This window comes from Pseudorhodoferax aquiterrae, assembly GCF_014652235.1.
In the GTDB taxonomy this organism is placed as follows: domain Bacteria; phylum Pseudomonadota; class Gammaproteobacteria; order Burkholderiales; family Burkholderiaceae_C; genus Pseudorhodoferax; species Pseudorhodoferax aquiterrae.
Genome location: NZ_BMYK01000021.1, coordinates 57,672 through 113,153 on the forward strand (window position 1 = coordinate 57,672; position 55,482 = coordinate 113,153).

The window sequence follows — 55,482 nt, forward strand, 5'->3', positions numbered from 1 at the left end:
CCACCCTAGGCGTCCCCAGGGTCAGCGCTCCGCATCGGCGCCCCGGCCGGCTCGCGCTGCGCCTCGCGCAGGTGGGCCAGCACGCCCTCGGCCGCCACCACCCCGCTGGCCAGGCAGGCCGTCAGCAGGTAGCCGCCCGTCGGAGCTTCCCAGTCCAGCATCTCGCCGGCGCAGAACACGCCGGGCAAGGCCTTGAGCATCAGGCCGGCGTCCAGCGCCTGCAGGGCCACGCCGCCTGCGGTGCTGATGGCCTCGGCCACCGGCCGCGGCGCAGCGAGTTGCAGCGGCACGGCCTTGATCGCCTGGGCCAGTGCAGCCGGGTCATGCAGGGTCTCGGGGGGCAGCACCTCGTGCAGCAGCGCCAGCTTGATGCCCTCCAGACCGAGCCGGCTTTTCAGATGGCTGGACAGCGAACGCGCGCCGCGTGGGTGGCGGCAGGCGGCCAGCACCTGCTCTGGCGTGCGGTCGGGCAGCAGGTCCAGCCACAGCCGGGCCTGGCCGGTGCGCGCGATCTCCTCGCGCAGCAGGCGCGATGCGGCATAGACCAGGCTGCCCTCGATGCCCGTGGCCGTGGCGACGAACTCGCCCTTGCGCGCGAACCAGCCGCCCTGGCCATCGGCGCAGCGCAGCGCGACCGACTTGAAGGGCTGGCCCGCAAAACGCTCGGCGAAATGCGCGCTCCAGGCCCCGCCGGCCGCAGCGCGCGGCGTGGGCCGCAGGTCGAAGCCGCAGTTGGCCGGGGCCAGCGGCGCGATCGCCACCTGGCGCGCGGCCAGCAGCGGCAGCCAGGCCGCATCCGAGCCCAGGCGTGGCCAGCTGGCGCCGCCCAGGGCCAGCACCGTGGCGGCCGGGTGCGTCTGCACGGCGCCGGCGGGTGTCTCGAACTGCAGGTCGCCGTCCGCGGTCCAGCCGGTCCAGCGGTGGCGCATGTGCAGGCGCACGCCGGCCGCGCGCAACCGGTGCAGCCAGGCGCGCAGCAGCGGCGCAGCCTTCATGTCGGTGGGGAACACGCGGCCCGAGGTGCCGACGAAGGTCGCCACGCCCAAGCCGGCAGCCCAGGCGCGCACGCCCTGCGCGTCGAGCCGCGCAAGCCAGCCGGCCACTGCGCCCTGCTGCGCGGCGTAGCGCGCGACGAAGCGCGCCGCGTCCTCGGAATGCGTGAGATTGAGGCCGCCCTTGCCGGCCAGCAGGAACTTGCGGCCGACCGAGGGCATGGCGTCGTAAAGGTCTACCGACAGGCCGGCGCCGGCCAGCCGCTCGGCCGCCATGAGCCCGGCCGGACCGCCGCCGACGACGGCGATGTGCGGGGTCTGCCTCATGTTCTGCGCGCCCTGCATGGCGCCTGTTCAATAGCCGTTTTGGCTATGGCGGCTATAGCCTTGGAGGCCCCGCCCGGGTACTTGGTTTCTGTCACAATGCCGCGACTTTAGCCGTACCGTATCACCATAAAGGAAGCGACCAATGGCCAACGAATTGATCAAGCATGTGTCCGACGCGAGCTTTGAAGCCGATGTGCTGAAGTCGGCCACGCCCGTGTTGGTGGACTACTGGGCCGAGTGGTGCGGTCCCTGCAAGATGATCGCCCCGATCCTGGACGACGTCGCCACCGGCTATGCCGGCAAGCTGCAGATCGCCAAGATGAACGTGGACGAGAACCGCGACATCCCCGCCAAGTTCGGCATCCGCGGCATCCCCACGCTGATGCTGTTCAAGGGCGGCGAGCTGTCTGCCACCAAGGTCGGCGCCATGAGCAAGGCCCAGCTGACCGCCTTCATCGACCAGCAGCTCGCCTGAGCACGCTCCCCTCGCCTGCCCGACCCGGTCTTCCACGCACCGGCACCTCGGACAGGCGATCTTTCCTGTCATAATCCCCCGCAGTTCGCCGCACCCCCACCAGGGGCCAGCGGTTCGATTCCGGTGCAAGGCGCACGCCGCCTCCTCCGCACCACCTCCCCCGCGTAAGCCACCACGAACTCCCCGACGGAGTCATTCCATGCACTTAAACGAACTCAAGGCTCTGCACGTGTCCGAAGTCCTGCGGCAGGCCGAGGAACTGGAGATCGAGAACACGGGCCGCATGCGCAAGCAGGAGCTGATGTTCGCGATCATCAAGAAGCGCGCGCGTGCCGGCGAGCAGGTGTTCGCCGACGGCGTGCTGGAGATCCTGCCCGACGGCTTCGGCTTCCTGCGCAGCCCGGACACGAGCTACACCGCCAGCACCGACGACATCTACATCAGCCCGAGCCAGGTGCGGCGCTTCAACCTGCACACCGGCGACATGATCGAGGGCGAGGTGCGCACGCCCAAGGACGGCGAGCGCTACTTCGCGCTGAACAAGCTGGACAAGGTCAACGGCGGCGGCCCCGAAGAGAACAAGCACAAGGTCATGTTCGAGAACCTGACCCCGCTGTTCCCCAAGGAGCAGATGAAGCTCGAGCGCGACATGAAGGGCGAGGAGAACATCACCGGCCGCATCATCGACATCGTCGCACCCATCGGCAAGGGCCAGCGCGCGCTGCTGGTGGCCCCGCCCAAGAGCGGCAAGACGGTCATGATGCAGCACATCGCGCACGCGATCTCGGCCAACTACCCGAACAGCCACATGATGGTGCTGCTGGTCGACGAGCGGCCGGAAGAAGTGACCGAGATGCAGCGCTCGGTCAAGGGCGAGGTGATCGCCTCCACCTTCGACGAGCCCGCCGCGCGCCACGTGCACGTGGCCGAGATGGTGATCGAGCGCGCCAAGCGCCTGGTCGAGCTCAAGAAGGACGTGGTGATCCTGCTGGACTCCATCACCCGCCTGGCGCGCGCCTACAACAACGTCGTGCCCTCCTCGGGCAAGGTGCTGACCGGCGGTGTGGACTCCAACGCGCTGCAGCGTCCCAAGCGCTTCCTGGGCGCGGCCCGCAACGTGGAAGAAGGCGGCTCGCTGACCATCATCGGCACGGCGCTCGTGGACACCGGCAGCCGCATGGACGAGGTGATCTTCGAAGAGTTCAAGGGCACGGGCAACTGCGAGATCCACCTGGACCGCCGTTTGTACGAGAAGCGCGTGTTCCCCTCGATCCAGCTCAACCGCAGCGGCACGCGGCGCGAGGAACTGCTGCTGGCCCCCGAGATCCTGCAAAAGAGCCGCATCCTGCGCCAGTTCATGTACAACATGGACGAGATCGAATCGATGGAGCTCATGCTCAAGAACATGCGCGCGACGAAGACCAACACCGAGTTCTTCGACATGATGCGCAGAGGCGGCTGACAGCCCCCGCCCGCGGATATGTGATAATCGCGGGCTTTTCGCGGCAAGTATCTTGGCTTTGGATTGCATGAGAGGTTCATGCAAGGCACGGGACGGCTGCCGCAACTGAAACACAAGGAATTCCCATGAAAGAAGGCATCCATCCGAACTACCGCGAAGTGGTGTTCCAGGACATGTCCAACAACTTCCAGTTCGTCACGCGTTCGTGCGTGAACACCAAGGAAACCATCAAGCTGGACGACGGCCGCGAACTGCCGCTGTTCAAGCTGGACACCTCGAGCGAATCGCACCCCTTCTACACCGGCACGCAGAAGTCGGTGGACAACATGGGTGGCCGCGTCGAGCGCTTCCGCAACCGCTTCGGCAAGACCGCTGCCAAGTAAGCAGCTGTTCGCACGGCACGCAGCCCAAGGGCAGCCCGGTTCGACCGCGCTGCCCTTTTTGCTGCCCTCCTCCATCTTTCCCGACCAGTGAACCAACCCAGCCCAGCCATCGTCGCCCAGAGTTCGGTCCGCCGCCTGCCGCGCTGGCCGCTGCTGCTGCTCTGTGCGGCCTATGTGCTGGCCGGGTTCGTCGGGCGCGACCCGCTCAAGAACACCGACGTCGCCACCTTCGGCACCATGCTCGAGCTGGTGGCCGGCACCACCTCGTGGTGGGACCCCACGCTGATGGGCCAGCCCGAACCCGGCGTGCTGCTGCCGTTCTGGCTGGGTGCCGGCGCGCTGGCGCTGGCGCCGTCCTGGGTCGATCCGGCTTTCGCGGCGCGCATCCCCTTCATGCTGCTGCTGGCCGCGGCCCTGGCCTGCACCTGGTACGGCGTGTACTACCTGGCCCGCGCACCGCGGGCCCAGCCCGTGGCCTTCGCCTTCGGCGGCGAGGCCCGGCCGGCCGACTACGCGCGCGCGCTGGCCGATGGTGGTCTGCTGGCCTTGCTGGCCTGCCTGGGCCTGGCCCAGCTCTCGCATGAAACCTCGCCGGCGCTGGTGCAGCTCAGCGGCGCGGCGCTGGTCTTCTTCGGCCTGGCGGCCCTGCCCTACCGCCGAGCCCAGGCGCTGGCCGCATTGGCCGCTGGCCTGTTCGGGCTGGCGCTGTCCGGCGCACCCACGGTCGCGGCGCTGCTGGGCCTGGGCGGCGCTGCCACCAGCCTGATCGAGCGCGGGGAAGACGATCGCCCGGCCGAGCGGCGCCATGCTGCACTCTGGGTGCTGGGGCTGACGCTGGCCGCCGCCGGTCTGGCCGTCGCGCTCGGCCTGTGGCAATGGCGCATTGCCTTGCCGGCGGCGCAGTGGAGCACATGGCGCAGCCTGGGCCGCCTGCTGCTGTGGTTCACCTGGCCGGTCTGGCCGCTGGCGCTGTGGACGCTGTGGCGCTGGCGCGGCCAACTGCTGGGCGGCCGGCCCGAGCGGCATTTCGCCATCCCGCTGTGGTTCCTGCTCGTGCTGCTGGGCGGCACGCTGGTGGCCCCGCCTTCCGACCGGGCGCTGCTGCTGGGCCTGCCGGCCATGGCGGCGCTGGCCGCCTTCGCGCTGCCGACCTTCGGCCGCAGCATGGGCGCGCTGATCGACTGGTTCACGCTGCTGTTCTTCTCCAGCTGCGCGATCACGATCTGGGTCATCTGGATCTCGCTGCAGACCGGCGTGCCGGCCAAGCCGGCCGCCAACGTCTTCAAGCTGGCGCCGGGCTTCGAACCCGTGTTCTCGCCGCTCGCCTTCGTGCTGGCCCTGCTGGCCACGGGGGTCTGGATCTGGCTGGTGCGCTGGCGCGTGGGCCGCCACCCGGCCGCGATCTGGAAGAGCCTGGTGCTGCCGGCCGGCGGCACGGCGCTGTGCTGGTTCCTGCTCATGACGCTGGGCCTGCCCACGCTGAACTACGCGCGCAGCTACGCGCCGCTGGTGCGCCTGGTGCAGGCCAGGATGCAGGGCCCGCAGGGCTGTGTGGAGATCCACGGCTTCACGCGCGCGCAGGTCGCGGCCTTCCGCTTCCATGGCGGCATGGACCTGCGGCCGGCCACGGACCAGCCTTCGGCCTGCCCCTGGCTGCTGGTGCACTCGGACGCCATCTCCACGCTGCGCGCCACGATCGGCGCCCAGCCCTGGACGCTGGTCGGCTCGGTGCGCCGCCCGGCCGACAAGGACGAGGACATGCTGCTGTTCCGGCGCTGATGGCGTCGGAGTTCTCGCGCATCGCGCGGCACGCCGGCACCATCCTGGTCGGCCAGTTGGCCGTGATGGCCTTCGGCGTGACCGACACGCTGGTGGCCGGCCGGCATTCGGATGCAGCGCTGGCGGCGCTGTCGGTCGGCTCGGCCCTGTACGTCAGCGTCTATGTGGGCCTGATGGGCGTGCTGCAGGCGCTGCTGCCGGTCTGGGCCGAACTGCGCGGCGGCGGCCGCGGCCACGAGATCGGCCGCTCGGTGCGCCAGTCGCTCTACCTCGCCGCCGCCTGCGCCGTCTTGGGCTGCAGTGCGCTGCTGGCGCCGGCGCCGCTGCTGCGCTGGGCCGACGTGCCGCCGGCCATGCGCGCCGAGGTGCAGGACTACCTGGCCGTGCTGGCCATGGCCTTGCCGCCGGCCCTGTTGTTCCGGCTCTACAGCACGCTGAACCAGGCCCTGGCCCGGCCCCTGTTCGTGACCTGGCTGCAGGTCGTCGGCCTCGCGCTCAAGGTGCCGCTGTCGGTCTGGTTCACCTTCGGCGGCGCGGGACTGCCGGCAGGCGGGGCGGTGGGCTGCGCCTGGGCCACGCTGGTCGTCAACTACGCCATGCTGGCCGTGGCCTGGTGGATGCTGCGCACGCAGCCGCTGTACGCCGAGCTGGCCATCCGCGCGCGCATCGAGGCGCCCCACTGGGGCCGCCTGGCCGAGTTCCTGCGTCTGGGCGTGCCGGCCGGTCTGGCGGTGCTGGTCGAGGTGACCTCGTTCACGTTGATGGCGCTCATGATCGCGCGCCTGGGCACGGTGGCCTCGGCCGGCCACCAGATCGCTGCCAGCATGACGGCCGTGCTCTACATGGTGCCGCTCTCGCTGGGCCTGGCAACCAGCGCCCGAGTGAGCTGGTGGCGCGGCCAGGACGACGCGGCCCGCGCACGTGCGAGCCTGCGCACCGGCCTGGCCCTCGCCGCCGGCATGGCGCTGCTGCTGGCCAGCACGGTGGCCTTGCTGCGCGGGCCCATCGCCGCGCTGTACGCAGGCAGCCCCGCCGTGGCCGCGGTCGCCGCCGGCCTGCTGGGCTGGGTGGCGCTGTACCACCTGGCCGACGCGGTGCAGGCGGTGTGCGTGTTCGTGCTGCGCAGCTACCGCGTGACGCTCGTGCCGCTGCTGGTCTACGGCCTGCTGCTGTGGGGTGTGGGCCTGTACGGCGGCCAGTTGCTGGCCTACCGCGGCCTGGGCCCCTGGCCGGCGCTGCAATCGCCGGCCGCGTTCTGGATGGCCGGTGCCGCAGCCCTGGGCACCACGGCCGCCATCTTCCTTGTGCTGCTCTGGCGCCTCACACGGGCGCGCTGAGCGGCGTGCTGGCGCGCACGCGGCTGGCCGGAAACACGATGGCGAAGCGCGAGCCCTTGCCCAGCACCGACTGGATGCGCAGCTCGGCGCCGTGGCGCTGCACCACGTGCTTGACGATGGCCAGGCCCAGGCCGGTGCCGCCGGTCTCGCGCGAGCGGCTGCGGTCCACGCGGTAGAAGCGCTCCGTCAGCCGCGGCAGGTGCTCGGGCGCCACGCCCGGGCCGGTGTCTTCCACCGAGAACTCGAGCTGGCCGGCCGCCAGCGTCTGCCAGGCGACCTTCACGCTGCCGCCGCCCGGCGTGTAGCGCACGGCGTTGCTGACCAGGTTGGAGAGCGCGCTCATGAGCTCGGTGCGCGAGCCGGCCAGCGCCAGCTCTGGCGGCGGCGCGAAGTCCAGCGCATGGGGCGCACCCTGCCCCGCCGTCAACAGCGCCGACAAGGCCTGGGCCTCGTCCTCGCATTCCGCGTTGAGCTGGGCCAGCGCCGTCCACTCGCTGCGGCCCGGCGGCGGGCTGCCCTCGATGCGCGACAGCGTCAGCAGGTCGCTGACCAGGGTCTGCATGCGCGAAGCCTGTTGGGCCATGAGTTCCAGGTAGCGCGCGCGCTCGGTCTCGTCCAGCGGCAGCGATTGCAGTGTCTCGACGAAGCCGGTCAGCACCGTGAGCGGCGTGCGGATCTCGTGCGAGACGTTGGCCACGAAGTCGCGCCGCATGGCCTCGGCCTGCTCCAGGGCTGTGACGTCGTTCGACAGCATGAGCCGGCGGCCTTCGCCGTAGCCATGCAGGCGCACGGCCAGGCGCACCGGGTGGCCGGCGCTGTCGCCGCGGCCGGTGACGATGGCGTTGCGCGTCGGGTCGGGCTGCGCGTAGTAGCTCGTGAAGGCCGGGTCGCGCACGAGGTTGCCGATCAGTTGCTCGTGGTCGCGCTCGGTGTCGATGCCGAAGTGCGCAGCCGCCGTCGGGTTGCACCAGTTGATGCGGCCTTCGGCGTCCAGCAGGATCACGCCGTTGGACGAGGCCTGGATCGCATCGAGGAACTCCTGCAGCCGCCGCTCGCTGTCCTGCTGGCGACGCTCACCGATGCGCTGCAGCCGGCGCAGCCGGTCCGCGAACTCCCCCCACAGGCCGCCCATGCGCGGCAGGCCCTGGATGTCGTCGTCGCGCAGGCTGCGCAGCACGCGCAGCGCGCGCACCAGATCGGCGGCCCACCAGGCCAGGCCCGCCAGCAGCATGCCGGCGCAGGCTGCGGGCCAACCGCGCAGCCACCAGCCGATGCCAGCACCGGCCAGCAGCAAGACGACGAAACTCGTGAAACGCAACCACATGCGGGCAATTGTCGCGGCAGCCCGCGCGGGCGGAGGGTCAGGAAGCGGATGCCGATGTGGACGGCGCCTGTGCCACCCGCGCGGCACGGGTGGTGGGCGCGGGCGCCACGGGCTGCGCCGTGATGCGGTAGCCCGCGCCACGCACGGTCTCGACCATCGGGCCGGCCGCACCCAGTGCCTCGCGCAGGCGCTTGACGTGCACGTCCACCGTGCGTTCCTCGATGAACACGTGGTCGCCCCAGACGCGGTCCAGCAGCTGCGAGCGGCTGTGCACGCGCTCGGCATGCTGCATGAGGTAGTGCAGCAGCTTGAACTCGGTGGGCCCCATCTTGAGCGGCTGGCCCTCGAAGCTCACGCGGTGCGTGGAGCTGTCCAGCAGCAGCGCGCCGATCTGCACCGAGCCGCCGGCCTGCTCGGGCGCACGGCGGCGCAGCACGGCGCGGATGCGCGCCAGCATCTCCTTGGTGGAGAACGGCTTGGCGATGTAGTCGTCCGCGCCCGCATCCAGGCCGGCCACGCGGTCATGCTCGTCGCCGCGCGCGGTCAGCATGATGATGGGCACGGCCTTGGTGCGCGGGTCGGCGCGCCACTTGCGTGCCAGCGACAGCCCGCTCTCACCGGGCAGCATCCAGTCCAGCAGGATCACGTCGGGCAGCACCGCGTCGAGCTCGACCTGCGCGGTCACGCTGTCCATCGCCCAGGTCGGCTGGAAGCCGCTGTGGCGCAGGTTCACGGCCAGCAGTTCGGCGATCGCGGGTTCGTCCTCGACGATCAGGACGCGCGGCATGTGCTTCATTGGACTGCGGACTCGACCTGTTCCATGGTGGCATGGCGCACGTCGGCTCCCTTGACGATGTAGATGATGAACTCGGCGATGTTCTTGGCGTGGTCGCCGATGCGCTCGATGGCCTTGGCCAGGAACAGCAGGTCCAGGCTGGAGGAGATGGTGCGCGGGTCTTCCATCATGTAGGTGATGAGCTTGCGCACGAAGCCGTCGAACTCGCGGTCGATCAGGTCGTCCTCCTTGAGGATGCTGACGGCCGCTGCGGTGTCCAGCCGCGCGAACGCGTCCAGCGCCTTGCGCAAGAGGCCCGAGGCCAGGTCGGCCGAGACGCGCAGGTCCAGCGTGGGCAGTTGCCGCGCCGAGCCGCTCTGCGCGATGGACTTGGCCATGCGCGCGATCTTCGCGGATTCGTCGCCCACGCGCTCCAGGTTGGCCGTGGTCTTGGAGATCGCCAGCAGCAGACGCAGGTCGCGCGCCGTGGGCTGGCGCCGGCCGATGATGGAGGCCAGCTCGCGGTCGATCTCCACTTCCATGGCATTGACCTGCTGCTCGGCCGCCTCGACCTCGTCGGCCACCTCGGTGCTGAACTGGGCCAGCGCGTAGATCGCCTTGCGGATCTGCGACTCCACGAGCCCGCCGAGTTCCATGACGCGGCTGGACACGTTGTTCAGCTCGGCGTCGAACTGGGTCGAAAGATGTTTGTCCGACATGTTGTGTTCCCTCTTGGACAAGCAGTCCGGATCAGCCGAAGCGGCCGGTGATGTAGTCCTCGGTCTCCTTGCGCTTGGGCTTGAAGAACAGCTGCTCGGTGGCGCCGAACTCCATCAGGTCGCCCAGGTACATGTAGGCCGTGTAGTCGCTGCAGCGGGCGGCCTGCTGCATGTTGTGGGTCACGATCACCACCGTGTATTCGGTCTTCAGTTCGGTGATCAGTTCCTCGATCTTGGAAGTGGAGATCGGGTCCAGCGCCGAGCAGGGTTCGTCCAGCAGCAGCACCTCGGGCTTGATCGCGATGCCGCGGGCGATGCACAGGCGCTGCTGCTGGCCGCCGGACAGGCCGGAGCCGCTCTGGTTCAGCTTGTCCTTGACCTCGGTCCACAGCGCGGCCTTGCGCAGCGCCCATTCCACGCGCTCTTCCATGTCGGTGGCCGAGAGGTTCTCGAACAGCTTCACGCCGAAGGCGATGTTGTCGTAGATCGACATCGGGAACGGCGTGGGCTTTTGAAACACCATGCCGACCTTGGCACGCACCAGGGCCACGTCCTGCTTGCTCTCCAGCAGGTTCTCCCCGTCCAGCAGGATCTGGCCTTCGGCGCGCTGTTCGGGGTAGAGCTCGAACATGCGGTTGAAGGTGCGCAGCAGCGTGGACTTGCCGCAGCCGGAAGGGCCGATGAAGGCCGTGACCTTCTTCTCGGGGATCTCCAGATTGATGCCCTTGAGGGCGTGGAACTTGCCGTAGTAGAAGTTCAGGTCCTTGACGGCGATCTTGGCGCGTTCCGTCACCGGGGTGGCGATGCTTGCGGGCATATCGGTTCTCTCTTGGAATTCGGTTTACTGCTTGGAGCGCGTCAGCACGCGGGCCAGGATATTGAGGCCCAGCACGGCGACCGTGATCAGGAACACGCCGGCCCAGGCCAGCTGCTGCCAGTTCTCGTAGGGGCTCATCGCGAACTTGAAGATGGTCACCGGCAGGCTGGCCATGGGCTCGCCCATGCTGGAGGTCCAGAACTGGTTGTTCAGCGCGGTGAAAAGCAGCGGCGCGGTCTCGCCGGCGATGCGGGCCACGGCCAGCAGCACGCCGGTCACGACGCCGGCGCGGGCGGCGCGCAGCGTGATCGCCATGATCACCTTCCACTTGGGCGTGCCCAGGGCGTAGGCGGCCTCGCGCAGGCCGGGCGGTACCAGTTGCAGCATGTTCTCGGTGGTGCGGATCACGACCGGGATCACGATCAGCGCCAGCGCGATGGAGCCGGCGATGCCCGAGAAAGCGCGCATCTGCGTGACGATGACGGCGTACACGAACAGGCCGATCACGATGGACGGGGCCGACAGCAGGATGTCGTTGACGAAGCGCGTCACCGAGGCCAGCCAGCCCTTGGGCTCGTACTCGGCCAGGTAGATGCCGGCCATGATGCCGATGGGCGTGCCCACGCAGGTGGCGACCAGCACCATCAGGAAGGAGCCGTACAGCGCGTTGGCGATGCCGCCCGCCTCGTTCGGCGGTGGCGTCATGTCGGTGAACACGGCCAGCGACAGGCCGCCCAGGCCCAGGCGCAGCGTTTCCCAGAGGATCCAGATCAGCCAGAACACGCCGAAGGCCATGGCTGCCAGCGACAGCGTCAGCGCGACCTGGTTGACACGTTTGCGGCTGGCGTACTTGGCGGCCTTGCCGGCCTCGTAGGCGGCCTTGGCGACCAGGGCCTGGCTCGTGGTAGTAGGGGTAGCGCTCACGACTTGGCTCCTTCGCTCTTGCGCAGGCGTGCCAGCAGCAGCTTGGAGCAGGACAGCACGACGAAGGTGATGAAGAAGAGGACCAGGCCGAGGTACATCAGCGCAGCCTGGTGCAGGCCGGCGCCGGCTTCGGCGAACTCGTTGGCCAGGGCCGAGGTGATGGAGTTGGCGGCCTGGAACAGGCTCAGCGAATCGAGCTGGTTCATGTTGCCGATCACGAAGGTCACGGCCATGGTCTCGCCCAGTGCGCGGCCCAGGCCCAGCATGATGCCGCCGATGACGCCGGCCTTGGTGTAGGGCAGCACGACCTTGGACATCACTTCCCAGGTGGTCGCCCCCAGGCCGTAGGCCGATTCCTTGAGCAGCGGCGGCGTGACTTCGAACACGTCGCGCATCACCGAGGCGATGAACGGAATGATCATGATGGCCAGGATGATGCCGGCCGACAGGATGCCGATGCCCACCGGGGGGCCGGAGACCAGCGCGCCCAGGTAGGGCACGCCGGAGAGCAGACTTTGCAGCGGCTGCTGCACGTAGGTCGACAGGATAGGGCCGAACACCAGCAGGCCCCACATGCCGTAGACGATGGAGGGCACCGCCGCCAGCAGCTCGATGGCCGTGCCCAGCGGGCGCTTGAGCCAGGCCGGCGACAGTTCCGTCAGGAACAGCGCGATGCCGAAGCTGACCGGCACCGCGATGACCAGCGCGATGATGGAGGTCATCAGCGTGCCGTAGACCATGACCAGACCGCCGAACTCTTCCTGCACCGGGTCCCAGGTCGTGCTGGTCAGGAACGACAGACCGTACTTGGAGATCGCCGGCCAGGCGCCCTGGATCAGGGACAGCAGGATGCCGATCAGCAGCAGCAGCGTGAGCCAGGCGGCACCCTTGGCGGCCATGCCGAACAGCTTGTCGGCCAGGGCGCCGCTGCGCGCCTTCTTGGGTGGAGGTGTTGTCATCGCGCGTTCGCCACCCTTGCCGGCAGCCTTGCCGGACAGATCGAAGGGGGCGCCGTTCGCTGGAAGTGTAGAAGACACGGCTGGGCTCGACGGGTCAGGTCAGGTCAGGGCGAGATCAGTTGGCAGCCTGCGCGACCGGCTTGCCGGAAGCGTCGACGACCTTCTCCCAGGACTTCTGGATCACGCCCTTGACGGCAGCGGGCATCGGCACGTAGTCCAGGTCTTCGGAGGTCTTGTCGCCCTCCTTGTAGGCCCACGAGAAGAACTTCAGGGCCGAGGCGGCCACCGCGGGCTTGTCCTGCTTCTTGTGCATCAGGATGAAGGTCGCACCGGTGATGGGCCAGGCGCCGTCGCCGTTCTGGTTCGTCAGGATCTGGTAGAAGCTCTTGTCCCACTGGGCGCCGGCGGCGGCGGCCTTGAAGGCGGAGTCGTCGGGCTGCGGGAACTTGCCCGCTGCGTTCTGCAGCAGGGCGTAGGTCATCTTGTTCTGCTTGACGTAGGCGTACTCGACGTAGCCGATCGAGTTGGGCAGGCGGCCGACGAAGGCGGCCACGCCCTCGTTGCCCTTGCCGCCGGCGCCCGTGGGCCAGTTCACGGCCGTGCCTTCACCGACCTTGTCCTTCCACTCGGCGTTGACCTTGGACAGGTAGTTCGTGAACAGGAAGCTCGTGCCCGAACCATCGGCGCGGCGCACCGGGGCGATCGCGGCATCGGGCAGCTTGACGCCGCTGTTCAGCGCCACGATGGCGGGGTCGTTCCACTTGGTGATCTTGCCCAGGTAGATGTCGCCCAGGACCTGGCCCGAAAGCTTCAGCTCGCCGGCCTTGATGCCCTGGATGTTGACCACGGGGATCACGCCACCGATCACGGTGGGGAACTGCAGCAGGCCCTTGGCTTCCAGATCAGCGTCCTTCAGGGGCGCGTCGGAAGCGCCGAAGTCCACGGTCTTGGCTTCGATCTGCTTGAGGCCGGCGCCGGAACCGACGGACTGGTAGTTGATCTTGGTGCCGGTGGCCTTGTTGTAGTCGGCGGCCCACTTGGCGTACAGCGGGGCCGGGAAGCTCGCACCGGCGCCGGTCACGTCCTGGGCGCTGGCGAAGCCCGAGATGGCCAGGCCCAGCAGGCCGATGGTGGAGAAGCGGATCGTCGATTGCATGAAAACCTCTGTCGAGTGCTTGCGGTTGGTGACCGGGCAGCGGGATTGCCACCCTCGATGGCCGTGAATTTAAGAAGCTTGTGTGACAGCAACATGACACCAAAACGGTATGCAAACTTTTGCAACGGCGTGCGGCGTTGCACTGCAGCATCGGTGCTAGCATCCCGCCCCAGCCATGCAGAACGGAACCCTTCTCGCTGCCCTGGACCTGGGCTCCAACAGCTTTCGGCTCGAGATCGGCCGGCTCGACCATGGCCAGATCCGCCGCACCGAGTACCTCAAGGAGGTGGTGCGCCAGGGCAGCGGCCTGGACGAGGCCCGCAATCTGAGCGAAGACGCGATGCAGCGGGGCCTGGACTGCCTGGCCCGTTTCGCCGAACGCTTGGCCGGCTTCCAGAAGCACCAGGTGCGTGCCGTCGCCACGCAGACGCTGCGCGAGGCGCGCAACCGCGACGAGTTCCTGCGCCGCGGCCATGCCGTCCTGGGTTTCCCGATCGACGTGATCCCGGGCCGTGAAGAGGCCCGGCTGATCTACCAGGGCGTTTCGCGCCTGCTGCCGCAGTCCGAGGAGCGCCGCCTGGTGGTGGACATCGGCGGGCGCTCGACCGAGATGATCCTGGGCCAGGGCTTCGAGGCCCGGGTCATGGAATCCTTCCGCGTGGGCAGCGTGGCCTGGTCCATGCGCTACTTTCCCAAGGGCGAATTCACGGCCGACGCCTTCCGCATGGCCCAGATCGCGGCCGAGGCCGTGCTGGACGAGGCCCTGGCCGCCTACGGTGCCGGCCACTGGGACCAGGCCTACGGCGCCTCGGGCACGGTGGGCGCCGTGGCCGACATGCTGGCCGCGGCCGGCGGCCCGCCCGGGCTGATCCCGCGCGTTGGCCTGGAATGGCTGCGCGAGCGCCTGCTCAAGGCGCGCACGGTCGAGAAGCTGCAGGTCGAGGGCATGAAGGACGACCGCAAGCTCGTGATCGGCGGCGGCCTGTCGGTGCTGCTGGCCATCTTCGACCTGCTGGGCATCAGCGAGATGCACGCGGCCGACGGCGCGCTGCGCCACGGCGTGCTGTACGACCTCATGGAGCGCGACGGTGCCGACAGCGACGTGCGCTCGGCCTCGGTGCGCCGGCTCGCGCGCAAGTTCGACACCGACCAGGCCCAGGCCGAGCGCGTCGGCGCCGTGGCCAACGCCTTCTTCGCCCAGTTGCAGGCCGGCGGCGAGCATCCGGCCGAGGAAATCGACCGCATGCAGCGCAAGCTGTCCTGGGCCGCGCAGTTGCACGAGATCGGGTTCCTGATCTCGCACAGCAGCTACCACCGCCACGGCGCCTACGTGCTGGACAACGCCGACGCGCCGGGCTTCGCCATGCCCGAGCTGCACCGGCTCAGCCAGCTGGTGCTGGGCCACCGCGGCAAGCTCAAGAAGCTGGACGCCGACCTGGCCGACCCGGCGCTGGCCCAGCAGTTGCTGGCGCTGCGCCTGGCCGTGATCCTGTGCCACGCCCGCCGCGACCCCGACATCCAGGGCCTGCGGCTGACCTGCGGCAAGGGCCGCCAGGCCACGCGCACGCTGAGCTGCCGCGCCGGCTGGGTCGAGGCCTTTCCGCAATCCGCGCACCTGCTGCGCGAGGAAGCCCAGGCCTGGTCCAAGACCCCTTGGCCGCTGGCCCTCAGCGGCTTTTAACGGCCTTTAGCCGTGCCAGGCGCTTTGCTTATAACCAAGCACACATAGCGCCAGAACAAATAAGTAGTTTGGATCTAAGGGCGCAGTCCTTAGAGTACGCGGGTTTTCACTGAGTCTTGAACCCCGCCGGCCCCGCGCGGCCACAGCCTTCTCAAGCACCACGATGTACCAATACACAGATTTCGACCGCGAGTTCGTCCAGTTGCGCGCTGCCCAGTACCGTGACCAGCTCGAGCGCTGGCAGAAGGGCGAGCTGGCGGAAGACGAATTCCGTCCGCTGCGCCTGCAGAACGGCTGGTACGTGCAGCGCTTCGCCCCCATGCTGCGCATCGCGGTGCCTTACGGCGAGCTCAACTCGGCCCAGCTGCGCGTGCTGGCCCGGATCGCCCGCGAGTACGACGACCGCGGCGCGCACGACCTGGCCAAGGCCAACGCCGGCCTGTCCGACCTGTCCAGCCTGCCCGACAAGGTCGCGCACTTCACGACGCGCCAGAACGTGCAATACAACTGGATCCCGCTGGACAAGAGCGCCGACGTGATGGACCTGCTGGCCAGCGTCAACATGCACGGCATCCAGACCAGCGGCAACTGCATCCGCAACATCACGAGCGACGAGCGTGCCGGCATCGCCGTGGACGAGATCGCCGACCCGCGCCCGTTCGCCGAGATCCTGCGCCACTGGAGCACGCTGCACCCCGAGTTCGCGTTCCTGCCGCGCAAGTTCAAGATCGCCATCACGGGCGCGAGCGAAGACCGCGCCGCCACCTTCTGGCACGACGTGGGCCTGCACGTGGTGCGCAACACCGCCGGCGAGGTGGGCTTTCGCGTGCTGGTGGGCGGCGGCATGGGCCGCACGCCGGTCGTGGGCACGGTGATCCGCGAGTTCCTGCCGTGGAACCAGATCATCAACTACCTGGAAGCCGTGGTCCGCGTCTACAACCGCTGGGGCCGGCGCGACAACATCTACAAGGCACGCATCAAGATCCTCGTGAAGGCCGAAGGCCAGCGCTACATCGACGAGGTCGAGCAGGAATACGCCGAGATCATGGCGCATGACGGCGCGGCCCACACCATCACGCAGGCCGAGCTGGACCGTGTGTCGGCCTCGTTCCAGGCCCCGGCCCGCCCCGCAGCCGCCGATGTCGATACCGCGCTGCGCGCCGCCGCGCAGATCGATGCCCAGAACGACGTGGATTACACGCGCTGGCTCGCGCGCAACGTGGCCCCGCACAAGGACCCCGCGCTGCGCATCGTCACGCTGTCGTTCAAGCGCCTGGGCTTCGCGCCCGGCGACGCCACGGCCGACCAGCTCGACCGTGCGGCCGAACTGGCCGACCGCTACAGCGCCGGCGAAGCGCGCGTCACGCACGACCAGAACCTGGTGCTGCCGTGGGTGCGCGCCGAGGAACTGCCGCTGCTCTGGCAGGAAGCCCGCAAGCTGGGCCTGGCCAAGTCCAACGTGCGCCTGCTGACCGACATGATCGCCTGCCCGGGCGGCGACTTCTGCGCGCTGGCCAACGCCCGCTCGCTGCCGATCGCGCACGCCATCACGGCGCGCTACCAGGACATGGACGAGCTGCACGACCTGGGCGAGATCGACCTGCACATGAGCGGCTGCATCAACTCCTGCGGCCACCACCACACCGGCCACATCGGCATCCTGGGCGTGGACAAGGACGGCCAGGAGTGGTACCAGGTGACGCTGGCCGGTTCGGACGGCTCGCAGCTGTCGGGCGCGCCCGCCGCCGGCAAGGTGGTCGGCCCCTCGTTCGCGGCGGCCGAAGTGCCCGAAGTCATCGAGGCGCTGCTGGACACCTACCGTCGCGAGCGCACCAGCGGCGAGACCTTCATTTCCACGCTGCGCCGCGTCGGCCACGACCCGTTCAAGGCGGCGGCCAACGCCGCCCGCGTGAGCACCGCGCGCAAGCCCGAAGCCCAGCCCGCCTGAACCCGCAGAGCCCCACGATGAACATCCTGACATTCGAAGACCACCAGGCCCCGGCCGAAGGCGAAGCCGGCGTGCTGGTGCTGGACAACACCGTCGATCCGCGCAGCGTGTCGCTGGCCGGCGTGCGGCGCATCGACCTCAACTTCCCCAAGTTCACCGACGGCCGCGCCTACAGCCAGGCCTACCTGCTGCGCCGCCGGCTGGGCTTCGCGGGCGAGATCCGCGCCACCGGCGACGTGCTGATCGACCAGCTCGTGCAGATGGCCCGCTCGGGTTTCACGACGGCCGTGCTGCGCCAGGGCCTGAAGGCCGACGCCGCCCAGCGCCAGTTCGACCGCTTCAAGGGCTTCTACCAGGGCGACGCGGCGCACCCGGCGCCGCACTTCGCCGATGCCGACGCGGCAGTTGCCTGAGCGCTTTTAGGAAACTGCCATGTCGACCCTCGACCTTGCCCGCATCAACGCCGAACTCGGCCGCAACGCGCCTGCGCTGGTGGATTGGGCCCTGGGCCTGCGCCAGCCGGCCATCGTCACCACCAACTTCCGCCCGTTCGAGGCGGTCATCCTGCACCTCGTGACACAAGCGAAGCCGGATGTGCCGGTGGTCTGGATGGACAACGGCTACAACACCGAGGCCACCTACCGCTTCGTCGACGAAGTCACCCAGCGCCTGAAGCTGAACCTGCACGTCTACCTGCCGCGCCGCTCGCGCGCGCACCGCGAAGCCGTCGAGGGCGCCACACCGGCGCTGGACGACCCGCGGCACCCCGCCTTCACCGAGGAGGTGAAGCTGGAGCCCTTCACGCGCGCGCTGCGCGAGATGGCGCCCAAGGTCTGGTTCACGGCCCTGCGCGCGACCGACACCGCCGTGCGCGCCCAGATGGAGCCGGTGAGCATCAACCCGGACGGCCTGATCAAGGTCGCGCCCCTGCTGCACTGGTCGTCCAAGGAACTGCACGACTACTGCCAGGCCCACGACCTGCCCAACAACTTCGACTATGTGGACCCCACCAAGGGTGAAGACAACCGCGAATGCGGCCTGCACCTGAGCCACTGAAGCCCGCCTGCACCCATCAGGCCCCTCCTGGCGCACCGAGAAACCGACCCGACATGAACGCCCGCACCCAACTCGAAGAACGTCCCGACCTGCTGCAGCCGCCGGTCGCCCACGCGCCGCTGGCCGACGCCCAGCTCGACGCACTCGAAGAAGAAGCCATCTTCGTGCTGCGCGAGGTGGCGGCTGCGTTCGAGCGCCCCGCTCTGCTGTTCTCGGGCGGCAAGGACTCGCTGGTGCTGCTCAAGTGCGCCGAAAAGGCCTTCGGCACGGGCCGCATCCCCTACCCCTTGCTCATGATCGACACGGGCCACAACTTCCATGAAGTCACCGACTTCCGCGACTTGCGCGCCAAGGAGCTGGGCGCCGAACTCATCGTGCGCAGCGTGGAAGACTCGATGAAGCGCGGCACCGTGCGCCTGGCCCACCCGGGCGAATCGCGCAACGTGCACCAATCGGTCACGCTGCTCGAAGCGATCGAGGAATTCCGCTTCGACGCGTTGATCGGCGGCGCCCGCCGCGACGAGGAGAAGGCCCGCGCCAAGGAGCGCATCTTCTCGCACCGCGACAGCTTCGGCCAATGGCAGCCCAAGGCCCAGCGCCCCGAACTGTGGACGCTGTTCAACACCCGGCTGCAAAGCGGCGAGCACTTCCGCGTGTTCCCGATCTCCAACTGGACCGAACGCGACGTCTGGCAGTACATCGCCCGCGAGAACATCGCCCTGCCCTCGCTGTACTACAGCCACGAGCGCACGGTGGTGGAGCGCCGCGGCCTCCTGGTGCCCGTGACCGAACTCACGCCGTTGAAAGAGGGCGAAGTGGCCGAGCGGCGCCAGGTGCGTTTCCGCACCGTGGGCGACATCACCTGCACTTGTCCCGTGGAGAGCCTGGCCAGCACGCCGGACGAGATCGTCGTGGAGACGCTGCTGTCCGACGTCAGCGAGCGCGGCGCCACGCGCATGGACGACAAGACCTCCGAAGCCTCGATGGAAAAGCGCAAGAAGGACGGTTACTTCTGATGACTGCGACCCTGGAACATCCCGTGACGACCGCCGCCAACGACGCCGCCCCGACGGCCGCGCTGAAATTCATCACCTGCGGCTCCGTCGACGACGGCAAGAGCACGCTGATCGGCCGCCTGCTGGTGGACAGCAAGGCCGTTCTCTCCGACCAGCTGGCCGGCGTGCAGCGCCAGGGCCAGGACGGCCGCGAGACCGACCTCGCGCTGCTGACCGACGGCCTGTCGGCCGAGCGCGAGCAAGGCATCACGATCGACGTGGCCTACCGCTACTTCTCGACCACGCGGCGCAAGTTCATCATCGGCGACACGCCGGGCCACGAGCAGTACACGCGCAACATGGTCACGGCCGCCTCCAGCGCCGATGCGGCCGTGCTGCTGGTCGATGCCACCAAGCTGGCCTGGCAGGACGCGAGCTTCCCGCTGCTGGCGCAGACGCGCCGCCATGCGCTGCTGGTGCAGCTGCTGCGCGTGCCGGCCATCGTCTTCGCCGTGAACAAGCTCGACGCCGTGGCCGACCCCAAGCTGGCCTACACCCGCATCGAGGCCGCGCTGCGCGGCTTCGCGGCGGAGGCCGGCATCGCGGTCGAGGCCATCGTGCCCGTCTCGGCACTCAAGGGCTGGAACGTGGTCGATCCGGCGCCCTCCGCGCCGGATGGCGCCCACTGGTGCGGCTACCACGGGCCCAGCCTGCTGCGCATCCTCGAAGGCCTGTCGAACACGCCCTCCGAAACCGGCCTGCCACTGGCTTTCCCGGTGCAATGGGTCGAGAAGTTCTCGTCCTCGTCGGACACCAGCCAGGGCCGCCGCGTGTTCTGGGGCCGCGTGGCCACAGGCCAGGCCACGGTCGGCCAGCGCGTGCGCGTGCTGCCGAGCGGCCAAAGCGCCACCATCGCCCGTGTGCTGAGCCATGTGCGGCAGGAGGGCGACGTGGCCGCCGGCCACAGCGCCGGCATCGTGCTGGACCGCGAGGTCGACGTCTCGCGCGGTGACTGGCTGCTGGCGCAGGCCGATGACGGCACGGCGCTGCAGGGCGCGCGCGAGCTGTCCGCCACCATCGCCTGGATGGACGACGAGCCGCTGGTGCCGGGCCGCGCCTACTGGGCGCTGCACGGCCACCGCTGGGTCAAGGCCAAGGTGCGCCGCATCGTGCACAAGCTGGACATCCACACGCTGGCCGAACAGGACGCCGCCGAGCTCGAAGCCAACGCCATCGGCGAGGTCGAGCTGGTGCTGCAGGACAGCATCGCCACGCTGCCCTACCGCCAGTCGCGCACACTGGGCGCCCTGGTGCTGGTCGACCAGGCTTCGCACAAGACCGCTGCCGCCGTGCTGGTGCGCTGAGCGCGCACCGGCTGTCTGCCCACCTCACCCATGCCGGCCGCAGGGCCGCGCACGGGGTGCGGCGCAAATGTCCCTAAAATCGCGGGTTTTCCCCAGCGGCCCTGCCCGCCCGCACCCACCAACACCATGACCCACGTCGTCTCCGAAAACTGTATCCGCTGCAAATACACCGACTGCGTCGATGTGTGCCCCGTGGACTGCTTCCGCGAAGGCCCGAACATGCTGGTGATCGACCCGGACGAGTGCATCGACTGCGCGGTCTGCATCCCCGAGTGCCCGGCCAACGCCATCTTCGCCGAGGAAGACCTGCCCGCGGACCAGCTGGCCTTCATCAAGCTCAATGCCGAACTGGCGCTGGCCGACGGCTGGAAGAGCATCACCAAGCGCAAGGCACCCCTGCCTGACGCCGACGAGTGGAAAGACAAGCCGAACAAGATCGCCGAACTGGTGAAGTGAGGGCTGGGCGCGCGTGATCGAGACCGACGCGCTCATCCTCGGTGCCGGCCCCGCCGGTCTGTTCCAGGCCTTCCAGCTCGGCCTGCAGGAGATCCGGGCCCACATCGTCGACGTGCTGCCTTACGTGGGCGGCCAGTGCGCCGCGCTGTACGCCGACAAACCCATCTACGACATTCCGGGCGTGCCGGTCTGCACGGGGCGCGAGCTTGTCGCATCCCTGCAGCAGCAGGTGGCGCCGTTCGCGCCCACGCTGCACCTGGGCCAGGAACTCACCGCATTCGCCACGCTGCCCGATGGGCGCCTGCAGCTGACCACCAGCGCGGGCACACAGTTCACCGCGCGTGCGCTCTTCATTGCGGCCGGCATCGGCGCCTTCCAGCCGCGGCGCCTGCGCATCGAGGGCATCGACGCCTTCGAGGGCGGCGCCCTGCACTACCACGCCCCCGAGCCGGCCAGCGTGGCCGGCAAGCACCTGGTCGTCGCCGGCGGCGGCGAGGAAGCCGTGGCATCGGCCATCGCGTTGGCCGATGCGTCACCGGCTTCGCTGACGCTGCTGCACCGGCGCGATGCCTTTGACGCCGAACCGCAGCAGCTGGCCACCTTGCAGCGCCTGCGCGAGAACGGCCGCGTGCAGGTCGTGACGGGCCAGCCGACAGGCTTCGCGACGGGCGGCGATGGCGCACTCGCGCAACTCGTGCTGAGCCATGCCGAGGGGCCGGACACGCCGCTGAACCTGGACCTGCTGCTGGTGCGCCAGGGCCTGTCGCCCCGGCTCGGTGCCATCGCCGACTGGGGCCTGGCGATGGAGCGCAAGCAGCTCGTGGTCGACCCTGCGAACTGCGCGACCAGCCTGCCCGGCGTCTACGCGGTGGGCGACATCAACCACTACCCGGGCAAGAAGAAGCTGATCCTGTGCGGCTTCCACGAGGCCACACTGGCGGCCTATGACGCGGCGGAGCGGCTCGTCACCGACCGCAAGGTGGTGGTCGAGTACACGACCACCTCGACGCGCCTGCACGCCCTGCTGCGCGCTTGATTCCCTGCGGGTGATCCACCCGCCGGCCCGCCGCGTACCAGCGGCATGACCCGCAACCCCGACCTCACCGCCGCCACGGCCCTGCGCTGGGCCGAACAGGGCCGCCTGCCGGACCGCCTCGTGCGCAGCGGCATCCGCCACCTGCTGCGCCAGCGCCTGGCCGAGCTGCGCACCGGCGATGCCGAAGCGGCAGCGCAGCAGACGCAGGATTTCCTCGCGCAGATGCGCCAGGCCGCTGTGGCGCCGCTGCCCGAGAAGGCCAACGAGCAGCACTACGAGGTGCCGGCCGCCTTCTTCGCCGAAGTGCTGGGCCCGCACCGCAAGTACAGCAGCTGCCACTGGCCGCCCGGAGTGCACACGCTGGCCGAAGCCGAAACCGCGGCGCTGACCGCCACCTGCAGCCGCGCCCAGCTGCAGGACGGCCAGCGCGTGATGGAACTGGGCTGCGGCTGGGGTTCGCTCTCGCTGTGGATGGCCGAGCGCTATCCGAACAGCTGGATCACGGCATTGTCCAACTCCCATTCGCAGCGCGAGCACATCGAGGCCGAAGCACGCCAGCGCGGCCTGTCCAACCTGCGCGTGCTGACCTGCGACATCAATGCGTTCGACACCCCGGAACGCTTCGACCGCGTGGTCTCGGTCGAGATGTTCGAGCACCTGCGCAACTGGCCGCGCGCCTTCTCCCAGGTGGCGCGCTGGCTGGCCCCGGGCGGCCGCTTTTTCATGCACGTGTTCGCCCACCGCGAGGCGCCCTACCCCTTCGAGGTGCGCGACGAGAGCGACTGGATGAGCCGCCATTTCTTCTCCGGCGGCATGATGCCCAGCGACGACCTCGCGCTGCTGTGCCAGGACGACCTGCGCCTGCTGGAGCGCTGGCGCTGGGACGGTCGCCACTACCAGCGCACGGCTGCCGCCTGGCTGGCGAACATGGATGCGGCGCAAGAGACGCTGATGCCGCTCATGGCTTCCACCTACGGCGCGGAACAGGCCGGCGTCTGGTGGCAGCGCTGGCGGCTCTTCTTCATGGCGGTCGAAGAGCTGTTCGGCTACGACGCGGGCCAGCAGTGGTGGGTCAGTCACTATCTGTTCGAGCGGCGTGCGCCATGACAGCCATGGGGCTGCCAGCGATGCGCCTGCCGACCGTCCCGCTGCGCACCGGTCCCGGGCCAGGACCCACGCGCTCCCTGCAGATTGCCAACCTCGCGGTCTCCCAGCTGGCCTGGTTCGCCGTGGTGCTGGGCGCCGCGCATGGCCGGCCGCTGGCCGGTGCCCTGTGCGCACTGGCCGCCATCGGCTGGCACCTGTGGGTGGTTCCGCGTCCGGGGCGCGAACTGCAACTCGTGCTGCTGGCCAGCCTGGTGGGCGGCGCGGCAGAGACGGTCGTCGTGGCGCTCGGCCATGTGGGCTATCCGTCCGGCCAGCCCCTGGCGCACTGGCCGCCCTACTGGATGGTGGCGCTGTGGGGGCTGTTCGCGATCGCGCTCAACGTGAACCTGCGCTGGCTGCGCGGCCGTCCCTGGCTTGCCGCCTGCCTGGGCGCCGTGGCCGGGCCCGCGGCATTCTCTGCCGGGGTGCGTCTGGGTGGCGCGCACTTCGTCCATCCCGGCCCCGCGCTGGCCACGCTGGCTTGTCTGTGGGCGCTGGCCTTGCCGCTGTTGGGGTGGCTGGCAGTGCGCTTCGATGGCGTGACGTGGCCGGAGGTGGACCGTGGCCGCTGATGCAGCGCTGTGGCAGGCCGCGCTCGCAGGCCTGGTGTTCACGCTGGGCCTGGCGGGCCTGACCTGGATCGCCAGCCTGGTGCGGCGCGACGTGAGTCTGGTCGACCGCGTCTGGGCCGTGCTCATCGTGGGGGCTGGCTGGGTTTACCTCGTGCGCCTGCCCGATGCGGGCCTGCGCGGCCTGGCCATGCTGTTGCTGGCCAGTCTCTGGGCGCTGCGCCTGAGCCTGTTCATCACCTGGCGCAACTGGGGCCATGGCGAAGAGCGGCGTTACCAGGAGATCCGCGCGCGCAACGAACCCGGCTTCGCCTTCAAGAGCCTGTACCTGGTGTTCGCGCTGCAGGCCGTGCTGGCCTGGGTGGTGTCCGCTCCCTTCCTGGCCGCTGCCAAGGCCAGCCGGCCGCTCGGCCTGCTCGATGCGCTGGGCCTGGCACTGGCCGCCTTCGGTCTGGTGTTCGAAGCCGTCGGCGACTGGCAGCTCGCGCGTTTCAAGGCCGACCCGGCCCACCGCGGCCAGGTGATGGACCGCGGCCTGTGGCGCTATAGCCGGCATCCCAACTACTTCGGCGAGGCCTGCGTGTGGTGGGGCTTGTGGCTGGTCGCGCTGTCCGGCGCAGGCCGGTCCGGCGCCTGGAGCATCGCCTCGCCGCTGCTGATGACGGTGCTGCTGCTCAAAGTTTCCGGCGTGCGCCTGCTCGAGAAGGACATCGGCGAGCGGCGCCCGGCCTACCGTGCCTACATCGCGCGCACCAACGCTTTTTTCCCCGGCCCGGTGCGCCACCATGCCGACTGAACGCATTCGCACTGCGCGGCACGCATTCCTGTGCCTGGGACTGGCGGCACTGGGCGCCGGGGCGCGCGCGCAGGAGTTCGAGGTGGCACTGGACGGCAAGCCCATCGGCACCCACCGCTTCGTGCTCGGCGGAACGGCGCAGACGCGCACCGTGCGCAGCGAGGCATCGTTCACCGTCAAGCTGCTCGGCCTGACGGTCTACCGCTACCGCCACGAGGCCAGCGAGCGCTGGCAGGGCGGCTGCCTCACGGCCGTGGAAGCCGACACCGACGACAACGGCAAGCCCAGCCGCGTGCAGGCCCGCACCGAGGGCGGTGCGCTGCAGGTGGCGGGCCCGGAGGGGCCCCTGCCGCTGCCTGGCTGCGTGTTCAGCTATGCCTACTGGAACCCGGCCATGCGCCAGCAGACGCAGCTGCTCAACGTGCAGACCGGCCGCCACGACGCCGTGCGCATCCGCCGCATGGACAGCGGCACCGTCGAGGTGCGCGGCAGGCCTCAGGAAGCCGAGCGCTGGCGCATCGAAGGGCCGGAGCAGCCCGTGGACGTCTGGTACACGACGGACGGGCAATGGGTGGGCCTGGACTCCACCGTGGCCGGCGGACGGCAGCTGCGCTACCGGCTGCGCTGAATCAGATGGCCTCGACCAGCCGCTCGAAGCCGCGCGCGCGGAACTGCTCCAGCACGAAGTCCACGAACACGCGTGTGCGCGCCGGCAGCAGCTTCTTGGCCGGGTAGTACAGCGACACCGGCCCGGCCTCAGCCGACCAGCCCGGCAGCACGCGCACCAGCGCGCCGCTTTGCAGCCAGGGCACGGCGAACGGCATGGGCAGCAGCGCCACGCCCAGGCCCAGCAAGGCGGCCTGGCACATGGCCTCGGGATCGTCGAACACCACGCGCGTGCGCAGCGCGGCGGCCGCCACCTCGCCATCGGCCCGGCGCAAGGTGTACTGGTAGATGCGGCCGTTCTGGCTGGAGCGGCGCACGATGCCGTCCAGCGCTGCGAGTTCGGACGGATGGTGCGGCGCGGGCCGGCCCGCCAGGTAGCCCGGCGCCGCCACCGCCACGATGTGGATTCGGCCCAGCGTGCGCGCCACCATGCCGGGCTTGAGCTCCAGCCCGCTGCCGATGCCGGCGTCGAAGCCCTCGCCGATCAGGTCGACCTGGCGGTTCTCGAAGCGCCAGTCGGGCACCACGGCCGGGTAGCGCCGCAGGAATTCATCCAGCAGCGGCACGAGGTAGGCGCGGCCGAAGGCCTGGCCCATGCTCACGCGCAGCGTGCCGGCCGGCTGGCGGTCCTGCTCGGCGGCGTGGCCCACCGCATCGGCCAGCGCCGCCAGCGGCCCGCCGACCTGGGCCAGCAGGCGCTCGCCGCCCTCGGTCAGGCTCAGCTGGCGCGTGCTGCGCTGGAACAGGCGCACGCCGAGCTCGGCCTCCAGCCGCGCGATGTTCTTGCTGACCGCCGCCGGCGTGAGTTCCAGCAGCCGGGCCGCCGCCGAGAAGCTGCCGCGCTCGGCGGATTTGACGAAGCAGTCCAGGTGGCTCAGGGAAGGCATGCCTCATTCTCAACCCACGGTTGAAATTGTTCTATCCCATTCGTGGCTACCGCGATCAGCGCATCGTCCCGACACTCCATGCACCAACCACCCCAAGGAGTTCCGACATGACTGCATCCACCCCCTCCACCCCCTCCACCCCCTCCACCCCCATGCTCGCCGGCAAGGCCGCCTTCGTCACCGGCGGCAGCCGCGGCATCGGCGCGGCCATCGTGCGCCGCCTGGCGCGCGACGGCGCGGCCGTGGCCTTCAGCTACGCGGGCTCCGAAGCCGCGGCGCGCGCCCTGGCCGCCGAGATCGAGACCGCGGGCGGCCGCGCGCTGGCCGTCCAGGCCGACAGCGCCGATGCCGAGGCGCTGCGCGCCGCCATCGACCGGACCGCCGCGCACTTCGGCCGGCTGGACATCCTCGTCAACAACGCCGGCGTGGCCGTGCTGGGCGAGCTGGACAGCTTCCGCCTGGAAGACCTGGACCGCACCCTGGACGTCAACGTGCGCGCCGTCTTCGTCGCCGTCCAGGCGGCCGCGCGCCACATGGGCCAAGGCGGGCGCATCGTCAACATCGGCAGCACCAACGCCGAGCGCATGCCCTGGGCCGGCGGCGCCGTCTACGCCATGAGCAAGGCCGCCATCGTCGGGCTCACGCGCGGCCTGGCGCGCGACCTGGGCCCGCGCGGCATCACCATCAACAACGTGCAGCCCGGCCCCGTCAACACCGACATGAACCCGGCCGACGGCCCCATGGCGGCCGGCATGCACGGTCTGATGGCGGTGGACCGCCATGCCCACCCCGACGAGATCGCCGGCATGGTCGCCTACCTCGTGGGCCCGGAGGCCGGCATGGTCACGGGCGGCAGCCTGCTCATCGACGGCGGGTTCGCCGCGTGATGGCCGCCTGATTGCGGATTGAAACAATTGGGCAGGCCAGGGGCCCTGCGTCCGGGGGTTTACCCGTTCATCGGTTGAAGTCAAAGATCGAAAGAATCTGCGCGCTACAACAACGAATCGGGAGACATTGCATGAGCATCACGCGACGCCAGCTCGCCTTTTCCGCCCTGGGCAGCACGTTCCTGGCCGGCTGTGCCAGCACCCCTGCCGTGCTACGCACCGAGATGTCGGTCGACCGGCTGGGCCGCATCGCGCCGGCGCTGAACGCGCAGGTCGGCATCGGCACTTTCGCCGGCGCGGTCTCGCTGGTTGCGCAGGACGGCAAGATCGTGCACCACGAGGCCGTGGGTTTCCTGGACGCCGCCAAGACCCGGCCGATGCCGCGCGACGCCATCTTCCGCCTAGCCTCGATGACCAAGCCCATCACCTCGGTCGCGACCATGATGCTGGCCGAGCAGGGCCAGCTCAAGATCAACGACCCGGTGACCAACTGGCTGCCCGAACTCAGGAACCTCAAGGTCGAGACGCCGCAGGGCGACGTGGCGCTGGCCCGGCCCATCACCGTGCAGGACCTGCTCATGCACACGGCCGGCTTCGTCTACGGCCCGGCCAGCCCGTCGGCGCGCATCGGCAAGATGTACGCGGAGCTCAACATCGAATCGCTGGAGACCGACATCTCGGGCGACGAGATGCTCAAGCGCCTGGGCACCATCCCGCTGCTCTACCAGCCCGGCACCACTTGGTTCTATTCCATCGCCACCGACGTGCTGGGCCTCCTGCTCGAAAGGGTGTCGGGCAAGCGCCTCGACGCGCTGACGCAGGAGCTGCTGCTGGGCCCGCTGGGCATGAGCGACACGGCCTGGTGGGTGCCGCCCGCCAAGCGCGGCCGCCTGGCCGAAACGCTGGACAGCGACCCGCTCAAGGCCGCCATGACGCGTGCCTACCGCCAGGACAGCGACCCGGCGCCGCGCCAGTACCTCAAGGGCGGCGCCGGCCTGGTCGGCACTGGTGCGGACTACCTCAAGTTCGCGCAGATGGTGCTCAATGGCGGCACCGACGGGCGCACGCGCTACCTCTCGCGCAAGACCACCGAGTTCATGCTCTCGGACCACCTGGTCGGCAAGGCCGGCGTGCCCAACGCCACCACCGGCCCGGGCTACGGCTTCGGCCTGGGCTGGGGCGTCCGGCTCTACGACGGCGTGGGCTGGACGCCCGGCAGCGTGGGCGACGCGATGTGGGCAGGCGCCTGGGGCACGAGCTTCTGGATCGATCCGCGCGAACGGCTGGCCGGCGTGCTGATGGCGCAGTGCCCTTCCAACCGCATCCACACGCGGATGCTCTACAAGAACCTGGTGTACGGCGCGGTGTCGTGAGCCCCGTGGCGCCTACAGCGCCGTGTCCTGGAACGCGCCCGAGCCCTGGCCCATGCGCGCCAGGACCTTCTGCACGGTCTGCTGGCTGGCCTCGTCCAGGTCGACGAACTCGCAGCCGAAGTGCAGTTGCTCGCCGGCGAGGAAGGATTTGTAGGCGCGGCGCGAGCAGACGTCCAACCGCAGGTCCATCAGCACGACCGAGCCCAGTTCCAGCCGCACCCGCTCCAGCCGCAGGCCGGCCGCCAGGTCGCGGTGCTCGGCCAGCGGGCCGCGCAGGCCCACGCCGCCCATGGACAGGTCGTCCACGGTCAGCACGCGGCGCTTGCCCTTGGCCTGGAACACCGCGCGCAGCGCGGGCCCGAGCGGGGTTTCCTGCCGCGTGAAGCGGCGCCGCTGCAACTGCAGCAGCCCGGCCGGCAGCGGCGCGCGGCCGGCCAGCAGATCGCCCGCCTGTTGCTGCCAGGCCAGATCGGCATGGAACTGCAGCCGCAGGCCCTCGGGCGCGGCCACCACCAGCGCGCGGCCGGCCGCAGGCGGCTGGGGCGCGCGCAGATGGACCACGATGCGCCCGTCCGGCTCGACCACCTGCACCAGCCGGCCGCACAGCGGCGCGCCGCCGTCGTCGGGGTACAGCGTGACCGGCTCGGCCCGCATGGCCAGGTCCCGCAACACGGCCAGCACGCGGCGCGCGTCGTCCACCTGCAGCGCGGTCTGCGCCATCGCCTCGCCGATCGGCGCGATCAGGGGCAAGGCGGGATTGGCCTCCGGGGCGGGGTTGCGGGAGAAGAACGAGGGCCAGATCATGCGGGGACGGCGGCGGCGGCAGGCGCCGGCAATGCAAAAGTGACCGGTTGTATCACCTCCGGGCCGACGCGGCCGGCCATGCGCCGCCGCCCGTCGGCTGCAGCACGCATTGCGCCAGAACACCCGCGGGGGGCGGGCCGACTGCCCCGCTGCGCCGGCGCCCATCGCCGCATCCAAGACAATAGGGCCTGCACGGCCTGGCGCCCGAACCGGGCCGCCCGCCCGTTGCGCCCCCATTTGTCCATGACCGAACCACAAGCCCTTCCCTTCTTCTCCCGCCTGTCCCTGGCCATCGGCAGCTTCTTCGCGCTGCTGGGCGACGGCCAGCTGGCAGCCCGCGTGCAGGCCCTGCGCGCCGGCGCACCGCTGGCCAGCGAGGTACCGCCCCCCGCACCCGTGCAGGCCCCGCCGCCGCCTCCTCCGCCCGCGCCGGCCCCGGTGCGTGCCACGGCCAACGTCGACGCGGCCCTGCAGCTGCTGGCCCTGCTGCAGCGCGAAGCGCGCTTCGTCGACTTCCTGCAGGAAGACATCGCCGCCTATTCCGACGCCGACGTGGGCGGCGCCGCCCGGCTGCTGCACGGTGGCGCGCGCAAGGTGCTGCAGGACAGCTTCGACCTGCAACCCGTGCGCACCGAGGCCGAAGGCAGCCGCCTGACGCTGGCGGCCGGCTTCGATGCCGCGGCCGTGCGCGTGACCGGCAACGTGGTCGGCCAGCCGCCGTTCACCGGCACGCTGCAGCACAAGGGCTGGCGCGCCACGGCCGTGCGCTTGCCGGCGCTGACCGAAGGCCACGACACGCGCGTGATCGCGCCGGCGGAGGTGGAGCTGTGAGCGCGGGCGCTCGCAACGCAGCGCGCAGCGCGGAGGTTTCGAAATGAGCCGTTACGCCATCGGCATCGACCTGGGCACCACGCACAGCGCCCTGTCCTGGGTCGACCTGCAGGCCGAGGCCGCAGCGCCCGAGATCCTGCCCATCGCGCAGCAGAGCGGCCCCGGCGCCGTACAGGACTACGCGCTGCTGCCGTCCTTCCTGTACATGCCGAACGCGAGCGAGTTCGCCGCGGGCGACCTGGCCCTGCCCTGGAACGCCGCGCCCGCCCACATCACGGGCGAATGGGCGCGCAGCCACGGCGCGCTGACGCCGATCCGCCTGGTCTCCAGCGCCAAGAGCTGGCTGGGCCATGGCGGCGTGGACCGGCGCGCCGGCATCCTGCCGGCCGACGCGCCGCCCGAGGTCGAGCGCATTTCGCCGCTGGCCGCCAGCACGCACTACCTGCGCCACCTGCGCGAGGCCTGGAACCACCGCCATCCCGAGGCGCCGTTCGACCAGCAGGCCGTCACGGTGACCATTCCGGCCTCGTTCGACCCGGCCGCGCGCGAACTGACGGCCGAGGCCGCCCAGGCCGCCGGCATGCATGCCATCACGCTGCTGGAGGAACCCCAGGCCGCGCTGTACAGCTGGATCGCCGGCAGCGCGGGCGACTGGCGCAAGCAGGTGCAAGTCGGCGACATCATCCTCGTCGTCGACGTGGGCGGCGGCACCAGCGACTTCTCGCTGATCGCCGTGACCGAAGAGGCCGGCAACCTGCAGCTCAACCGCGTGGCCGTGGGCGAGCACATCCTGCTGGGCGGCGACAACATGGACCTCGCGCTGGCCCATGGCGTGGCGCGCGGCCTGGCGGCCGAGGGCAAGACGCTGGACCCCTGGCAGATGCGCGCGCTGACCTACGCCTGCCGCCTGGCCAAGGAGCAGCTGCTCAGCGACGACAGCCTGCAGAGCGTGCCGCTGGTCGTGCCCAGCCGCGGCTCCAGGCTCATCGGCGGCTCGATCAGGACCGAACTGCAGCGCGAACTGCTCACCACCATCCTGCTCGAAGGCTTCTTCCCGGCCGTGGCCAGCGATGCACGCCCCGTGAGCCGCCCGCGCGCCGGCCTCACGCAGATCGGCCTGCCCTATGCCCAGGACGCGGCCGTCACGCGCCACCTGGCCGCGCTGCTGGGCCGCCAGCTCGGCGCGACGGCGCAGCTGCCCGGCTTCGCGCAGCCCGAGGGCGCGCGCTTCCTGCATCCCACGGCCGTGCTGTTCAACGGCGGCGTGTTCAAGTCCGGGCTGCTCGTGGCGCGCGTGCTGGACACCCTGAACGCCTGGCTGGCGGCCGACGGCGCGCCCGCCGCGCGGCTGCTGCAGGGTGCCGACATGGACCATGCGGTGGCGCGTGGCGCGGCCTACTACGGGCAGGTGCGGCGCGGCCAGGGCATCCGCATCCGCGGCGGCACGGCCCAGTCCTACTACGTGGGCATCGAATCGAGCATGCCGGCCGTGCCGGGGCTGGAGCCGCCCGTGCAGGCGCTGTGCGTGGCGCCCTTCGGCATGGAGGAAGGCACGGAAGCCCCGCTGCCGCCGCAGCAGCTGGGTCTGGTGGTCGGCGAATCGGTGCGCTTCCGATTCTTCGGCTCCTCGGTGCGGCGCGAGGACCAGCCCGGCACGCTGCTGGACTTCTGGTCGCCCGAGGAGCTGCAGGAGTTGGCGGGCATCGAGGCCACGCTGCCCGCCGAAGGCCGCGCCGTGGGCGAGGTCGTGCCCGTGCAGCTGCGCGCGCGCGTGACCGAGATCGGCACGCTGGAACTGCTGGCCGAGGCGGCCGGCGGGGCGCACTGGAAGGTGGAGTTCGACGTCCGCGCGGACGGCACGGCTTGACCTCGTGCCCGCACATGGCGATGGGCATTGGCATGGCGCGGACCTGCGCTGTTCACAAACTTGCTAACATCGCGCATGCCGTTCGAGATCAGCTACTTCCACGGGCGCGTCTTGGCGGAGATCACGGCCTGGCCTGCCGATGTGCTGGCCGACTACGCCCGGCTCGTTGAGCTGCTGGCCGCGCACGGGCCGAGTCTGCGCCTGCCGCACTCGCGCGCGTTCGGCGATGGCCTGTTCGAACTGCGGCCGCGTGGACGCTCGGGCATCGGCCGGGCGTTCTACTGCTTTCTCGTGGGCCGGCGCGTCGTGGTCCTGCATGCGTTCATCAAGAAGTCGCAACAGACATCGGACGCTGAACTGAAGATCGCGCGCAAGCGCCTCAAGGAGTTGCAACATGGCTGAGCTGAAGTACAAGCCCGTTCGCCACGACCACGCCGCGTTCCTGGCCGAGGCCCGGCAGCGCCCCGGCTTCACCGAAGCCTACGACGCGCTCGCGCTGGAATATGCGCTGGCCGACCAGATGCTCAAGGCGCGCGCCAAAGCCGGGTTGACGCAGGATGCGGTCGCCGAACGCATGGGCACGACCAAGAGCGCCGTCTCCCGGCTCGAGGCGGCTGGACGGCACACGCCCTCGCTGGCCACGCTGAAGAAGTACGCCGCGGCCGTCGGCTGCGACCTGCAGGTGAAGCTCGTTCCCCACAAGCTGGCATGACAGGGTTCACCTGCGCGCACGGCCCCCAGTGGTCGGTCCCCACGGATCGGCGCGCCCCTTGAGCGCCGCCTTCCGCATCGGCATCGACCTGGGCACGACCCACACCGTGCTGGCGTTCGCACCGCTCGGTGCGGACGGCATCGAGGTCTTCCCCATCCCGCAAAGCATCGCGGCTGGCGAGGTGGCGCCGCGGCCGCTGCTGCCCTCGCTGCGCTTCCATGCGGCCGAGGGCGCGCTGGCGGCGGCCGACTTGCCCCTGCCCTGGCCGTCGGACGAGCCGGCCATCCTGGGCGCCTTCGCGCGCGAGCTGGGCCAGCAGACGCCGGGGCGGCTCGTGGCCAGCGCCAAGAGCTGGCTTTCGCACCCTGCGGTGGACCGCACGGCCGCCATCCTGCCCTGGGGCGCGAGCGACGACGTGGCCAAGGTCTCGCCGCTCGAGGCCAGCGCGAGCTACCTGCGCCACCTGCGCCAGGCCTGGGACCAGGCCCATCCCGAGGCACCGCTGGCCGCGCAGCCCACCGTGCTCACGGTGCCTGCCTCATTCGACGACGGCGCGCGCGAGCTCACGCTGCAAGCCGCGCGCCTGGCCGGCCTGGGGCCGGTCCACCTGATCGAAGAGCCCCAGGCCGCGTTCTACGACTGGGTTCACGCCCACCGTGCCGACCTGGCGCAGCAGCTGGCCGGCACGCGCCGCCTGCTCGTGGTCGACGTGGGCGGCGGCACCACCGACCTCACGCTGATCGAGGTGACGCTGGACGCGCAAGGCCGACCGCAGCTGGCCCGCACGGGCGTGGGCGACCACCTGGTGCTGGGCGGCGACAACATGGACCTCGCGCTGGCGCGCTGGATCGAGCCGCGGCTGTCCGGCGGCCAGCCGGGCGTGCGGCTCAGCGCCATCCAGCTGGCCCAGCTCACGCAGCGTTGCCGCAGCGCCAAGGAGCGTCTGCTGGCGCCCGATGGGCCGACGGAGACCACGGTCACGCTGCAGGGCAGCGGCAGCCGGCTGATCGGCGGGGCACGCTCGGCCCTGTTGTCGCGCGCCGACGTGGACCGCCTGCTGGTCTATGGCTTCTTCCCGCAGGTGGCGGCCGACGCGCAAGTGCAGCGCGCCCGCGGCGCGCTGGTCGAGTTCGGCCTGCCCTACGCCAGCGATGCGGCCATCACGCGCCACATCGCCGCCTTCCTGCAGCGCCAGGGCGGCGCCCTGCCCGACACCGTGCTGCTCAACGGCGGCGTGTTCCATGCGCAGGTGCTGCGCGAACGCCTGCTGGCCACGCTGCGCAGCTGGCAGCCGGCCGGCGCCACGCCCATCCGCCTGCTGGACGCAGCGCGGCTGGACGCCGCCGTCGCGCGCGGGGCCGTGGCCTATGCCATGGCCCGTGCGGGCAGCGCGCCGCGCATCCGCAGCGGCGCCGCGCGCGCCTACTACCTCGCGCTGGAGGACGGCCAGGGCATCTGCCTGCTGCCCCATGGCACGCCCGAGGGCGAGGCCGTGCGGCTCGCGGGCCGGCGCTTCGGCCTGCGCCTGGGCCGGCCGGTGCGCTTCAACCTCGCCACCAGCGCCGTCGACCTGCGGCACCGGGCCGGCGAGCTGGTTGCGCTGCAGGAAGGTTTCCAGCGCCTGCCGCCGATCGCCACCGTGCTGCAAGCCCGGGCCGGCGCCGCCGGCGAGGTGCAGGTGCAGCTCGAGGCGCAGATCACCGAAGTGGGCACGCTGGAGATGCACTGCGTGGCCGCCGACGCACCGCGCCAGCGCTGGCAGCTCGCGTTCCAGCTGCGCGGTGACGCGGCCGCGCAGGACGCCGATGCACCCGTGGCCGCGCACCCGCGCCTGCCCGAGGCCCTGGCCGCCATCGACCGCGTCTACGGCGACAAGAAGCAAGGCGTGGACGCCAAGGAAGTGCGCCAGCTGCGCGCCACGCTGGAGCGCCTGCTCGGCGAACGCGCCACCTGGCATGCCGCGCTGCTGCGAACGTTGTTGGGCGCGCTGCTGCAAGGCGCCAGGCGCCGGCGCCGATCGCTGCAGCACGAGCGCAGCTGGTTCAACCTGGTCGGCTTCACGCTGCGCCCGGGCTATGGCGACCCGCTCGATGGCTGGCGCATGGCGCAGATGTGGGAACTGTTCGGCCCCGGCATCGCGCACAGCCACGACAGCCAGCAATGGTCGGAGTGGTGGACGCTGTGGCGCCGCATCGCGGGCGGTCTCGATGCCGAGCAGCAGCAGATGGTCTACGAGGTCATCGCCTATTACCTGCAGCCGGCGGGCGGCACCGAGCTGCCCAGGCCCGAGGGCCCGCCCATGCAGGCGCTGGACGAGCTGCTGCGCATGGCCGCCTCGTTCGAACGCATCGCGCTCGCGGACAAGGCCCGCTTCGGCGGCTGGCTGCTGCAGCGGCTGTCCCAGGGACCCACGGCCGAACTGTGGTGGGCGCTGGGCCGCCTGGGCGCGCGCCAGCCGCTGTACGCCAGCCTGCACCATGTGCTGCCGCCCGCCACCGCGCAGGACTGGCTGGTCCGGGTTGCCGCCATCGCGCCGGACTGGGCCCGCCACGAGGCCGCTGCGTTCGCCGTGGCCCAGATCGCGCGGGCCACGGGCGACCGCGCACGCGACCTGCCCGAGGCCTTGCGCCTGCAGATCGCCGACCAGCTGGACGCGGCCCATGCAGCACCCAGCTGGGCCGCCATGGTGCGCGCGGTGACGGTGCTCGAGGAGGCCGACCAGCGACGCGTGTTCGGCGAGGCCCTGCCACCCGGACTGGTGCTGCTGCGCGGGTGATCCGATCCGGCGGCGGCCGCGTACTGCGGACAACCCACCGGAGCCCTCCATGCCGCTGCCCCAGATCGCCATCGCCTACGTCGCCACCGCTTTCGTCTTCCTCGCGCTGGATGCGGTCTGGCTGGGTAGCATGGCCGAGCGCCTGTACCGTCCGGCCATCGGCCACCTGATGGCCGAGCGCTTCGCCATCGCGCCGGCCGCGCTGTTCTACCTGCTCTACGTGGGCGGCATCGTGTTCTTCGCCATCGGGCCGGCGCTGGAGGCACGCCGTCCGCTGCTGACGGCCCTGGGCCACGGTGCGCTGCTGGGCCTCGTGGCCTACGGCACCTTCGACCTGACCAACCAGGCCGTGCTCAGGGACTGGCCATGGCATGTGACGCTGGCCGACCTGGCCTGGGGCAGCTTCGTCACGGCGGCAGCGGCGGCGGGCGGCGCGGCAGCCGCGCCCTGGCTCCACGGCTTGCTGGCGAAGGGCTGATCGATCAGACCTTGACCGGATAGCCCAGCTCGACGTCGCAGACCGGCAGACCGCCCCGCACGCCGATGTTCTCCGGCGGCAGCTCGTGCAGCCGGATGAGGACACAGGGCCCCGGAATCCCGAAGCGCTCCAGCCCCTGGACCAGCAGCTGGTAGAGCCTGCGCTTGGCCGCGACAGAGCGGCCTGGCAGCACGAAGATGCTCACGTTGGTCAGCCGCTCGGGGTCGGGGCAGTCGGTGCGCCCCAGGAAGCGGTGCGGCGCATGCACGACGAGCGTGACGTTGCGGTGCACCGGCGACACCTTGAAGGCCTGCACGATGGCCGCGTGGACCGTCTCCAGCAGCTGGACTTCCACATCGGGCGCGTAGGTGGTCCGGATCTCGACGATGGCACTGGGCATGGCCGGCATGGTAGCCAGCGCAGCGCTGCTACATCCCGACCAATGCCCCGAGACGGCGCGCGAACCAGCCGTCGAACTCCAGCCGTCCCTCGATGGAGGCCAGGCAGACGCATTCGCTGCCGGCCTGCACCACGGGCTGGTGGTGCACCTGGGTGTCGGCCGCGTCGAAATCGCCGGCGCTGAAGTGGGCGCGGCCGTCGTGGAAGCTGCCATGCAGCACCTGCGTCAGCTCGCGGTCGCTGTGGGTGTGCTGGGCCAGGTACATGCCGGCGGCGATGCGGAGCAGCACCACGTTGGCCGAGGGATCGCGCGGAACGCGCACACGCGCGTAGCGCATGCCCGGCGCCATCCAGCGCCAGCGCGTGATCCGGCAACCGGCCAGCGCGCGCGGCCAGTGGGCGCCGGCCGGCAACGGCGGCAGCCCGCGCACCGGCACCGGAGTCGGCGCCGGGGGCGGCGCGTCGATGGCCGCCAGCGCGCGTGCCAGCGCATCGGCATGCAGCTCTGCGGGCGGCAGTTGCTGCAGCAGCGCGCCGCCCGCGGTCTCGAGCAGGCGCAGCTGCTCGCGGCAGTGCGCGCAGCCCTCCACGTGGGCGCTGAGCACCAGCGCAGGCGCAGTCGGCAACTGCCCGGCTGCAAGGGCCAGCAACAAATCGTCGCCGGGGTGGTGTCGGATGCTCTCGGAACTCATGGCGTGGGGTCTTCGAACGCGGCCAGCAGGCGGCGCAAGTGGTTCACGGCCAGCCGCACGCGCGACTTCACCGTGCCCAGGGGGATGCCCAGCCGCTCGGCGATGCGCGCATGGGGCTGGTCTTCGTAGTAGGACAGCTGCAGCACGAGCACCTGCTCGGCCGGCAGCTGGCGCAGCGCGGCCTGCACCTGGCGCTCCATGCGCAGGGCATGCAGCTGGGCCGCGGGTTCGGGCGCGCCATCGGCCAGGGCGTCCATGTCGACCCCGTCCTCCTGCAGTGCGGCGGCGCCGCCCTGGCGGCGGAAGCGGTCCACACGCAGGTTGCGCGCGATCGTGAACACCCAGGTCGCGGCCCCAGCCTGGGCCGCATCGAACAGGGTGGCCTTGCGCCACAGCTGCACCATGGTTTCCTGGGCCAGGTCTTCGGCCAGCGCATCGTCGGTGCCGGCGCGCAGCAGATAGCTCTTGATGCGCGGCGCGAAGTGGGCGAACAGCTGGGCGAAGGCGGCCCGGTCGCCTGACTGCGCGACCGCACGCACCCAGCCGGCCAAGTCTTCGGGACTGGGCGGCGCGTTGCGGGATCCAGGCGGGGGCACGATGGACAGATGGGAAGGGCGCAGCCCTGGCGCGACGGGTTCCGTCGGCGCGGGGGACGCGGGCTGCTGCGGGTGCATGGTCCATCTTACGCAGCCCGCGCGGCGCTGGATCACCGGGAGATCCAAATCGGCTGCCGGCGCGTAGAACGGCGACAACATGGCCGCAAGGCTTCCAAGGATTTCGCGCATGCAGCCAGCACACACCTTGTCCCACACAGCGGCCGCCACGGCCGGCGGCCGGCGCCTGCGTGTCGCCGTGGTCGGCAGCGGCATCGCCGGCCTCTCGGCGGCCTGGCTGCTGGGCCAGCGCCATGAGGTCCACGTGTTCGAGGCCGACCGGCGCGCAGGCGGCCACAGCCACACGGTGGATGCACCCGGCCCGGGCGGCACGGTGGCCGTGGACACTGGCTTCATCGTCTACAACGAGCCGGCCTACCCCAACCTCACCGCGCTGTTCGCCCATCTGGGGGTGCCGACCCAGGCCACCGACATGTCCTTCGGCGTGAGTCTGGACGGCGGCGCCCTCGAGTACGCAGGCAGCAACCTCAACAGCCTGTTCGCCCAGCGCAGCAACCTCGTGCGCCCGCGCTTTTGGCGCATGCTGCGCGAACTGCTGCGCTTCTACCGGGAAGCGCCCGGCGATGCGGGGGCCGCGGGCCTGCAGCCGCTGGACGACTACCTGGACCAGCACGGCTACGGTGCAGCGCTGCGCGAGGACCACCTGTACCCCATGGCCGCGGCGATCTGGTCCACACCCGCTGCGCAGGTGGGCCGCTACCCCACGGCCGCCTTCGTGCGCTTTTGCCAGAACCACGGGCTGCTGCAGGTGAATGGCCGGCCGCAGTGGCGCACCGTGCAGGGCGGCAGCCGCAGCTACGTGCGCCGGCTCACCGAGGGCCTGGGCGACCGCCTGCACCTGGACAGTGCCGTGCTCGAGGTGCAGCGCGACGCGGCCGGCGTGCGCTTGCGCACGCGCGAGCGCTGGCATCCGCAGCGCTTCGACCAGGTCGTGCTGGCCTGCCACGCCGACCAGGCCCTGCGTCTGCTGCCCGACGCCACGGGCGAAGAGCGCCACCTGCTGGGCGCCTTCGGCTACAGCCGCAACCTGGCCGTGCTGCACAGCGATCCCGCACTGATGCCCAGGCGCCCCGCCGTCTGGTCGGCCTGGAACTATCTGGCCGACCGTGCCCGCCCCGACGCGCTGTGCGTCACCTACTGGATGAACCGGCTGCAAGGCCTGCCGCAGCATCGCCCGCTCTTCGTCACCCTGAACCCGCTACAGCCACCGCGGCCCGAGCACCTGGTGCGCACCGAGGTCTACGAGCACCCGCTGTTCGATGCCGAAGCGCTGCGCGCCCAGGCCAGGCTGTGGTCGCTGCAGGGGCAGCGGCGCAGCTGGTTCTGCGGTGCCTACTTCGGCGCCGGCTTCCACGAGGACGGACTGCAGGCCGGACTGGCCGTGGCCGAGGCGCTCGGCGGCGTGCGCAGGCCCTGGACGGTGCCCGACGAATCCGGCCGCATCGTGCTGCCGGCGCAGCCAGCCACCGCATGAACAGCGCGCTCTACACCGGCCAGGTGGTGCACCAGCGCCTGCGCCCGCTCAGGCACCGCCTGCGCTACCGCGTGTTCTCGCTGCTGCTGGACCTGGACGAGTTGCCGGCCCTGGCGGCGCGGCTGCGGCTGTTCTCGCTGGACCGCTTCAACCTGTTCAGCTTCCATGGCGCCGACCATGGCGCGGGCGAACCCGCCGGCCCGCGCGCGCACGTGGAACGCCAGTTGCGTGCCGCCGGCCTGGCGCCGGGCGGCGCGATCCGGCTGCTGGCCATGCCGCGCATCCTGGGCTATGCCTTCAATCCGCTGGCCGTGTACTTCTGCCATGCACCGGGGGGCGCGCTGCAGGCCATCCTCTACGAGGTCAACAACACCTTCGGCGAGCGCCACAGCTACCTGATCCCGGTCGACGCCGCGCAGGATGCACAGTGTGTAGCGCAGGCCTGTGCCAAGCGCATGCACGTCTCGCCCTTCTTGCCGCTGGACATGCACTACCGCTTCCGCGTGCGGCCGCCGGGCGAGCGGCTGGGCATCGGCGTGCAGACGCACGATGCCGAGGGCGCCGTGCTGCTGGCGCAACTGGACGCGCAGCGCCGCCCGCTCAGCGACGGCAGCTTGCTGCGCGCCTTCTGCACGCATCCGCTGCTCACGCTCAAGGTCATTGCCGGCATCCACTGGGAAGCGCTCCAGCTGTGGGCCAAGGGTGCGCGCCTGCATCCGCGCCCGCCGGCACCGGCCGAACCCGTCACCTTCGTCATCCGCGACACCACGCCATGAAGCCAGGCACCGATACCCTGTCCAGCGCCGCTGCGGCACCCCCCCTGTCCACCCACTGGCAGCACCGGCTGCTGCGCCGCCTGCTGCACACCCAGCTGGCCGACCTGGCCTGCGGCGAGCTCACGGTGGTGCTGCCGCACGGCGAACGCGTGCACGCGCGCGGCACCGCGCCGGGCCCGCAGGCCCAGCTCGTGCTGCACCGCTGGCGACCCCTGTGGCGCCTGGCCGCGGAGGGCGACCTCGGGCTGGCGCGCTCGTACCGCGACGGCGACTGGTCCACCCCCGACCTCGTGGCGCTGCTGCAGTTCGGCGCGGCCAACGACCAGCAGGCCGGGCAGCGCCTGCAGGGCAAGGCCGGGGCGCGCTGGCTGGCGCGGCTGGCCCATGTGCGCCGCGCCAACACCCGGCGCGGCAGCCGCGACAACATCGCCTTCCACTACGACCTGGGCAACGACTTCTATGCCCAATGGCTGGACGCGAGCATGCTGTACTCCAGCGCGCTGTACCGGCGGCCCGAGGCCACGCTGGAAGAGGCGCAGGCCGAACGGCTGGACCGCATCGTCGCGCTCGTCGATGCGCCGCCGCAGGCCGACGTGCTGGAGATCGGCTGCGGCTGGGGCGCGCTCGCGCTGGCCCTGGCGCAGCGGCGCGGGGCGCGGGTCACCGGACTGACCCTGTCCACCGAGCAGCTCGCCTTCGCGCGCCAGCGCGCGCTGGCCGCGGGTTGTGCGCAGCAACTGGACCTGCGCCTGCAGGACTACCGCGACGTGCAGGGCCGCTACGCGCGCATCGTCTCCATCGAGATGGTCGAGGCCGTGGGCGAGGCCTGGTGGCCGACCTACTTCGCCACACTGCGCGAGCGGCTGGCGCCGGGCGGGCACGCGGTGCTGCAGGCCATCACCATCGCCGATGCGCATTTCGAGGGCTACCGGCGCGGCGCCGATTTCATCCAGCGCTACATCTTCCCGGGCGGCATGCTGCCCTCGCCCTCCGCGCTGCGCGAACAGGCGGCACGCGCCGGTCTGGTGCTGCAGGAGGAACTGCTGTTCGGCCAGAGCTACGCCGCCACGCTGGTCGAGTGGCGCAGGCGCTTCCTCGCGGCCTGGCCGACCATCGCGGCCCAGGGGTTCGACCTGCGCTTCAAGCGGCTCTGGGAGTACTACCTCTGCTACTGCGAGGCCGGCTTTCGCAGCGGGCGCGTGGATGTGGGCTTGTACACGCTGCGCCATGCGGAGGATGCGTCGGCCGCCAAGGCCCCGGGCTGATCGAACAAGCCGCGGCGATAACGTGACGCTGAGGCGCAGCGGTTGCTGCTCCACAGGCCGGCATCCTGACCGGGCCCGGCTTGCCCCGCTCGGGCGCGGCATTCATCGGCCCGCAGGGCGCCGACATGCGCTGACCAGCGTGCATGCGCCGCACGGCCCGGCGCCGCATGGCAAGGGCCGGGCCTTCAGTCGATGCGCGCCAGCGGCGCCCCGGCCGTCACGTACGCGCCCGGCGCCGCCAGCCGCGCCAGCGTGCCGGCGCGCTGCGCCAGCACCTGCGTCTCCATCTTCATCGCCTCCATGACGGCGACGAGCTCGCCCTGCGCCACGGTGGCGCCGTCCTCCACCTTCCAGGCGGCCACCGTGCCGGCCACCGGCGCGGTCAGCACCGCGGGGTCTGCAGCAGGCTCGGCCGGCACAGCGGTGGCCGGCGACGCCGCCGCGAGGCCGCCCAGCAGCGCGGCCGGCAGGCCCAGTTGCACGCGCCGGCCATCGATTTCGATGGCCGTGCGCAGCAAGGCCGGGTCGGGCGCGCGGGTGGCGGGCACGGCCGCGGCCAGGTCGTTGGCGAAGTCGGTCTCGATCCAGCGCGTGTGCACCGCAAAGGCCTCGCCCGTGAAGTCCGCATGGTCCATCACGGCGCGGTGGAAGGGCAGGACCGAGGCCAGGCCTTCGATGCGGAACTCCCCGAGCGCGCGGCGCGCCCGCGCGATGGCCTCGCCACGCGTGGCGCCGGTCACGATGAGCTTGGCCATCAGCGAGTCGAAACTGCCCGGCACCACGGAGCCCGCGACCACGCCCGTGTCCACGCGCACGCCGGGGCCGCCGGGGGCCTCGAACACCGTGACGGGGCCCGGTGCCGGCAGGAAACCGCGGCCCACGTCCTCGGCATTGATGCGGAATTCGAAGGCGTGGCACTTGGGCACCGGCGTCTCGGTGATGGACAGGGGCAGGCCATCGGCCACGCGCAGTTGCTCCACCACGAGGTCGATGCCGGCGGTCTCTTCCGTCACCGGATGCTCGACCTGCAGCCGCGTGTTGACCTCCAGGAAGGAGATCGCCCCCGTGGCGCTGAGCAGGAATTCCACCGTGCCGGCGCCCACGTAGCCGGCGCGCGCACAGATGTCCCTGGCGGACTGGTGGATGCGCGCGCGCTGCGCGTCGGTCAGGAACGGCGCCGGCGCCTCCTCCACGAGCTTCTGGTTGCGCCGCTGCAGCGAGCAGTCGCGCGTGCCCAGCACGACGACGCGGCCGTGCGTGTCGGCAATGACCTGGGCCTCGACGTGGCGCGGCTTGTCCAGGAACTGCTCGACGAAGCATTCGCCGCGCCCGAAGGCGGCCACGGCCTCGCGCACGGCCGAGGCGTAGAGGTCGGCCACCTCGTCCATCGCGCGCGCCACCTTGATGCCGCGGCCGCCGCCGCCATAGGCCGCCTTGATCGCGATCGGCAGGCCATGGCGCTCGGCGAAGGCCAGCACCTCGTCGGCGCCCTGCACCGGGCCGGGCGTGCCGGCCACCAGCGGCGCACCGACCTCCAGCGCGAGCTTGCGCGCCTGCACCTTGTCGCCCAGGGCCGCGATGGCGGCGGGCGGCGGGCCGATCCAGGTCAGGCCGGCGTCGATCACGGCCTGGGCAAAGCCGGCGTTCTCGGACAGGAAACCGTAGCCGGGGTGGACGGCGTCGGCGCCGCTCTTGCTGGCGATGTCGAGCAGCTTGTCGATGCAGAGGTAGGTGTCGGCCGGGCGGCTGCCCGAGAGGCCCCAGGCCTCGTCGGCCACACGGGTGTGCAAGGCATCCAGGTCCGGGTCTGCGTAGACAGCGACGGACTGCACGCCATAGTCGGCGCAGGCACGGGCGATGCGCACCGCAATCTCGCCCCGGTTGGCGATCAGGACTTTCCGCATGCCGCCGGGCCGCCCCAAGGCATGCGGCGCCCCCTCGGGGGGCAGCGAAGTACGCGCAGCGACGAGCGTGGGGGTCATGTTCATGGTTCGATGGGCGCGAACGCGCGGATGGGGTTGAAGCGGATGCGGGCGCCGATCGGGATCTGCCCGGCCAAGTCGAGGTGGTGCGGTGCGACGGCCGCGATCACGGGGTAGCCGCCCGTGAGCGGATGGTCGGCCAGGAACAGCACGGGCTGGCCGCTGGCCGGCACCTGGATCGCGCCCAGGGCCGTGCCTTCGCTGGGCAACTCGTCGTGCCGCATGCGCGCGAGCGCCTGTGCGCCGGCCAGGCGCAGCCCCACGCGGTTGGACTGGGGCGTGACGGTCCAGGTCTGCGCGGCGAACAGCGCGACCGCCTCGTCGGTGAACCAGTCGGTGCGCGGGCCGGGCACCACGTCGAGCACCACGACCTGCTGCATGTCCGGCAGTGGCGGCGGCAGCTCGGGCGCGCCGACCACACCGTGGGCGGTGGGCTGCACGGCCAGTCGCTCGCCCGCGCGCAGCGGCAGCGGCCCCACCTTGGCCAGCGTGTCGGTGGCGCAACTGCCCAGCACGGGCGCGACCGCGAAGCCGCCGCGCACCGCGAGGTAGCTGCGCAGGCCGGCCTCGGGCGCGCCGATCTCCAGCAGGTCGCCATCGGCCAACGCGAAGGCCTCGTGCCGCAGCAAGGGCCAGCGCCGGCCGGCGGCATCGCTGCGCGTGAGCGGCCCCCGGGCACCCGCCACCGCCAGCACCGTCTCGCCGTGGCTGCGCAGCGCGAAGCCGCCGTCCACGATCTCCAGCACCGCGCTGCCTGCGGCATTGCCGACCAGCCGGTTGGCCATGCGCAGCGCGCCCTGGTCGAGCGCGCCCGAGGCCGAAACGCCCTGCCCGGCCTGGCCATGGCGGCCCAGGTCCTGGAACAAGGCCTGCAATCCCGGCCGCAGGATCTCGAGCGCGGGGCCGTCCGCGGCAGCCGCAGGGGCAGGCGCAGCGGCGGGCGCGCTGCTGCGCGCCGGCCGCGGCCGGCCCGTGGCATCGACGAAGCGCACGCGAAAGCCGGGCTGCAGCAGCGCGGGCACCGCCCGCGCGAGATCCCACATGGGCGTGTCGGTCACGCCGATCAGCTGCCATCCGCCCGGGCTCTGCTGCGGATAGACGGCACTGAAATCGCCGGCCAGCGCCACCGACCCGGCCGGCACCTGGGTGCGCGGCGTCTTGCGGCGCGGCACCACCAGGCGCGGGTCGCCACCGCTCAGGTAGGCGAAGCCCGGCGCGAAGCCCGTGAAGGCCACGGTGTACTCGCTGCCGGTGTGCCAGGCGATGACCTGCTCGCGCGTGGCGCCCAGCAAGCGGGCCACTTCGTCCAGGTCTTCGCCGCGGTAGTCCACGGGGATCTCGACCAGCTGGCCCCTGCGCTCTGCCGCCCGGTCCAGCCCACGGCCCGCGATGGCCGTGGCCAGAGACTGGGCCGACACCGCGCTGGGCCGGAAGCGGACCAGGATGGTGCGGGCCGCGGGCACGAGTTCCTCCACGCCGGCCAGCGGCTGTTCCTGCAAGGAGGCCAGCAGCGCCAGCGTCTGCGGCAGGTCGTCGAGCTCGACCAGCAGCGCGTCCAGGTTGACGGGCAAAAAACGCATCATGCGGCGAAGGCCTGCACCGCCACGCCGGCCTGCTCGAGCACTGCGCGCACCTCGCGCGCCATGGCCACGGCGCCCGGGCTGTCGCCGTGCACGCAAATGGAATCGGCCTGCACGCGCACGCTGCTGCCGTCGATGGCCTCGACCACGCCTTCGCGCGCGAGCCTCAGCATGCGCGCGGCCACGGCCTGCGCATCGTGCAGCACCGCGCCCTTCTCGCGGCGCGAGACCAGCGTGCCCTCCGGGGTGTAGGCCCGGTCGGCAAAGGCCTCGGACACCACGGTGAGGCCGGCCTCGCGCGCCCAGTTCACCAGCGGTGCGCCGGCCAGCGCGACCAGCACCAGCGTCGGGTCGATGGCGCGGATCGCGGCGATCACATCGCCGGCCTGGGGCCGGTCGTGCGCGATGGTGTTGTACAGGGCGCCATGGGGCTTGACGTAGCGCACGCGCGTGCCGGCGACCTTGGCCAAGCCCTGCAGCGCGCCGATCTGGTAGATCACGTCGGCCTGCAGGTCGGCGCTGGCCACATCCATGTTGCGCCGGCCGAAGCCGGCCAGGTCCGGGTAGGCCACGTGGGCGCCCACGGCCACGCCGCGCGCGGCGGCCGCGCGCAGCGTCTGCAGGATGCCGGCCGCGTCGCCGGCATGGAAGCCGCAGGCCACGTTGGCACTGGAAACGATGGACAGCATGGCGGCGTCGTCGCCCATGGTCCAGGCGCCCAGGCTCTCGCCGAGGTCGCTGTTGAGGTCGATGCGCATGGGGTTCCTTTCAATGCAGTTGGCCGCCGACGGCGACGATGTCTTCGGTGACGGCCAGCGCCGTGCGCAGCGTCACGCGCAGGGCCTGGACCTGGGTGTCCAGGGCCATGCTGGGCAGGCCCGGGTGGCGGGCGGCCTGCTCGGGCAGGGCCGGCACGTGGACGAAGCCGCCGCGCACGCCGGGCCGCTCGGCCAGCCGGTGCATCAGCGCGTAGAAGACATGGTTGCAGACGAAGGTGCCGGCCGTGTTGGAGACCGAGGCCGGCAGGCCCGCGGCGCGCAGGGACTGCACGATGGCCTTGACCGGCAGCGTGGAGAAGTAGGCGGCCGGCCCGCCCTGCACCACGGCCTGGTCCACGGGCTGGCGACCGGCGTTGTCGGGGATGCGCGCGTCGTCGCAGTTGATGGCCACGCGTTCGGGCGTCCATTCGCTGCGGCCTGCGGCCAGACCCAGGCCCACGACCAGCCGCGGCTGCCACTGCGCCAGCGCCTGGTCCAGCCGCTCGACCGCCAGGCCGAAGACGCAGGGCAGCTGCACGGCACGCACGGTGGCACCGCCGCCATCCCAGCCGTCCAGCGCGCGGGCGACCTCCCAGGACGGGTTGACCGGGTCCTGGTCGAAGGGCTCGAAGCCGGTCACGAGCACGGTGGGCGGCACAGCGGGTCGGGGCATGGACATCTGCATCCTCGGTGGCAAGGCGATCAGTCGACCTTGATGCCGGCCTCGTCGATCACCTTCTTCCAGCGGGCCGCGTCGGACTTGATCAAGGCCGTCAATTGTGCGGGTGCGCCGCCCACCACCTCGAGGTTCATCTCCGCGAGCCTGGCCTGCACGTCTTTCTCGGCCAGGATCTGGTTGATGCTCTGGTTGAGCCTGGCCACGATGGCCGCCGGTGTGCCGGCCGGCGCGACGAAGCCGTACCAGAAGGTCACGTCCAGATCCTGGCCGCCCGACTCGGCCACCGTGGGCAGCTCGGGGTAGCTGGCCAGGCGCTTGCCGCTCGTGACGGCCAGCGCGCGCAGCCGCCCGCCCTTGACCATGGGCATGGCCTCGGGCACCAGCGCCATCATGAGCTGGGCCTGCCCGCCCATCACGTCCTGCAGCGCCGGCGCGCCGCCCTTGTAGGGCACGTGCACGGGGTCGACGCCGATGGCGCGCTTGTAGTACTCCATGCCCAGGTGGCTGGGCGTGCCGGCGCCGGCCGAGGCGTAGCTCACGCTGCCCGGCTTGCTCTTGAGGTAGCTGCCCAGTTCGGCCATGGTCTTCACGGGCACGGAGGGATGGACCACCACCACGCTGGGCACGGTGGCGGCCAGCACGATGGGCGTGAGGTCCTTCTGCACGTCGTAGGGCAGCTTGGGGTAGAGCCCGGGGTTCACGGCCAGGCCGCTCAGCGTGGACAGCAGCAGCGTGTAGCCGTCCGGCGCCGACTTGGCGACATGGGTGATCGCGATCTGCTCGCTGGCGCCCGGTCGGTTGTCCACCACGGCCGGCTGGCCCAGCTGCTTGCCCAGACGCTCGGACACCAATCGCGCCAGCGTGTCGGTGGAGCCGCCGGCCGCATACGGCACGACGATGCGGATGGGCTTGGCGGGGTAGTCGGACGCGGTGGCCCCAAGGGGCAACCAGGCCAGCAGGGCAGCGGCGGCGAGCGCGGGGATGCGGTGGAACATGCAGGACTCCAGGCAGGAGGGACGAGGAATGGACAACAATCTCAAATGAATGATGGAACATTGAAATTCAGATTGTTGAACAATCGTAGTTTCGGCAGTCACGCAAATCAAGTCCCTGTCCCAAAATTCTTTTGAAGTGCTCAACACCCCGGGCGGCCGTGCTTTCTGCTAAAAGCCTGCTCCATGCCAACCGCTGCCCCCGACACCGCTGCAGACGCCAACCTCGCCGAACGCCTGGCGGCCCGCTTGCGCCAACAGATCGCCGCAGGCGAACTCGCCCCAGGCCAGCGCCTGCCCGAGCAGAGCCTGAGCGAGAACCTGGGGGTCTCGCGCAACACGCTGCGCGAGGCCTTCCGCATGCTCACGCGGGACGGGCTGGTCACGCACGCGCCCAACCGGGGTGTCTGCGTCGCGGTGCCCAGCATCGCGTCCATCATCGACATCTACCGCGTGCGCCGGCTCATCGAATGCCAGGCCCTGGCCCAGGCCTATCCGCGGCACCCGGCCAAGAAGCGCATGCGCACGGCGGTGGAAGCCGCCATGGCACGCCGCGCTGCGGCCGACTGGCCGGGCGTGGGCACCGCCAACATGGACTTTCACATGGCGGTCGTCGAACTGGCCGACAGCGAACGGCTCAACGGCATGTTCAAGCCCATCCTGGCCGAACTGCGGCTCGCCTTCGGCATGCTGCAGGACGCCGAGTTCCTGCACGCGCCCTATGTGGACATGAACGTGAAGATCCTGGAGCTGACCGAGGCCGGCCGCTACGCCGAGGCCGCGGCGGCGCTGCAGGACTACCTGGTGCATTCCGAGCGCATCGTGCTGGCGGTCTATGCGCGCCGGCTCGCGGAGACCGGCGCGCCCGGCTGAAGGGGCATTGGCCCGCCGGCCACAATCGGTGCATGCCTTCCCGCTTCGCCCGCCGCACCGCCCTGCTCTCCGCCGCCAGCCTGCTGGTCCCGCCCGCGCTGCAGGCCGCACCCGCCAGGAAACAGCCCCCTGCGCCGCCCGACATGTGGCCGCGCCCGGCCGCGGTGCCCGGTGGCGTGGCCCGCCTGTCGCTGGGCCCGGCCCCCACGCGCCCGCAGGCCCATGCTGGCGATCTGCCGCTGCTCGTGCTCGGCGACGCCATCGAATGGACGGCCCTGGTGGGCATTGCGCTGGCGGCCCAACCCGGAGAAGCCGCGATCAGCGTTTCCATGCCCGGCGCGGCGCCGCGGCGCCTGCCCTACCGCATCGCGGCCAAGAAGTACCAGGAGCAGCGGCTGACGGTCTCGCCGCGCACCGTGGACCTCTCGCCCGAAGACCAGGCCCGCTATGAGCGCGAACGCGAACACCTGGCCGGCGTGATGGCCACCTTCAGCCCGGCCGTGCCCGCGCAGCTGCGGATGCGGGTGCCCGTGCCGGGCCGGCGTTCGAGTTCCTTCGGCCTGCGCCGCGTGTTCAACGGCCAGGCCCGCAATCCGCACAGCGGCATGGACATCGCGGCCGCCACGGGCACGGCTGTGCGGGCACCGCTGGACGGCCGCGTGATCGACGTCGGCGACTACTTCTTCAACGGCGGCACGGTCTGGCTGGACCATGGCGCCGGCCTGCTGAGCATGTACTGCCACCTGAGCGCGATGGACGTGAAGCCGGGCGACGCGCTGCGCGCGGGCGAGGCCTTTTGCAAGGTGGGCGCGACCGGCCGCGTGACCGGACCGCACCTGCACTGGTCGGTGATGCTGAACCGGGCGATGGTGGACCCGGCGCTGTTCATCGACGTGTGAATCAGGGCCGCACCAGCGGCGTGGGCTGCGTCAGCACCTCGGGCCGCAGGATGGCGTCCAGCTGCTCCTTGGTCAGCAAGCCCTTGGCCAGCACGATGGCGTAGACGCTGCCGCCCGTGGCATGCGCCTCCTGCGCCACGGCCGTGGCGTTGGCGTAGCCGATGTAGGGGTTCAGCGCCGTCACGATGCCGATGGAGTTGGCGACCAGGCCGCGCAGGTGCTCGGCATTGGCCGTGATGCCGTCCACGCAGCGCGAAGCCAGCGTGAGGCAGGCGCTGCGCAGGTGGGCCACGCTCTTGAACAGGCTGTGCGCGATGACGGGCTCGAAGGCGTTGAGCTGCAGCTGCCCGGCCTCGGCCGCGAAGCTGACCGTGATGTCGTTGCCGATCACCTCGAACGCGACCTGGTTCACCACCTCCGGGATCACCGGGTTGACCTTGCCCGGCATGATGCTGGAGCCGGCCTGCATGGGCGGCAGGTTGATCTCGTTGAAGCCGGCGCGCGGGCCGCTGGACAGGAGGCGCAGGTCGTTGCAGATCTTGGACAGCTTGACGGCCACGCGCTTGAGGACGCCGGACAGTTGCACGAAGGCGCCGCAGTCCTGCGTGGCCTCGATCAGGTTGGGCGCGGTGACCAGCGGGATGCCGGTGATGCGCTGCAGGTGCTTCAAGACAAGCGGCGCATAGTCCGGGTGCGCCGTGATGCCGGTGCCGATGGCGGTGGCGCCCATGTTGATCTCGCAGATCAGCAGCACGGCCTCGCGCAGGCGCTGCTGGTCTTCCTCGATCATCACGGCATAGGTGCCGAACTCCTGGCCCAGCGTCATGGGCACGGCGTCCTGAAGCTGGGTGCGGCCCATCTTGAGGATGTCCTTGAACTCCTCGGCCTTGCGCGCGAAGGACTGGCGCAGCACCTCCATCGCGTCGACCAGGCCGGCGATGCCGAACCAGGTGGCGATCTTGAGCGACGAGGGGTAGACGTCGTTGGTGCTCTGGCCGATGTTGACCTGCTCGTTGGGGTGCAGATGCTGGTACTGGCCCTTGGCATGGCCCAGCAGTTCGAGCGCGCGGTTGGCGATGACCTCGTTGGCGTTCATGTTGGTCGAGGTGCCGGCGCCGCCCTGGATCACGTCGACGACGAACTGCTCGTGCAGTTGGCCGGCCAGCAACTCGTCGCAGGCGGCCGAGATGGCCTTGCAGCGCGTCTCATCCAGCAGGCCCAGCTCGTGGTTGGCGTGGGCCGCGGCCTGCTTGACGCACGCCAGGGCCTTGATGAGTTCGGGATAGATCGAGATCGCGGTGCCGGTGATCGGGAAGTTCTCGACCGCGCGCAGCGTGTGCACGCCGTAGTAGACCTCGGCCGGCACCTCGCGGTCGCCCAACAGGTCGTGCTCGATGCGGAACGCGGGGGTGCTCATCTGGAATCTCTTGGGTGGTGGTCGCCCCAGTGTAGGAGCGCACCTACGGCGCGTACATGCCGAGTTTGCATGCCGGCTTGCCGGGCTCAGACATGCCGCGCCAGCACGGCCGCGAGGCGCGCGAAACCGGCGCGGATCTCGGGTTCGGTCACCGCGCCGTAGCCCAGCACCAGGCCTTTGTGCGGCGCCGGCCGGCGCAGGCTGTACATCGACAGCGGCCGCGTCATCACGCCGGCGGCCAGGGCTTGGTCGGCTACGGCGGCATCGTCCACCGCATGCGGCAGTCCCAGCACCAGGTGCAGCCCGGCATCGCTGCCCAGCAGCGGGAGGCGTGTGCCGAAGCGCGCCGTGACGGCCTCGATCAGCGCGGCGCGGCGCGTGGCGTAGACACTGCGCATGCGCCGGATGTGGCGCGCGTAGTGGCCCTCGCGCAGGAAGCGCGCCAGCACCACCTGCTGCAGCGTCTGGCCTTCGCGGTAGAGCTCGTTGAGCGCACGCGTGAAGCTCTCGACGAGGTCGCGCGGCAACACCAGATAGGCCAGGCGCAGCGAGGGGTACAGGGTCTTGGAGAAGGTGCCGAGGTAGAGCACACGGCCCTGCTCGTCCAGGCCCTGCAGCGCAGGCAGCGGCCGGGCGGCGAAGCGGAATTCGCTGTCGTAGTCGTCCTCGACGATCCAGACGCGGTGGCGCGCGGCGTAGTCCAGCAGCTGGCGGCGCCGGCCGTGGCTCATGAGCACGCCCGTGGGGTACTGGTGGGCGGGCGAGAGGAACATCAGCCGCGGCGGCTTTTCCAGCTGCGGCGCGCTGGGCGCCAGGCCTTCGGCGTCCAGATCCACGGGTTCCAGCGTCAGGCCGGCCGCGCGGAACATGGCGCGCGCGCCCCAGTAGCCCGGGTCCTCGAGCCAGACCCGGTCGCCGCTGTCGGCCAGCAGATGCGCCACCAGGTGCAGCGCCTGCTGCGTGCCGCTGGTCACCACCACCTGGGCGGCATCGCAGGCCACGCCGCGCGTGCCGCCCAGGTAGTCGGCGATGGCCTCGCGCAAGGCCGGGTGGCCGGCGCCCGTGGCATAGCTCAGATGGGCCGGCTGCACCTCGCGCCAGGCCTGGCTCTGCAGCCGGCTCCAGACCTTGGCCGGGAACATGCGCACCTCGGGCACGCCGGGCGTGAACGCACCCCACTGCAAAGGGCTGGCCAGCGCGCCCTGCACCAGGTCGGACCCGCGCAGCGAGAGCGGCGAGGCGTCCGCACCGCCGCCGCGCGGCGCGGCACGCACACGGCCGACGAAGCCCGGCGCCGCCTCGGCCACGTAGGTGCCGCGGCCCACGCCGGCCTGGGCCAGGCCTTCCAGCACGAGCTGTTCGTAGACCTGCACGACCGTGTTGCGTGCGATGCCCAGGGCCTGCGCCATGGCGCGCGTGGGCGGCAGCTTGAGACCCGGCGCCAGCGTGGACTGGCGAATGCCGCCCTGCAGGATGCGGTAGAGCTGCTGGTGGTTGTACTCGCCGTTGCCGGGCGCGAACTGCTGCAGCACGAAGTCTGGCAGTGCCTGCGCTTCCTGGCCTGAAATTGGCTCCATTGAATATAAGAAAGTTGGTTCTTTTGTTGGAATCAATGTATTCGTAGACTGCCGCCGTGTCCAGTCAACCCCAGGCCTTGCATGCCCGCACCCGCCATGACCACCGCCCTTGAAACCAGCACCAACCAGCAGATCGACGCGCGCCGCGTCGCCGCCACGCCGCGCGGCGTGGGCATCGGCTTTCAGATCTACGCCGAGCGCGCCGAGAACGCGCAGATCTGGGACGTGGAAGGCCGCCGCTACATCGACTTCGGTTCCGGCATCGCGGTGCTCAACACCGGCCACCGCCACCCGCGCGTGATGCAGGCGGTCAAGGACCAGCTCGAGCATTTCACGCACACCGCCTACCAGGTCGTGCCCTACGAAAGCGTGGTCGCGCTCGCCGAGCGACTGAACGCGCTGACGCCCGGGCAGCACGCCAAGAAAACGGCCTTCTTCACCACCGGCGCCGAGGCCGTGGAGAACGCCATCAAGATCGCCCGTGCGTACACACGCCGCCCCGGCGTGATCGCCCTGACGGGCGCCTTCCATGGCCGCACCTTCATGGGCATGGCGCTGACAGGAAAGGTCGTGCCCTACAAGACCGGCTTCGGCCCCCTCCCCGGCAGCATCTACCACGTGCCGGCGCCCGTTGCGCTGCACGGCACCACGGTCCAGCAGTCGCTGGCCGCGCTGACGCAGCTGTTCAAGGCCGACATCGATCCCGAACAGGTGGCGGCCATCATCGTCGAGCCCGTGCAGGGCGAAGGCGGCTTCTACGTGCAACCGCCGGAGTTCATGCGGGCGCTGCGCGAGGTCTGCGACCGCCACGGCATCGTGCTGATCGCCGACGAGATCCAGACCGGCTTCGGCCGCACCGGCAAGCTGTTCGCGATGGAGCATTACGACGTGCTGCCCGACCTCATGACGGTGGCCAAGAGCCTGGCCGGCGGCCTGCCGCTGTCGGGTGTGGTCGGCCGTGCCGAGATCATGGACGCACCGGCGCCCGGCGGCCTGGGCGGCACCTACGCCGGCAACGCGTTGTCCATCGCGGCCGCCCATGCCGTGCTCGACGTGATCGAAGACGAGCAGCTCAGCGCACGTGCCGGGCGCCTGGGCCAGCGGCTGACGTCGCGCCTGAATGCGCTGCGCCAGGCCGTGCCGCAGATCAGCGACGTGCGCGGCCTGGGCGCCATGGTGGCCGTGGAGTTCGCGCAGGCCGACGGCACGCCGGACCCCGTCTTCACCAAGAAAGCGCAGGACCGCGCCCGCGATGCCGGCCTGCTCCTACTGACCTGCGGCGTGCACGCCAACGTGATCCGCTTCCTGTTCCCGCTCACCATCGAGGATGCGCTGCTGGACGAAGGCCTGGACATCCTGGCCGCGGCCCTGCAGGCCTGACACCAAGGAACCGACCATGCTGCAACTCAAGGACCCCGGCCTGCTGCGCCAGCAGGCCTTCATCGCCGGCGAGTGGGTGGATGCGGACAGCGGCAAGACCACGGCCGTGACCAACCCGGCCAACGGGGAGCGGATCGGCACCATCCCCATGTGCGGCACGGCCGAGACCGCGCGCGCCATCGCCGCTGCGGCCGTGGCCCAGCGCGCCTGGCGCGAGGTGCCGGCCAAGGAGCGCGCCGCCGTGCTGCGCAGGCTCAACGACCTCATGCTGGCCCACCAGGACGACCTGGCGCTAATCATGACCACCGAGCAGGGCAAGCCGCTGGCCGAGGCCAAGGGCGAGATCGTTTACGCCGCCTCGTTCATCGAGTGGTTCGCCGAGGAGGCGCGCCGCGTCTATGGCGACACCATCCCGGCCACCAGCGGCGACAAGCGCATCCTCGCGCTCAAGCAGCCCATCGGCGTCACGGCGGCGATCACGCCCTGGAACTTCCCGACCGCCATGCTCACGCGCAAGGCCGGGCCGGCGCTCGCGGCCGGCTGCTCCATGGTGGTCAAGCCGGCCACGCAGACGCCCTACTCGGCGCTGGCCTTCGCCGAACTGGCGGCGCGCGCGGGCGTGCCCAAGGGCCTGCTGTCGGTGCTGACGGGCTCTGCCGCGGAGATCGGCGGCGAGATGACGCGCAACCCGGTGGTGCGCAAGCTGACCTTCACGGGCTCCACCGAGGTCGGCCGCACGCTGATGCGCCAGTCGGCCGACACGATCAAGAAGCTCTCTCTGGAATTGGGCGGCAACGCGCCCTTCATCGTGTTCGACGATGCCGACATCGACGCTGCCGTCGAGGGCGCGATGGTCTCCAAATACCGCAACACGGGCCAGACCTGTGTCTGCGCCAACCGGCTCTACGTGCAGCGCGGCGTGCTGCAGGCCTTCACGGAAAAGCTCGTGGCCAAGGTCCGGGCGCTCAAGGTCGGCAACGGCCTGGAGGCCGGCGTCACGCAGGGCCCGCTGATCGACGCCAAGGCCGTGGCCAAGATCGAGGAGCATGTGGCCGATGCCGTGGCCAAGGGCGGCCAGGTGCTGACCGGCGGCAAGCGCCATGCGCCGGGCGGCCAGTTCTACGAGCCCACGGTGGTCGGCGGCGCCACGCCCGACATGCTGTTCGCCAAGGAGGAGACCTTCGGCCCCTTGGCGCCGATCTTCGCCTTCGACAGCGAGGACGAGGTCATCGCCCAGGCCAACGACACCGAGTTCGGTCTGGCCGCCTACTTCTACAGCCGCGACATCGGCCGCATCATGCGCGTGGCCGAGCGCTTGGAGTCCGGCATGGTGGGTGTGAACACCGGCCTCATCTCCACGGCCGAGGCGCCGTTCGGCGGCGTCAAGCAGTCGGGCCTGGGCCGCGAGGGCTCCAAGTACGGCATCGAGGAATTCCTCGAAACCAAGTACGTCTGCCTGGGCGGACTGGGCTGAGTCCGGCCGTCACACCGGCGTCACACGCCACTACAATTCGCGTCTGCTAGGGGTGCTGGCCTGGTCTTGCGACCGGTTCGGCTGAGATCACACCCTTGGAACCTGTCCCGCCAACCCGCAAGGTCGGCGGCCCGAGTTAATCCTCGCGCAGGGAAGCATTGACCCGGTTGGGCCGTGCGCGCCGACCGGCGTCCACCGCCCATGCGATCCGTCAGGCCGACCTGCTATGACGTGAACACGTTGTGGCAAACCATCCTTCTTTCTTGCTGACCCAGGCCTGTGCTGCCGCACTGGCCTGCCTGGCCTCCATGGCCACGGCCCAGACAGCCAGCCTTCCGGCCGTGACCGTGCAGTCCGGCAACCAGCCGCCCCAAGGCGACGTGACCGGCTTCGGCGACCAGCCGCTCAACGAGTTGCCGATCTCGGCCGTTGTCATCGATGCCGCGGCGCTGCAGGCCAGCGGGGCGCGCCGGCTGGCCGACCTGACCAGCTTCGACGCCTCGGTCACCGATGCCTACAACTCGCCCGGTTACTGGGACTACCTCAGCATCCGCGGCTTCACGCTGGACAACCGCTTCAACTACCGGCGCGAGGGCCTGCCCATCAGCGCGGAGACCTCGATCCCGCTGGACAACAAGGAGCGCGTCGAGATCCTCAAGGGCACGAGCGGCATCCAGGCCGGCACCAGCGCGCCGGGCGGGCTCGTGAACTACGTGGTCAAGCGTCCGACCGAGAAGGACCTGCGCAGCGCCACGGTGGAAGTCTCCGGCCGCGGCGGCGTGCTGGGTGCGATCGACCTGGGCGGGCGCTTCGGCGTGGACCGCCAGTTCGGTT

54 protein-coding genes (2 of these 54 running past the window's edge) are annotated in these 55,482 nt (G+C 70.8%); 34 read left to right on the forward strand and 20 right to left on the reverse strand.

The features are described 5' to 3' along the window. Positions 1-9 carry the 3' end of a response regulator gene (locus IE209_RS24615; protein WP_189689530.1) on the forward strand. Its footprint begins 1,023 nt before the window's first position, so 9 of the gene's 1,032 nt are visible here — the last part of the coding sequence; its start codon lies off the left edge, out of view; its stop codon occupies positions 7-9. On the opposite strand, the gene IE209_RS24620 is transcribed toward IE209_RS24615, so the two are convergent. Continuing rightward, the gene (locus IE209_RS24620; RefSeq protein ID WP_189689531.1) at positions 6-1,319 is read right to left on the reverse strand and encodes a BaiN/RdsA family NAD(P)/FAD-dependent oxidoreductase; all 1,314 of its coding nucleotides are present in this window, start codon (positions 1,317-1,319) and stop codon (positions 6-8) included. The genes IE209_RS24615 and IE209_RS24620 overlap by 4 nt on opposite strands. Positions 1,320-1,461: 142 nt before the next feature. Here IE209_RS24620 and trxA point away from each other — a divergent pair, with 142 nt between their 5' ends. The 5 genes from trxA (at position 1,462) to IE209_RS24645 (ending at position 6,755) form a co-directional block, all read left to right on the forward strand. After that, on the forward strand, positions 1,462-1,794 hold the full coding sequence (trxA, locus tag IE209_RS24625; protein ID WP_056673284.1) for a thioredoxin TrxA: 333 nt from the start codon (positions 1,462-1,464) through the stop codon (positions 1,792-1,794). A 199-nt stretch (positions 1,795-1,993) separates the two neighbouring features. Further along, on the forward strand, positions 1,994-3,256 hold the full coding sequence (rho, locus tag IE209_RS24630; protein WP_145549483.1) for a transcription termination factor Rho: 1,263 nt from the start codon (positions 1,994-1,996) through the stop codon (positions 3,254-3,256). 125 nt (positions 3,257-3,381) lie between these two features. Continuing rightward, the gene (locus tag IE209_RS24635) at positions 3,382-3,639 is read left to right on the forward strand and encodes a type B 50S ribosomal protein L31 (protein WP_145549484.1); all 258 of its coding nucleotides are present in this window, start codon (positions 3,382-3,384) and stop codon (positions 3,637-3,639) included. An 87-nt stretch (positions 3,640-3,726) separates the two neighbouring features. Then, entirely contained in the window at positions 3,727-5,418 is a 1,692-nt protein-coding gene (locus tag IE209_RS24640) for a hypothetical protein (RefSeq protein ID WP_189689532.1), read from the forward strand. Next, positions 5,418-6,755 (forward strand): MATE family efflux transporter, encoded by a 1,338-nt coding sequence (locus IE209_RS24645; protein WP_189689533.1) that lies wholly within the window; start codon positions 5,418-5,420, stop codon positions 6,753-6,755. Before IE209_RS24640 ends, IE209_RS24645 begins: the two co-directional genes overlap by 1 nt. Here the strand turns inward: IE209_RS24645 and phoR are convergent. The 7 genes from phoR to pstS are packed head-to-tail and all read right to left on the reverse strand — an operon-like array spanning position 6,739 to position 13,429. Beyond that, positions 6,739-8,079 carry a phosphate regulon sensor histidine kinase PhoR gene (gene phoR / locus IE209_RS24650; RefSeq protein WP_189689534.1) on the reverse strand — a complete coding sequence of 447 codons (1,341 nt, stop codon included), beginning with the start codon at positions 8,077-8,079 and terminating at the stop codon, positions 6,739-6,741. The two genes, IE209_RS24645 and phoR, sit on opposite strands and share 17 nt — an antisense overlap. A 37-nt stretch (positions 8,080-8,116) precedes the next feature. Further along, on the reverse strand, positions 8,117-8,875 hold the full coding sequence (gene phoB, locus IE209_RS24655; protein ID WP_189689535.1) for a phosphate regulon transcriptional regulator PhoB: 759 nt from the start codon (positions 8,873-8,875) through the stop codon (positions 8,117-8,119). Continuing rightward, positions 8,872-9,573, reverse strand: a complete 702-nt coding sequence (gene phoU, locus IE209_RS24660) for a phosphate signaling complex protein PhoU (protein WP_145549489.1) — start codon at positions 9,571-9,573, stop codon at positions 8,872-8,874. The genes phoB and phoU overlap by 4 nt, the downstream gene beginning before the upstream one ends. 31 nt (positions 9,574-9,604) lie before the next feature. Next, positions 9,605-10,390, reverse strand: a complete 786-nt coding sequence (gene pstB, locus IE209_RS24665) for a phosphate ABC transporter ATP-binding protein PstB (RefSeq protein ID WP_189689536.1) — start codon at positions 10,388-10,390, stop codon at positions 9,605-9,607. A 24-nt stretch (positions 10,391-10,414) separates the two neighbouring features. Continuing rightward, positions 10,415-11,281: a phosphate ABC transporter permease PstA gene (gene pstA, locus IE209_RS24670; RefSeq protein WP_229883031.1), complete on the reverse strand. Its 867-nt coding sequence runs from the start codon at positions 11,279-11,281 to the stop codon at positions 10,415-10,417. Positions 11,282-11,310: 29 nt separating this feature from the next. Continuing rightward, a complete protein-coding gene (gene pstC / locus IE209_RS24675; RefSeq protein ID WP_373305426.1) occupies positions 11,311-12,351 on the reverse strand; it encodes a phosphate ABC transporter permease PstC in 1,041 nt (346 codons plus the stop codon). A 37-nt stretch (positions 12,352-12,388) separates the two neighbouring features. Then, on the reverse strand, positions 12,389-13,429 hold the full coding sequence (gene pstS, locus IE209_RS24680) for a phosphate ABC transporter substrate-binding protein PstS (protein WP_189689538.1): 1,041 nt from the start codon (positions 13,427-13,429) through the stop codon (positions 12,389-12,391). 175 nt (positions 13,430-13,604) lie between these two features. On the opposite strand from pstS, the gene IE209_RS24685 reads away from it, so the two are divergent. The 12 genes from IE209_RS24685 (at position 13,605) to IE209_RS24740 (ending at position 25,104) form a co-directional block, all read left to right on the forward strand. Further along, complete coding sequence (locus IE209_RS24685; RefSeq protein WP_189689539.1) at positions 13,605-15,110, forward strand: Ppx/GppA phosphatase family protein; 1,506 nt, start codon at positions 13,605-13,607, stop codon at positions 15,108-15,110. Positions 15,111-15,273: 163 nt separating this feature from the next. Next, positions 15,274-17,058 (forward strand): nitrite/sulfite reductase, encoded by a 1,785-nt coding sequence (locus IE209_RS24690; RefSeq protein WP_189689540.1) that lies wholly within the window; start codon positions 15,274-15,276, stop codon positions 17,056-17,058. A 17-nt stretch (positions 17,059-17,075) separates the two neighbouring features. Next, positions 17,076-17,471 carry a DUF934 domain-containing protein gene (locus IE209_RS24695; protein ID WP_189689541.1) on the forward strand — a complete coding sequence of 132 codons (396 nt, stop codon included), beginning with the start codon at positions 17,076-17,078 and terminating at the stop codon, positions 17,469-17,471. Between the two features lie 19 nt (positions 17,472-17,490). Then, complete coding sequence (locus IE209_RS24700) at positions 17,491-18,114, forward strand: phosphoadenosine phosphosulfate reductase domain-containing protein (RefSeq protein WP_189689542.1); 624 nt, start codon at positions 17,491-17,493, stop codon at positions 18,112-18,114. 53 nt (positions 18,115-18,167) lie between these two features. Then, positions 18,168-19,130: a sulfate adenylyltransferase subunit CysD gene (cysD, locus tag IE209_RS24705; protein WP_145549497.1), complete on the forward strand. Its 963-nt coding sequence runs from the start codon at positions 18,168-18,170 to the stop codon at positions 19,128-19,130. Further along, positions 19,130-20,473, forward strand: coding sequence for a sulfate adenylyltransferase subunit 1 (locus IE209_RS24710; RefSeq protein ID WP_189689543.1), 1,344 nt, complete (start codon positions 19,130-19,132; stop codon positions 20,471-20,473). The genes cysD and IE209_RS24710 overlap by 1 nt, the downstream gene beginning before the upstream one ends. A 126-nt stretch (positions 20,474-20,599) precedes the next feature. Continuing rightward, positions 20,600-20,929, forward strand: coding sequence for a ferredoxin FdxA (fdxA, locus tag IE209_RS24715; RefSeq protein WP_145549499.1), 330 nt, complete (start codon positions 20,600-20,602; stop codon positions 20,927-20,929). Positions 20,930-20,942: 13 nt separating this feature from the next. Continuing rightward, positions 20,943-21,965: an NAD(P)/FAD-dependent oxidoreductase gene (locus IE209_RS24720; RefSeq protein WP_189689544.1), complete on the forward strand. Its 1,023-nt coding sequence runs from the start codon at positions 20,943-20,945 to the stop codon at positions 21,963-21,965. 45 nt (positions 21,966-22,010) lie between these two features. Next, the gene (locus IE209_RS24725; protein ID WP_189689545.1) at positions 22,011-23,072 is read left to right on the forward strand and encodes an SAM-dependent methyltransferase; all 1,062 of its coding nucleotides are present in this window, start codon (positions 22,011-22,013) and stop codon (positions 23,070-23,072) included. Between the two features lie 5 nt (positions 23,073-23,077). Then, entirely contained in the window at positions 23,078-23,683 is a 606-nt protein-coding gene (locus IE209_RS24730; RefSeq protein WP_229883025.1) for a DUF2878 domain-containing protein, read from the forward strand. Further along, positions 23,673-24,476, forward strand: a complete 804-nt coding sequence (locus IE209_RS24735; RefSeq protein WP_229883026.1) for a DUF1295 domain-containing protein — start codon at positions 23,673-23,675, stop codon at positions 24,474-24,476. The genes IE209_RS24730 and IE209_RS24735 overlap by 11 nt, the downstream gene beginning before the upstream one ends. Beyond that, positions 24,466-25,104, forward strand: coding sequence for a DUF6134 family protein (locus IE209_RS24740; protein WP_189689546.1), 639 nt, complete (start codon positions 24,466-24,468; stop codon positions 25,102-25,104). Before IE209_RS24735 ends, IE209_RS24740 begins: the two co-directional genes overlap by 11 nt. 1 nt (position 25,105) lies before the next feature. On the opposite strand, the gene IE209_RS24745 is transcribed toward IE209_RS24740, so the two are convergent. Continuing rightward, a complete protein-coding gene (locus tag IE209_RS24745; protein WP_189689547.1) occupies positions 25,106-26,029 on the reverse strand; it encodes a LysR family transcriptional regulator in 924 nt (307 codons plus the stop codon). A 107-nt stretch (positions 26,030-26,136) separates the two neighbouring features. On the opposite strand from IE209_RS24745, the gene IE209_RS24750 reads away from it, so the two are divergent. Both IE209_RS24750 and IE209_RS24755 read left to right on the forward strand, forming a co-directional pair. Beyond that, a complete protein-coding gene (locus IE209_RS24750; protein WP_229883027.1) occupies positions 26,137-26,916 on the forward strand; it encodes an SDR family oxidoreductase in 780 nt (259 codons plus the stop codon). Positions 26,917-27,047: 131 nt separating this feature from the next. Further along, entirely contained in the window at positions 27,048-28,289 is a 1,242-nt protein-coding gene (locus IE209_RS24755) for a serine hydrolase domain-containing protein (RefSeq protein WP_189689548.1), read from the forward strand. A 12-nt stretch (positions 28,290-28,301) separates the two neighbouring features. Here IE209_RS24755 and IE209_RS24760 read toward each other — a convergent pair whose 3' ends face one another. Continuing rightward, on the reverse strand, positions 28,302-29,039 hold the full coding sequence (locus tag IE209_RS24760) for a flagellar brake protein (RefSeq protein ID WP_189689549.1): 738 nt from the start codon (positions 29,037-29,039) through the stop codon (positions 28,302-28,304). 297 nt (positions 29,040-29,336) lie between these two features. Between IE209_RS24760 and IE209_RS24765 the strand changes: the two genes are divergently transcribed. The 6 genes from IE209_RS24765 (at position 29,337) to IE209_RS24790 (ending at position 35,757) form a co-directional block, all read left to right on the forward strand. Beyond that, complete coding sequence (locus IE209_RS24765) at positions 29,337-29,924, forward strand: DUF2760 domain-containing protein (RefSeq protein WP_189689550.1); 588 nt, start codon at positions 29,337-29,339, stop codon at positions 29,922-29,924. 43 nt (positions 29,925-29,967) lie between these two features. Next, positions 29,968-31,791, forward strand: a complete 1,824-nt coding sequence (locus IE209_RS24770) for an Hsp70 family protein (protein ID WP_189689551.1) — start codon at positions 29,968-29,970, stop codon at positions 31,789-31,791. A gap of 75 nt (positions 31,792-31,866) precedes the next feature. Continuing rightward, the gene (locus tag IE209_RS24775) at positions 31,867-32,193 is read left to right on the forward strand and encodes a type II toxin-antitoxin system RelE/ParE family toxin (RefSeq protein WP_189689552.1); all 327 of its coding nucleotides are present in this window, start codon (positions 31,867-31,869) and stop codon (positions 32,191-32,193) included. Then, on the forward strand, positions 32,186-32,503 hold the full coding sequence (locus tag IE209_RS24780) for a helix-turn-helix transcriptional regulator (protein ID WP_189689553.1): 318 nt from the start codon (positions 32,186-32,188) through the stop codon (positions 32,501-32,503). The genes IE209_RS24775 and IE209_RS24780 overlap by 8 nt, the downstream gene beginning before the upstream one ends. 58 nt (positions 32,504-32,561) lie before the next feature. Next, positions 32,562-35,279: an Hsp70 family protein gene (locus IE209_RS24785; protein WP_189689554.1), complete on the forward strand. Its 2,718-nt coding sequence runs from the start codon at positions 32,562-32,564 to the stop codon at positions 35,277-35,279. Between the two features lie 49 nt (positions 35,280-35,328). After that, positions 35,329-35,757, forward strand: a complete 429-nt coding sequence (locus IE209_RS24790) for a DUF2177 family protein (RefSeq protein ID WP_229883028.1) — start codon at positions 35,329-35,331, stop codon at positions 35,755-35,757. A gap of 4 nt (positions 35,758-35,761) precedes the next feature. On the opposite strand, the gene IE209_RS24795 is transcribed toward IE209_RS24790, so the two are convergent. The 3 genes from IE209_RS24795 to IE209_RS24805 are packed head-to-tail and all read right to left on the reverse strand — an operon-like array spanning position 35,762 to position 37,399. After that, complete coding sequence (locus IE209_RS24795) at positions 35,762-36,157, reverse strand: tautomerase family protein (RefSeq protein WP_189689555.1); 396 nt, start codon at positions 36,155-36,157, stop codon at positions 35,762-35,764. Between the two features lie 28 nt (positions 36,158-36,185). Continuing rightward, positions 36,186-36,848: a ChrR family anti-sigma-E factor gene (locus IE209_RS24800; RefSeq protein ID WP_189689556.1), complete on the reverse strand. Its 663-nt coding sequence runs from the start codon at positions 36,846-36,848 to the stop codon at positions 36,186-36,188. Next, positions 36,845-37,399 carry a sigma-70 family RNA polymerase sigma factor gene (locus tag IE209_RS24805; RefSeq protein WP_229883029.1) on the reverse strand — a complete coding sequence of 185 codons (555 nt, stop codon included), beginning with the start codon at positions 37,397-37,399 and terminating at the stop codon, positions 36,845-36,847. The genes IE209_RS24800 and IE209_RS24805 overlap by 4 nt, the downstream gene beginning before the upstream one ends. Before the next feature lie 232 nt (positions 37,400-37,631). Here IE209_RS24805 and IE209_RS24810 point away from each other — a divergent pair, with 232 nt between their 5' ends. From IE209_RS24810 to IE209_RS24820, 3 genes are read left to right on the forward strand one after another with little or no spacing between them, the layout of a single operon-like run. Beyond that, positions 37,632-38,996, forward strand: coding sequence for an NAD(P)/FAD-dependent oxidoreductase (locus IE209_RS24810; protein WP_189689558.1), 1,365 nt, complete (start codon positions 37,632-37,634; stop codon positions 38,994-38,996). Continuing rightward, on the forward strand, positions 38,993-39,772 hold the full coding sequence (locus tag IE209_RS24815) for a DUF1365 domain-containing protein (protein ID WP_189689559.1): 780 nt from the start codon (positions 38,993-38,995) through the stop codon (positions 39,770-39,772). Before IE209_RS24810 ends, IE209_RS24815 begins: the two co-directional genes overlap by 4 nt. Beyond that, a complete protein-coding gene (locus tag IE209_RS24820; RefSeq protein ID WP_189689560.1) occupies positions 39,769-41,037 on the forward strand; it encodes an SAM-dependent methyltransferase in 1,269 nt (422 codons plus the stop codon). Before IE209_RS24815 ends, IE209_RS24820 begins: the two co-directional genes overlap by 4 nt. A 185-nt stretch (positions 41,038-41,222) precedes the next feature. Here the strand turns inward: IE209_RS24820 and IE209_RS24825 are convergent, their stop codons facing one another. From IE209_RS24825 to IE209_RS24845, 5 genes are all read right to left on the reverse strand, one after another. Continuing rightward, complete coding sequence (locus IE209_RS24825; RefSeq protein WP_189689578.1) at positions 41,223-42,941, reverse strand: acetyl/propionyl/methylcrotonyl-CoA carboxylase subunit alpha; 1,719 nt, start codon at positions 42,939-42,941, stop codon at positions 41,223-41,225. An 80-nt stretch (positions 42,942-43,021) separates the two neighbouring features. After that, on the reverse strand, positions 43,022-44,599 hold the full coding sequence (locus tag IE209_RS24830) for a 5-oxoprolinase subunit B/C family protein (protein WP_189689579.1): 1,578 nt from the start codon (positions 44,597-44,599) through the stop codon (positions 43,022-43,024). Further along, positions 44,599-45,357, reverse strand: coding sequence for a LamB/YcsF family protein (locus IE209_RS24835; RefSeq protein WP_189689561.1), 759 nt, complete (start codon positions 45,355-45,357; stop codon positions 44,599-44,601). The genes IE209_RS24830 and IE209_RS24835 overlap by 1 nt, the downstream gene beginning before the upstream one ends. A gap of 10 nt (positions 45,358-45,367) precedes the next feature. Continuing rightward, a complete protein-coding gene (gene pcp, locus IE209_RS24840; protein ID WP_189689562.1) occupies positions 45,368-46,030 on the reverse strand; it encodes a pyroglutamyl-peptidase I in 663 nt (220 codons plus the stop codon). Between the two features lie 29 nt (positions 46,031-46,059). Continuing rightward, positions 46,060-47,031, reverse strand: coding sequence for a Bug family tripartite tricarboxylate transporter substrate binding protein (locus tag IE209_RS24845; RefSeq protein ID WP_189689563.1), 972 nt, complete (start codon positions 47,029-47,031; stop codon positions 46,060-46,062). A gap of 183 nt (positions 47,032-47,214) precedes the next feature. On the opposite strand from IE209_RS24845, the gene IE209_RS24850 reads away from it, so the two are divergent. Beyond that, entirely contained in the window at positions 47,215-47,901 is a 687-nt protein-coding gene (locus tag IE209_RS24850; protein WP_189689564.1) for a GntR family transcriptional regulator, read from the forward strand. 32 nt (positions 47,902-47,933) lie between these two features. Next, a complete protein-coding gene (locus IE209_RS24855; RefSeq protein WP_189689565.1) occupies positions 47,934-48,800 on the forward strand; it encodes a M23 family metallopeptidase in 867 nt (288 codons plus the stop codon). 1 nt (position 48,801) lies between these two features. On the opposite strand, the gene aspA is transcribed toward IE209_RS24855, so the two are convergent. Both aspA and pdxR read right to left on the reverse strand, forming a co-directional pair. Further along, positions 48,802-50,217: an aspartate ammonia-lyase gene (gene aspA, locus IE209_RS24860; RefSeq protein ID WP_189689566.1), complete on the reverse strand. Its 1,416-nt coding sequence runs from the start codon at positions 50,215-50,217 to the stop codon at positions 48,802-48,804. 86 nt (positions 50,218-50,303) lie between these two features. Beyond that, positions 50,304-51,794, reverse strand: coding sequence for a MocR-like pyridoxine biosynthesis transcription factor PdxR (pdxR, locus tag IE209_RS24865; protein ID WP_189689567.1), 1,491 nt, complete (start codon positions 51,792-51,794; stop codon positions 50,304-50,306). Between the two features lie 96 nt (positions 51,795-51,890). On the opposite strand from pdxR, the gene gabT reads away from it, so the two are divergent. The 3 genes from gabT to IE209_RS24880 all read left to right on the forward strand — a co-directional run. Next, positions 51,891-53,174, forward strand: a complete 1,284-nt coding sequence (gene gabT / locus IE209_RS24870) for a 4-aminobutyrate--2-oxoglutarate transaminase (RefSeq protein WP_189689568.1) — start codon at positions 51,891-51,893, stop codon at positions 53,172-53,174. A gap of 16 nt (positions 53,175-53,190) precedes the next feature. Continuing rightward, positions 53,191-54,648, forward strand: a complete 1,458-nt coding sequence (locus IE209_RS24875) for an NAD-dependent succinate-semialdehyde dehydrogenase (RefSeq protein ID WP_189689569.1) — start codon at positions 53,191-53,193, stop codon at positions 54,646-54,648. A gap of 263 nt (positions 54,649-54,911) precedes the next feature. After that, a protein-coding gene (locus IE209_RS24880) for a TonB-dependent siderophore receptor (protein WP_308433217.1) crosses the window boundary here: on the forward strand, positions 54,912-55,482 show its start. 1,532 nt of this gene lie beyond the right edge of the window; 571 of the gene's 2,103 nt are visible here — the first part of the coding sequence; the start codon lies at positions 54,912-54,914; the stop codon falls past the right edge of the window.

What these genes read in the sequence shown, in the direction of transcription:
- cysD (WP_145549497.1), top strand. Translation starts at nt 18,168, where the DNA reads ATGAACGCCCGCACCCAACTCGAAGAACGTCCCGACCTGCTGCAGCCG.
- IE209_RS24730 (WP_229883025.1), top strand. Translation starts at nt 23,078, where the DNA reads ATGGGGCTGCCAGCGATGCGCCTGCCGACCGTCCCGCTGCGCACCGGT.
- IE209_RS24645 (WP_189689533.1), top strand. Translation starts at nt 5,418, where the DNA reads ATGGCGTCGGAGTTCTCGCGCATCGCGCGGCACGCCGGCACCATCCTG.
- IE209_RS24755 (WP_189689548.1), top strand. Translation starts at nt 27,048, where the DNA reads ATGAGCATCACGCGACGCCAGCTCGCCTTTTCCGCCCTGGGCAGCACG.
- IE209_RS24690 (WP_189689540.1), top strand. Translation starts at nt 15,274, where the DNA reads ATGTACCAATACACAGATTTCGACCGCGAGTTCGTCCAGTTGCGCGCT.
- phoU (WP_145549489.1), bottom strand. Translation starts at nt 9,573, where the DNA reads ATGTCGGACAAACATCTTTCGACCCAGTTCGACGCCGAGCTGAACAAC.
- IE209_RS24770 (WP_189689551.1), top strand. Translation starts at nt 29,968, where the DNA reads ATGAGCCGTTACGCCATCGGCATCGACCTGGGCACCACGCACAGCGCC.
- IE209_RS24685 (WP_189689539.1), top strand. Translation starts at nt 13,605, where the DNA reads ATGCAGAACGGAACCCTTCTCGCTGCCCTGGACCTGGGCTCCAACAGC.
- IE209_RS24790 (WP_229883028.1), top strand. Translation starts at nt 35,329, where the DNA reads ATGCCGCTGCCCCAGATCGCCATCGCCTACGTCGCCACCGCTTTCGTC.
- IE209_RS24875 (WP_189689569.1), top strand. Translation starts at nt 53,191, where the DNA reads ATGCTGCAACTCAAGGACCCCGGCCTGCTGCGCCAGCAGGCCTTCATC.
- phoB (WP_189689535.1), bottom strand. Translation starts at nt 8,875, where the DNA reads ATGAAGCACATGCCGCGCGTCCTGATCGTCGAGGACGAACCCGCGATC.
- rho (WP_145549483.1), top strand. Translation starts at nt 1,994, where the DNA reads ATGCACTTAAACGAACTCAAGGCTCTGCACGTGTCCGAAGTCCTGCGG.
- pcp (WP_189689562.1), bottom strand. Translation starts at nt 46,030, where the DNA reads ATGCCCCGACCCGCTGTGCCGCCCACCGTGCTCGTGACCGGCTTCGAG.
- IE209_RS24765 (WP_189689550.1), top strand. Translation starts at nt 29,337, where the DNA reads ATGACCGAACCACAAGCCCTTCCCTTCTTCTCCCGCCTGTCCCTGGCC.
- IE209_RS24845 (WP_189689563.1), bottom strand. Translation starts at nt 47,031, where the DNA reads ATGTTCCACCGCATCCCCGCGCTCGCCGCCGCTGCCCTGCTGGCCTGG.
- IE209_RS24810 (WP_189689558.1), top strand. Translation starts at nt 37,632, where the DNA reads ATGCAGCCAGCACACACCTTGTCCCACACAGCGGCCGCCACGGCCGGC.
- IE209_RS24835 (WP_189689561.1), bottom strand. Translation starts at nt 45,357, where the DNA reads ATGCGCATCGACCTCAACAGCGACCTCGGCGAGAGCCTGGGCGCCTGG.
- IE209_RS24745 (WP_189689547.1), bottom strand. Translation starts at nt 26,029, where the DNA reads ATGCCTTCCCTGAGCCACCTGGACTGCTTCGTCAAATCCGCCGAGCGC.
- fdxA (WP_145549499.1), top strand. Translation starts at nt 20,600, where the DNA reads ATGACCCACGTCGTCTCCGAAAACTGTATCCGCTGCAAATACACCGAC.
- IE209_RS24740 (WP_189689546.1), top strand. Translation starts at nt 24,466, where the DNA reads ATGCCGACTGAACGCATTCGCACTGCGCGGCACGCATTCCTGTGCCTG.
- IE209_RS24620 (WP_189689531.1), bottom strand. Translation starts at nt 1,319, where the DNA reads ATGAGGCAGACCCCGCACATCGCCGTCGTCGGCGGCGGTCCGGCCGGG.
- IE209_RS24635 (WP_145549484.1), top strand. Translation starts at nt 3,382, where the DNA reads ATGAAAGAAGGCATCCATCCGAACTACCGCGAAGTGGTGTTCCAGGAC.
- IE209_RS24795 (WP_189689555.1), bottom strand. Translation starts at nt 36,157, where the DNA reads ATGCCCAGTGCCATCGTCGAGATCCGGACCACCTACGCGCCCGATGTG.
- IE209_RS24780 (WP_189689553.1), top strand. Translation starts at nt 32,186, where the DNA reads ATGGCTGAGCTGAAGTACAAGCCCGTTCGCCACGACCACGCCGCGTTC.
- IE209_RS24725 (WP_189689545.1), top strand. Translation starts at nt 22,011, where the DNA reads ATGACCCGCAACCCCGACCTCACCGCCGCCACGGCCCTGCGCTGGGCC.
- IE209_RS24855 (WP_189689565.1), top strand. Translation starts at nt 47,934, where the DNA reads ATGCCTTCCCGCTTCGCCCGCCGCACCGCCCTGCTCTCCGCCGCCAGC.
- trxA (WP_056673284.1), top strand. Translation starts at nt 1,462, where the DNA reads ATGGCCAACGAATTGATCAAGCATGTGTCCGACGCGAGCTTTGAAGCC.
- gabT (WP_189689568.1), top strand. Translation starts at nt 51,891, where the DNA reads ATGACCACCGCCCTTGAAACCAGCACCAACCAGCAGATCGACGCGCGC.
- phoR (WP_189689534.1), bottom strand. Translation starts at nt 8,079, where the DNA reads ATGTGGTTGCGTTTCACGAGTTTCGTCGTCTTGCTGCTGGCCGGTGCT.
- IE209_RS24695 (WP_189689541.1), top strand. Translation starts at nt 17,076, where the DNA reads ATGAACATCCTGACATTCGAAGACCACCAGGCCCCGGCCGAAGGCGAA.
- IE209_RS24710 (WP_189689543.1), top strand. Translation starts at nt 19,130, where the DNA reads ATGACTGCGACCCTGGAACATCCCGTGACGACCGCCGCCAACGACGCC.
- IE209_RS24775 (WP_189689552.1), top strand. Translation starts at nt 31,867, where the DNA reads ATGCCGTTCGAGATCAGCTACTTCCACGGGCGCGTCTTGGCGGAGATC.
- IE209_RS24825 (WP_189689578.1), bottom strand. Translation starts at nt 42,941, where the DNA reads ATGCGGAAAGTCCTGATCGCCAACCGGGGCGAGATTGCGGTGCGCATC.
- aspA (WP_189689566.1), bottom strand. Translation starts at nt 50,217, where the DNA reads ATGAGCACCCCCGCGTTCCGCATCGAGCACGACCTGTTGGGCGACCGC.
- pstS (WP_189689538.1), bottom strand. Translation starts at nt 13,429, where the DNA reads ATGCAATCGACGATCCGCTTCTCCACCATCGGCCTGCTGGGCCTGGCC.
- pdxR (WP_189689567.1), bottom strand. Translation starts at nt 51,794, where the DNA reads ATGGAGCCAATTTCAGGCCAGGAAGCGCAGGCACTGCCAGACTTCGTG.
- IE209_RS24700 (WP_189689542.1), top strand. Translation starts at nt 17,491, where the DNA reads ATGTCGACCCTCGACCTTGCCCGCATCAACGCCGAACTCGGCCGCAAC.
- IE209_RS24850 (WP_189689564.1), top strand. Translation starts at nt 47,215, where the DNA reads ATGCCAACCGCTGCCCCCGACACCGCTGCAGACGCCAACCTCGCCGAA.
- IE209_RS24820 (WP_189689560.1), top strand. Translation starts at nt 39,769, where the DNA reads ATGAAGCCAGGCACCGATACCCTGTCCAGCGCCGCTGCGGCACCCCCC.
- IE209_RS24830 (WP_189689579.1), bottom strand. Translation starts at nt 44,599, where the DNA reads ATGCGTTTTTTGCCCGTCAACCTGGACGCGCTGCTGGTCGAGCTCGAC.
- IE209_RS24815 (WP_189689559.1), top strand. Translation starts at nt 38,993, where the DNA reads ATGAACAGCGCGCTCTACACCGGCCAGGTGGTGCACCAGCGCCTGCGC.
- IE209_RS24800 (WP_189689556.1), bottom strand. Translation starts at nt 36,848, where the DNA reads ATGAGTTCCGAGAGCATCCGACACCACCCCGGCGACGATTTGTTGCTG.
- pstB (WP_189689536.1), bottom strand. Translation starts at nt 10,390, where the DNA reads ATGCCCGCAAGCATCGCCACCCCGGTGACGGAACGCGCCAAGATCGCC.
- IE209_RS24750 (WP_229883027.1), top strand. Translation starts at nt 26,137, where the DNA reads ATGACTGCATCCACCCCCTCCACCCCCTCCACCCCCTCCACCCCCATG.